Source organism: Streptomyces sp. NPDC087859 (assembly GCF_044742595.1).
In the GTDB taxonomy this organism is placed as follows: domain Bacteria; phylum Actinomycetota; class Actinomycetes; order Streptomycetales; family Streptomycetaceae; genus Streptomyces; species Streptomyces canus_F.
Map to the genome: position 1 here is coordinate 57,672 of NZ_JBIUUU010000002.1, position 56,379 is coordinate 114,050.

The 56,379-nt window shown below is 70.6% G+C and carries 52 protein-coding genes, 5 tRNA genes and 1 other RNA gene (2 of these 58 running past the window's edge); 28 read left to right on the forward strand and 30 right to left on the reverse strand.

Going from position 1 to position 56,379, the window contains the following annotated elements:
* The 3 genes in view from purL to purS are tightly spaced (each overlapping or abutting the next) and all read right to left on the reverse strand, a layout consistent with a single transcriptional unit that may run on beyond the window.
* Positions 1–2,205: the 5' portion of a phosphoribosylformylglycinamidine synthase subunit PurL gene (purL, locus tag ACIOHP_RS04120; protein WP_307028781.1), read on the reverse strand. The gene continues 54 nt to the left of window position 1, outside the view; the window shows 2,205 of its 2,259 coding nt (coding positions 1–2,205); its start codon is at positions 2,203–2,205; the stop codon falls past the left edge of the window.
* Positions 2,202–2,882 (reverse strand): phosphoribosylformylglycinamidine synthase subunit PurQ, encoded by a 681-nt coding sequence (purQ, locus tag ACIOHP_RS04125; RefSeq protein WP_266890397.1) that lies wholly within the window; start codon positions 2,880–2,882, stop codon positions 2,202–2,204. Before purQ ends, purL begins: the two co-directional genes overlap by 4 nt.
* Complete coding sequence (gene purS / locus ACIOHP_RS04130) at positions 2,879–3,142, reverse strand: phosphoribosylformylglycinamidine synthase subunit PurS (protein WP_015659417.1); 264 nt, start codon at positions 3,140–3,142, stop codon at positions 2,879–2,881. The genes purQ and purS overlap by 4 nt, the downstream gene beginning before the upstream one ends.
* A gap of 292 nt (positions 3,143–3,434) precedes the next feature.
* Between purS and ACIOHP_RS04135 the strand changes: the two genes are divergently transcribed.
* The 8 genes from ACIOHP_RS04135 to ACIOHP_RS04170 all read left to right on the forward strand — a co-directional run bounded on the left by ACIOHP_RS04135 (position 3,435) and on the right by ACIOHP_RS04170 (position 7,881).
* Positions 3,435–3,752, forward strand: coding sequence for an Lsr2 family protein (locus tag ACIOHP_RS04135; RefSeq protein WP_327717987.1), 318 nt, complete (start codon positions 3,435–3,437; stop codon positions 3,750–3,752).
* A 134-nt stretch (positions 3,753–3,886) separates the two neighbouring features.
* Positions 3,887–3,958 (forward strand) — tRNA-Gly (locus ACIOHP_RS04140).
* Between the two features lie 79 nt (positions 3,959–4,037).
* Positions 4,038–4,110: transfer RNA gene (locus tag ACIOHP_RS04145), tRNA-Gly, on the forward strand.
* A gap of 128 nt (positions 4,111–4,238) precedes the next feature.
* A complete protein-coding gene (locus ACIOHP_RS04150; protein WP_401883239.1) occupies positions 4,239–5,174 on the forward strand; it encodes an ABC transporter ATP-binding protein in 936 nt (311 codons plus the stop codon).
* Positions 5,171–5,950 (forward strand): ABC transporter permease, encoded by a 780-nt coding sequence (locus ACIOHP_RS04155; protein WP_401883242.1) that lies wholly within the window; start codon positions 5,171–5,173, stop codon positions 5,948–5,950. Before ACIOHP_RS04150 ends, ACIOHP_RS04155 begins: the two co-directional genes overlap by 4 nt.
* 16 nt (positions 5,951–5,966) lie before the next feature.
* Positions 5,967–7,178 (forward strand): histidine kinase, encoded by a 1,212-nt coding sequence (locus tag ACIOHP_RS04160; RefSeq protein ID WP_361553995.1) that lies wholly within the window; start codon positions 5,967–5,969, stop codon positions 7,176–7,178.
* On the forward strand, positions 7,175–7,783 hold the full coding sequence (locus ACIOHP_RS04165; protein ID WP_361483472.1) for a response regulator transcription factor: 609 nt from the start codon (positions 7,175–7,177) through the stop codon (positions 7,781–7,783). Before ACIOHP_RS04160 ends, ACIOHP_RS04165 begins: the two co-directional genes overlap by 4 nt.
* Before the next feature lie 22 nt (positions 7,784–7,805).
* Positions 7,806–7,881 (forward strand) — tRNA-Gly (locus ACIOHP_RS04170).
* Between the two features lie 35 nt (positions 7,882–7,916).
* On the opposite strand, the gene ACIOHP_RS04175 is transcribed toward ACIOHP_RS04170, so the two are convergent.
* The 6 genes from ACIOHP_RS04175 to ffs all read right to left on the reverse strand — a co-directional run bounded on the left by ACIOHP_RS04175 (position 7,917) and on the right by ffs (position 16,817).
* Positions 7,917–8,816 carry a phosphoribosylaminoimidazolesuccinocarboxamide synthase gene (locus tag ACIOHP_RS04175; protein ID WP_401883246.1) on the reverse strand — a complete coding sequence of 300 codons (900 nt, stop codon included), beginning with the start codon at positions 8,814–8,816 and terminating at the stop codon, positions 7,917–7,919.
* A 92-nt stretch (positions 8,817–8,908) separates the two neighbouring features.
* Positions 8,909–10,414 (reverse strand): N,N-dimethylformamidase beta subunit family domain-containing protein, encoded by a 1,506-nt coding sequence (locus tag ACIOHP_RS04180; RefSeq protein ID WP_401883249.1) that lies wholly within the window; start codon positions 10,412–10,414, stop codon positions 8,909–8,911.
* 216 nt (positions 10,415–10,630) lie between these two features.
* Positions 10,631–12,436 carry a hypothetical protein gene (locus ACIOHP_RS04185; protein ID WP_401883252.1) on the reverse strand — a complete coding sequence of 602 codons (1,806 nt, stop codon included), beginning with the start codon at positions 12,434–12,436 and terminating at the stop codon, positions 10,631–10,633.
* 404 nt (positions 12,437–12,840) lie between these two features.
* Positions 12,841–14,094, reverse strand: a complete 1,254-nt coding sequence (gene purD, locus ACIOHP_RS04190) for a phosphoribosylamine--glycine ligase (protein WP_401883255.1) — start codon at positions 14,092–14,094, stop codon at positions 12,841–12,843.
* Positions 14,095–14,243: 149 nt separating this feature from the next.
* Entirely contained in the window at positions 14,244–16,655 is a 2,412-nt protein-coding gene (locus ACIOHP_RS04195) for a DNA polymerase III subunit gamma and tau (RefSeq protein ID WP_401883258.1), read from the reverse strand.
* Between the two features lie 63 nt (positions 16,656–16,718).
* Positions 16,719–16,817: signal recognition particle sRNA small type (ffs, locus tag ACIOHP_RS04200), an RNA gene on the reverse strand.
* Positions 16,818–16,889: 72 nt separating this feature from the next.
* Between ffs and ACIOHP_RS04205 the strand changes: the two genes are divergently transcribed.
* A tRNA-Ser gene (locus tag ACIOHP_RS04205) sits at positions 16,890–16,977 on the forward strand.
* Positions 16,978–17,058: 81 nt separating this feature from the next.
* Here ACIOHP_RS04205 and ACIOHP_RS04210 read toward each other — a convergent pair.
* From ACIOHP_RS04210 to ACIOHP_RS04270, 13 genes are all read right to left on the reverse strand, one after another.
* Positions 17,059–18,840 (reverse strand): stealth family protein, encoded by a 1,782-nt coding sequence (locus tag ACIOHP_RS04210; RefSeq protein ID WP_401883261.1) that lies wholly within the window; start codon positions 18,838–18,840, stop codon positions 17,059–17,061.
* 30 nt (positions 18,841–18,870) lie between these two features.
* On the reverse strand, positions 18,871–20,568 hold the full coding sequence (locus tag ACIOHP_RS04215) for a stealth family protein (protein WP_401883264.1): 1,698 nt from the start codon (positions 20,566–20,568) through the stop codon (positions 18,871–18,873).
* 164 nt (positions 20,569–20,732) lie between these two features.
* Positions 20,733–20,939, reverse strand: coding sequence for a DUF4287 domain-containing protein (locus ACIOHP_RS04220; RefSeq protein WP_361483493.1), 207 nt, complete (start codon positions 20,937–20,939; stop codon positions 20,733–20,735).
* Between the two features lie 55 nt (positions 20,940–20,994).
* Positions 20,995–22,989 (reverse strand): beta-galactosidase, encoded by a 1,995-nt coding sequence (locus tag ACIOHP_RS04225; protein ID WP_401883267.1) that lies wholly within the window; start codon positions 22,987–22,989, stop codon positions 20,995–20,997.
* Positions 22,986–24,299, reverse strand: coding sequence for a glycoside hydrolase family 36 protein (locus tag ACIOHP_RS04230; protein WP_401883270.1), 1,314 nt, complete (start codon positions 24,297–24,299; stop codon positions 22,986–22,988). Before ACIOHP_RS04230 ends, ACIOHP_RS04225 begins: the two co-directional genes overlap by 4 nt.
* Positions 24,300–24,326: 27 nt before the next feature.
* Positions 24,327–25,211: a carbohydrate ABC transporter permease gene (locus ACIOHP_RS04235; protein ID WP_401883273.1), complete on the reverse strand. Its 885-nt coding sequence runs from the start codon at positions 25,209–25,211 to the stop codon at positions 24,327–24,329.
* The gene (locus ACIOHP_RS04240; RefSeq protein ID WP_401883276.1) at positions 25,208–26,188 is read right to left on the reverse strand and encodes a carbohydrate ABC transporter permease; all 981 of its coding nucleotides are present in this window, start codon (positions 26,186–26,188) and stop codon (positions 25,208–25,210) included. The genes ACIOHP_RS04235 and ACIOHP_RS04240 overlap by 4 nt, the downstream gene beginning before the upstream one ends.
* Before the next feature lie 5 nt (positions 26,189–26,193).
* Complete coding sequence (locus ACIOHP_RS04245) at positions 26,194–27,492, reverse strand: ABC transporter substrate-binding protein (RefSeq protein ID WP_401883279.1); 1,299 nt, start codon at positions 27,490–27,492, stop codon at positions 26,194–26,196.
* 263 nt (positions 27,493–27,755) lie between these two features.
* Entirely contained in the window at positions 27,756–29,474 is a 1,719-nt protein-coding gene (locus ACIOHP_RS04250) for a copper resistance CopC/CopD family protein (RefSeq protein ID WP_401884113.1), read from the reverse strand.
* A gap of 101 nt (positions 29,475–29,575) precedes the next feature.
* Positions 29,576–30,331: an SDR family NAD(P)-dependent oxidoreductase gene (locus tag ACIOHP_RS04255; RefSeq protein WP_401883282.1), complete on the reverse strand. Its 756-nt coding sequence runs from the start codon at positions 30,329–30,331 to the stop codon at positions 29,576–29,578.
* Positions 30,328–30,795, reverse strand: a complete 468-nt coding sequence (locus ACIOHP_RS04260; protein WP_401883284.1) for a cupin domain-containing protein — start codon at positions 30,793–30,795, stop codon at positions 30,328–30,330. Before ACIOHP_RS04260 ends, ACIOHP_RS04255 begins: the two co-directional genes overlap by 4 nt.
* On the reverse strand, positions 30,792–31,385 hold the full coding sequence (locus tag ACIOHP_RS04265; protein ID WP_401883287.1) for a GNAT family N-acetyltransferase: 594 nt from the start codon (positions 31,383–31,385) through the stop codon (positions 30,792–30,794). Before ACIOHP_RS04265 ends, ACIOHP_RS04260 begins: the two co-directional genes overlap by 4 nt.
* Positions 31,378–33,441, reverse strand: a complete 2,064-nt coding sequence (locus ACIOHP_RS04270) for a penicillin acylase family protein (protein ID WP_401883290.1) — start codon at positions 33,439–33,441, stop codon at positions 31,378–31,380. Before ACIOHP_RS04270 ends, ACIOHP_RS04265 begins: the two co-directional genes overlap by 8 nt.
* 78 nt (positions 33,442–33,519) lie before the next feature.
* On the opposite strand from ACIOHP_RS04270, the gene ACIOHP_RS04275 reads away from it, so the two are divergent.
* The 4 genes from ACIOHP_RS04275 to ACIOHP_RS04290 all read left to right on the forward strand — a co-directional run bounded on the left by ACIOHP_RS04275 (position 33,520) and on the right by ACIOHP_RS04290 (position 35,930).
* Positions 33,520–34,224, forward strand: a complete 705-nt coding sequence (locus ACIOHP_RS04275; protein ID WP_401883293.1) for a siderophore-interacting protein — start codon at positions 33,520–33,522, stop codon at positions 34,222–34,224.
* Positions 34,225–34,249: 25 nt separating this feature from the next.
* On the forward strand, positions 34,250–34,843 hold the full coding sequence (locus ACIOHP_RS04280) for an HhH-GPD-type base excision DNA repair protein (RefSeq protein ID WP_361554096.1): 594 nt from the start codon (positions 34,250–34,252) through the stop codon (positions 34,841–34,843).
* 55 nt (positions 34,844–34,898) lie between these two features.
* Complete coding sequence (locus ACIOHP_RS04285) at positions 34,899–35,555, forward strand: HdeD family acid-resistance protein (protein ID WP_401883296.1); 657 nt, start codon at positions 34,899–34,901, stop codon at positions 35,553–35,555.
* A gap of 69 nt (positions 35,556–35,624) precedes the next feature.
* Positions 35,625–35,930: a hypothetical protein gene (locus ACIOHP_RS04290; protein WP_401883299.1), complete on the forward strand. Its 306-nt coding sequence runs from the start codon at positions 35,625–35,627 to the stop codon at positions 35,928–35,930.
* A gap of 198 nt (positions 35,931–36,128) precedes the next feature.
* On the opposite strand, the gene ACIOHP_RS04295 is transcribed toward ACIOHP_RS04290, so the two are convergent.
* Positions 36,129–37,742 carry a helicase HerA-like domain-containing protein gene (locus ACIOHP_RS04295; RefSeq protein ID WP_401883302.1) on the reverse strand — a complete coding sequence of 538 codons (1,614 nt, stop codon included), beginning with the start codon at positions 37,740–37,742 and terminating at the stop codon, positions 36,129–36,131.
* Between the two features lie 104 nt (positions 37,743–37,846).
* On the opposite strand from ACIOHP_RS04295, the gene ACIOHP_RS04300 reads away from it, so the two are divergent.
* Complete coding sequence (locus tag ACIOHP_RS04300) at positions 37,847–38,143, forward strand: type II toxin-antitoxin system VapB family antitoxin (RefSeq protein ID WP_003999914.1); 297 nt, start codon at positions 37,847–37,849, stop codon at positions 38,141–38,143.
* Positions 38,144–38,242: 99 nt separating this feature from the next.
* On the forward strand, positions 38,243–38,890 hold the full coding sequence (locus ACIOHP_RS04305) for a LytR C-terminal domain-containing protein (protein ID WP_401883304.1): 648 nt from the start codon (positions 38,243–38,245) through the stop codon (positions 38,888–38,890).
* A gap of 90 nt (positions 38,891–38,980) precedes the next feature.
* Here the strand turns inward: ACIOHP_RS04305 and upp are convergent, their stop codons facing one another.
* On the reverse strand, positions 38,981–39,616 hold the full coding sequence (upp, locus tag ACIOHP_RS04310) for a uracil phosphoribosyltransferase (RefSeq protein WP_171141789.1): 636 nt from the start codon (positions 39,614–39,616) through the stop codon (positions 38,981–38,983).
* 141 nt (positions 39,617–39,757) lie between these two features.
* Here upp and ACIOHP_RS04315 point away from each other — a divergent pair, with 141 nt between their 5' ends.
* The 9 genes from ACIOHP_RS04315 (at position 39,758) to ACIOHP_RS04355 (ending at position 45,007) form a co-directional block, all read left to right on the forward strand.
* Positions 39,758–39,928: a hypothetical protein gene (locus ACIOHP_RS04315; protein ID WP_361483545.1), complete on the forward strand. Its 171-nt coding sequence runs from the start codon at positions 39,758–39,760 to the stop codon at positions 39,926–39,928.
* A gap of 243 nt (positions 39,929–40,171) precedes the next feature.
* Entirely contained in the window at positions 40,172–40,705 is a 534-nt protein-coding gene (locus ACIOHP_RS04320; RefSeq protein WP_401884115.1) for a hypothetical protein, read from the forward strand.
* Positions 40,706–40,761: 56 nt separating this feature from the next.
* Entirely contained in the window at positions 40,762–41,187 is a 426-nt protein-coding gene (gene tadA / locus ACIOHP_RS04325) for a tRNA adenosine(34) deaminase TadA (protein ID WP_401883307.1), read from the forward strand.
* A gap of 44 nt (positions 41,188–41,231) precedes the next feature.
* Positions 41,232–41,316: transfer RNA gene (locus ACIOHP_RS04330), tRNA-Ser, on the forward strand.
* A gap of 175 nt (positions 41,317–41,491) precedes the next feature.
* On the forward strand, positions 41,492–41,668 hold the full coding sequence (locus ACIOHP_RS04335; RefSeq protein ID WP_307028713.1) for a hypothetical protein: 177 nt from the start codon (positions 41,492–41,494) through the stop codon (positions 41,666–41,668).
* 26 nt (positions 41,669–41,694) lie between these two features.
* Positions 41,695–41,988 carry a Dabb family protein gene (locus ACIOHP_RS04340; protein ID WP_046260675.1) on the forward strand — a complete coding sequence of 98 codons (294 nt, stop codon included), beginning with the start codon at positions 41,695–41,697 and terminating at the stop codon, positions 41,986–41,988.
* Between the two features lie 174 nt (positions 41,989–42,162).
* A complete protein-coding gene (locus ACIOHP_RS04345; protein ID WP_361554115.1) occupies positions 42,163–43,011 on the forward strand; it encodes an RNA polymerase sigma factor SigF in 849 nt (282 codons plus the stop codon).
* A gap of 302 nt (positions 43,012–43,313) precedes the next feature.
* Positions 43,314–44,201: an RNA polymerase sigma factor SigF gene (locus ACIOHP_RS04350; RefSeq protein ID WP_046260673.1), complete on the forward strand. Its 888-nt coding sequence runs from the start codon at positions 43,314–43,316 to the stop codon at positions 44,199–44,201.
* 68 nt (positions 44,202–44,269) lie between these two features.
* A complete protein-coding gene (locus tag ACIOHP_RS04355) occupies positions 44,270–45,007 on the forward strand; it encodes a hypothetical protein (protein WP_401883310.1) in 738 nt (245 codons plus the stop codon).
* 9 nt (positions 45,008–45,016) lie between these two features.
* On the opposite strand, the gene ACIOHP_RS04360 is transcribed toward ACIOHP_RS04355, so the two are convergent.
* Positions 45,017–45,211 carry a hypothetical protein gene (locus tag ACIOHP_RS04360; protein ID WP_361483559.1) on the reverse strand — a complete coding sequence of 65 codons (195 nt, stop codon included), beginning with the start codon at positions 45,209–45,211 and terminating at the stop codon, positions 45,017–45,019.
* Between the two features lie 276 nt (positions 45,212–45,487).
* Between ACIOHP_RS04360 and ACIOHP_RS04365 the strand changes: the two genes are divergently transcribed.
* From ACIOHP_RS04365 to ACIOHP_RS04380, 4 genes are all read left to right on the forward strand, one after another.
* Positions 45,488–45,970: a MarR family transcriptional regulator gene (locus tag ACIOHP_RS04365; RefSeq protein ID WP_361554122.1), complete on the forward strand. Its 483-nt coding sequence runs from the start codon at positions 45,488–45,490 to the stop codon at positions 45,968–45,970.
* A 13-nt stretch (positions 45,971–45,983) separates the two neighbouring features.
* The gene (locus tag ACIOHP_RS04370) at positions 45,984–48,485 is read left to right on the forward strand and encodes an MFS transporter (protein ID WP_401883314.1); all 2,502 of its coding nucleotides are present in this window, start codon (positions 45,984–45,986) and stop codon (positions 48,483–48,485) included.
* Between the two features lie 171 nt (positions 48,486–48,656).
* The gene (locus ACIOHP_RS04375) at positions 48,657–49,478 is read left to right on the forward strand and encodes a YceI family protein (protein ID WP_401883316.1); all 822 of its coding nucleotides are present in this window, start codon (positions 48,657–48,659) and stop codon (positions 49,476–49,478) included.
* A 9-nt stretch (positions 49,479–49,487) separates the two neighbouring features.
* Positions 49,488–49,961 carry a PPOX class F420-dependent oxidoreductase gene (locus tag ACIOHP_RS04380; RefSeq protein WP_361483568.1) on the forward strand — a complete coding sequence of 158 codons (474 nt, stop codon included), beginning with the start codon at positions 49,488–49,490 and terminating at the stop codon, positions 49,959–49,961.
* Positions 49,962–50,030: 69 nt separating this feature from the next.
* On the opposite strand, the gene ACIOHP_RS04385 is transcribed toward ACIOHP_RS04380, so the two are convergent.
* The 5 genes from ACIOHP_RS04385 to ACIOHP_RS04405 all read right to left on the reverse strand — a co-directional run.
* Entirely contained in the window at positions 50,031–50,789 is a 759-nt protein-coding gene (locus ACIOHP_RS04385) for a TetR/AcrR family transcriptional regulator (protein WP_401883319.1), read from the reverse strand.
* A gap of 59 nt (positions 50,790–50,848) precedes the next feature.
* On the reverse strand, positions 50,849–52,330 hold the full coding sequence (locus ACIOHP_RS04390) for an MFS transporter (RefSeq protein ID WP_401883321.1): 1,482 nt from the start codon (positions 52,328–52,330) through the stop codon (positions 50,849–50,851).
* A 96-nt stretch (positions 52,331–52,426) separates the two neighbouring features.
* Positions 52,427–54,604, reverse strand: a complete 2,178-nt coding sequence (locus tag ACIOHP_RS04395; protein WP_401883324.1) for an ArnT family glycosyltransferase — start codon at positions 54,602–54,604, stop codon at positions 52,427–52,429.
* Positions 54,601–56,079 (reverse strand): glycosyltransferase, encoded by a 1,479-nt coding sequence (locus ACIOHP_RS04400; RefSeq protein WP_401883328.1) that lies wholly within the window; start codon positions 56,077–56,079, stop codon positions 54,601–54,603. The genes ACIOHP_RS04395 and ACIOHP_RS04400 overlap by 4 nt, the downstream gene beginning before the upstream one ends.
* Positions 56,080–56,093: 14 nt before the next feature.
* Positions 56,094–56,379 carry the end of an ATP-binding protein gene (locus tag ACIOHP_RS04405; protein ID WP_401883330.1) on the reverse strand. Its footprint extends 1,307 nt past the window's final position, so 286 of the gene's 1,593 nt are visible here — the last part of the coding sequence; its start codon lies off the right edge, out of view; the stop codon is at positions 56,094–56,096.

The window sequence follows — 56,379 nt, forward strand, 5'->3', positions numbered from 1 at the left end:
GGACAGCTCGAACTCGCCCTGGAGCTCGACCGTGTCCCCGTCCACGACCCCGATGCGGGTGACCGGCAGGCCGCGCGCACCGCACATGTCGTTGAAGCGGAGCTCCTCGGAACGCGGCACGGCGACGACCGCGCGTCCCGCCGACTCGGAGAAGAGGAGGGTGAAGGCGTCGAGCCCGTCCGGTACGACCAGACGCGCGCCCTTGCCGCCGAGCAGCGCCGACTCCACGACCGCCTGGATCAGGCCGCCGTCGGAGAGGTCGTGCGCGGAGTCGATCATGCCGTCGCGGGAGGCGGAGATCAGGATCTCGGCCAGCAGGCGCTCACGCTCCAGGTCGACCTTCGGGGGAAGGCCGCCGAGGTGGTCGTGGACGACCTGCGACCAGGCCGAACCGCCGAACTCCTCGCGCGTGTCGCCGAGGAGGTACAGCAGCTGGCCCTCCTCCTGGAAGGCGACGGGCGTGCGGCGGGCGACGTCGTCGATGACGCCCAGGACCGCGACCACGGGGGTCGGGTGGATGGCGACCTCGCCGGTCTGGTTGTACAGCGAGACGTTGCCGCCGGTCACCGGGGTGCCCAACTGCTGGCAGGCGTCGGCCAGTCCACGGATGGCCTCCGCGAACTGCCACATGACGGCCGGGTCCTCGGGCGAGCCGAAGTTCAGGCAGTCCGACACCGCGAGCGGCTTGGCTCCCGTCGTGGCGACATTGCGGTACGCCTCCGACAGAGCCAGCTGGGCGCCCGCGTAGGGGTCCAGCTTCGCGTAGCGGCCGTTGCCGTCCGTCGCGATGGCGACGCCGAGGCCGGTCTCCTCGTCGATGCGGATCATGCCCGAGTCCTCGGGCTGGGCCAGCACCGTGTTGCCCTGCACGAAGTGGTCGTACTGCGAGGTGATCCACTTCTTGGAGGCCTGGTTGGGGGAGCTCACCAGCTGGAGGACCTGCTGCTTGAGCTCATCGCTCGAAGCGGGCCGCGGCAGCTTGTTCGCGTCGTCCGCCTGGAGCTCGTCCTGCCAGGACGGGCGGGCGTAGGGGCGCTCGTAGACCGGGCCGTCGTGCGCGACCGTGCGCGGGTCGACGTCGACGATCTTGCCGCCGTGCCAGTAGATCTCCAGGCGGTCGCCGTCGGTCACCTCACCGATGACGGTGGCGATGACGTCCCACTTCTCGCAGATCTCCAGGAACCGGTCCACCTTCTCCGGCTCGACGACCGCGCACATGCGTTCCTGCGACTCGCTCATGAGGATTTCCTCGGGCGAGAGCGTGGAGTCACGCAGCGGTACGTCGTCCAGCGTCACGCGCATGCCGCCGGAGCCGTTGGAGGCCAGCTCGGAAGTGGCACAGGAGAGACCGGCCGCGCCGAGGTCCTGGATGCCGACGACCAGCTTCTCCTTGAAGGCCTCCAGGGTGCACTCGATGAGGAGCTTCTCCTGGAAGGGGTCACCGACCTGGACGGCGGGGCGCTTCGAGGGCTTGGCGTCGTCGAAGGTCTCGGAGGCCAGGATCGAGGCGCCGCCGATACCGTCACCGCCGGTCCGGGCCCCGTACAGGATGACCTTGTTGCCCGAGCCGGACGCCTTCGCGAGGTGGATGTCCTCGTGCCGCATGACGCCGATGGCACCGGCGTTGACCAGCGGGTTGCCCTGGTAGCAGGAGTCGAAGACGACCTCACCGCCGATGTTGGGCAGGCCGAGGCAGTTGCCGTAGCCGCCGATGCCCGCGACGACACCGGGCAGCACGCGCTTGGTGTCGGGGTGGTCGGCCGCGCCGAACCGCAGCGGGTCCACGACCGCGACCGGGCGCGCGCCCATCGCGATGATGTCGCGGACGATGCCGCCGACACCGGTGGCCGCACCCTGGTAGGGCTCGACGTACGACGGGTGGTTGTGCGACTCGACCTTGAAGGTGACCGCATAGCCCTGGCCGACGTCCACGACGCCCGCGTTCTCGCCGATGCCCACGAGCAGCGCGTCGGACTGGGGGGCCTTCTCGCCGAACTGGCGGAGGTGGACCTTCGAGGACTTGTAGGAGCAGTGCTCGGACCACATGACCGAGTACATGGCGAGCTCGGCACCGGTGGGCCGGCGGCCGAGGATCTCCACGACCCGCTCGTACTCGTCCTTCTTCAGACCGAGTTCGGCCCAGGGCAGCTCGACGTCGGGGGTCGCGGCCGCGTGCTCGACCGTGTCCAGAGGCGTCCGGCTCATGCGTTGACCAGCTTCTTGAGGATCGAGGTGAAGAAGGGGAGGCCGTCGGTGCGGCCGGAGCCGATGAGCGGCTCGACGGCGTGCTCCGGGTGCGGCATGAGGCCTACGACGTTCCCGGCCTCGTTGGTGATGCCGGCGATGTCGCGGAGCGAGCCGTTCGGGTTGAAGTCGACGTACCGGAAGGCGACCCGGCCCTCGGCCTCGAGCTTGTCGAGGGTGTACTCGTCGGCGACGTACCGGCCGTCCATGTTCTTCAGCGGGATGTGGATCTCCTGGCCGGACTCGTAGTCGGCGGTCCAGGCGGTCTCCGCGTTCTCCACCCGCAGCTTCTGGTCGCGGCAGATGAAGTGGAGGTGGTCGTTGCCGAGCATTCCGCCCGGGAGGAGGTGGGCCTCGGTGAGGATCTGGAAGCCGTTGCAGATACCGAGGACCGGGAGCCCGGCCTTCGCCTGCTCGATGACCGTCTCCATCACGGGCGAGAAGCGGGAGATGGCGCCGGCCCGCAGATAGTCGCCGTAGGAGAAACCGCCGGGCAGCACCACGGCGTCGACCTGGTGGAGGTCCTTGTCCTTGTGCCAGAGGGCGACCGGTTCGGCACCCGCGAGGCGGATCGCGCGCTGGGTGTCCCGGTCGTCGAGACTCCCCGGGAAAGTGACGACGCCAATACGAGCGGTCACTTCGCGGCCTCCGCGACTTCTTCCACCTTCACGGTGAAGTCCTCGATCACGGTGTTGGCGAGGAAGGATTCCGCAAGATCGTGGATGCGGGCGAGCGCGGCCTCGTCGACCGGTCCGTCAACTTCCAGTTCGAATCGCTTTCCCTGACGTACGTCGGAGATGCCTTCGAAACCCAGACGCGGCAGTGCGCGCTGCACCGCCTGGCCCTGGGGGTCGAGGATCTCCGGCTTGAGCATGACGTCGACTACGACGCGTGCCACTGGCACTCCCGGTGTGTGGTGCTGAGCAAGGTTCCTGAAGGTCTCTGTCCAACAGTGTCTTCAGACTACCCGCACAAAATTTCTACGCGCGTCGACTTGTAGGAAACTACGTGACTGCCGTCACGATCCGGTATCAACGGCCGTGTTCACGAAAATTTCCAGGAAAGATCCCCGATCGACACCCGATACCTATTGCGCTCAGACACGCGGAAGGATTTAGTCGGGCTTCCCATTGCATTGTCGGGCACTGTACAAATGAATTGGCAAGTGCCGTATGAAGGGACCGATATTCGTGGCGCAGAAGGTCGTGGTCACTCTCTCTGACGACATCGACGGCTCGGAAGCGGCGGAAACGATCGCCTTCGGACTTGACGGCAAGTCGTACGAGATCGACCTGAATCAAGCGAATGCCAAGAAACTGCGTAAGGCGCTCGAGCCCTACGTGGACGCCGGCCGCAAGCGGTCGAAGTCCGGCAAGGCCTACCGGCAGACGGAGGTCGCCCCCGACCCGGCGGCCGTCCGCGCCTGGGCCCAGGCGAACAAGATGGACGTGCCCGCGCGCGGCCGTATCCCCAAGAAGGTCTACGAGGCGTTCGCCGCGGCACAGTGACAGCTCACAGGGCGTGCTCAGGGTCCGTCAGCGGACCCTGAGGACAACCGACTTGCGTTGCACCCCACCTGGTCGGCTAGAGTCTGGAGCACGCCGAGGGGCGGGGACGGAAAAGCCCAGCCCACGGAGTACATGCGGGTGTAGTTCAGTAGCAGAACATCCCCCTTCCAGGGGGAAGGCGCAGTGTGCAATTCCTGTCACCCGCTCTGCACCACCATCTGGCCACGGTTGTGGATCAGGTAGGATGGTGTCCGCGCCGATCGGTGAGAGCCGGTCGGATGCAATGCGAACGTAGCTCAGTTGGTAGAGCGCAACCTTGCCAAGGTTGAGGTCGCGAGTTCGAACCTCGTCGTTCGCTCTTGATTCGAAGGTCCCCCGGCTTCTGTCGGGGGGCTTTTTCGTGGTTGGCGTACCCCTGACATTTGTCATGTCGAGCGATGACAGTGCGCACTGCTTCCGGGCCCGGGGCACCGAGATGCTTGAACCATGAACACGAACGTGATTGAGGTCACCGACCTGCGACGCGTCTACGGGGGCGGGTTCGAAGCGGTCCGCGGGATCAGCTTCTCCGTGGCCCGGGGCGAGATCTTCGCACTGCTCGGCACCAACGGGGCCGGCAAGACATCGACCGTGGAACTCCTCGAAGGGCTCACCCGGCCGACCGGCGGCCGCGCGCGGGTCCTCGGACACGATCCCTACGAGGAGCGGGCCGTCGTCAGGCCGCGGACCGGCGTGATGCTCCAGGAGGGCGGATTCCCGTCCGAGCTCACCGTCGCCGAGACCGCCCGGATGTGGGCGGGGTGCGTGAGCGGGGCGCGGCCCGCGCTGGAGGCGCTGGAGCTCGTCGGGCTCGCGCGGCGGGCCGACGTACGGGTGAAGCAGCTGTCCGGCGGTGAGCGGCGGCGCCTGGACCTGGCGCTCGCGCTGCTCGGGAACCCGGAGGTGCTGTTCCTGGACGAGCCGACGACCGGCCTCGACGCCGAAGGGCGCCGGGACACCTGGGAGCTGGTCCGGGCGCTGCGCGACGGCGGTACGACCGTGCTGCTGACCACGCACTACCTGGAGGAGGCCGAGGGCCTCGCCGACCGGCTCGCCATCCTGCACGAGGGGCGGATCGCGGTCACCGGGACACCGGCCGAGGTGACGGCCGGACAGCCCTCGCGGATCTCCTTCGAACTGCCCGAGGGGTACTTCGTGGGCGATCTGCCGCCGCTCGGAGAGCTGGGGGTGCTGTCCCACCAGGTCGACGGCCGGGTCGTACGGCTGCGGACGCGGGAGCTGCAGCGGGCGGCGACGGGGCTGTTGGTATGGGCTTCGGGGGCGGGGGTCGAGCTGCGGGGGCTCGATGTGCGGTCGGCTTCGCTGGAAGAGGCGTTTCTCGGGATCGCCGAAAAGGCGCAGACGAAGGAGCGGGTGGCATGAGCGGCACGACTCTCAGCACGCCGGCCGGGCGGATCTCGGCGCTCGGACGGGCCGAGCTGACGTTGTTCCTGCGGAGCCGGGGCATGGTCTTCTCCGCGATGTTCCTGCCGCTGATACTGCCCTTCAGCGTGAAGGCGGCCCTCCAGGACGTGGACCTCGGGAAGTCGGGGCTCACCCTGGGACTGGTGCTGCTGCCCGCCGCCATCGGGTTCTCGCTGCTCTTCGCGGTGTACACGGCGCTCGTGGGCGTCTTCGTCGGGCGGCGCGAGGAACTCGTCCTCAAGCGGCTGCGCACCGGGGAGCTGCGGGATGCGGAGATCCTGACCGGAGCCGCGCTGCCGGCCGTCGTCACCAGCATCCTCCAGTCGCTGCTCCTGGTGGCCGGCTGCACGGTCCTGCTCGACGTGGCGGCACCGAAGGCGGTGGCGCTCGCCGTCCTGGGTCTGCTCCTCGGCCTGGTGATCTGCGCGTCCCTGGCCGCCGTCACCGCGAGCTTCACCCGCACCGTGGAGAGCGCTCAGGTCACCGGCCTGCCGCTGATGCTGGTCTCGATGATCGGCTCCGGGATCACGGTGCCCCTGGAGGTGCTGCCCGACCGGATGGCCTCGCTGTGCGAGCTGCTGCCGCTCACCCCGGTGATCACGCTGGTGCGCGGCGGCTGGACCGGGGACCTCTCGGTCTACGAGGCTCTCGGTGCCGCGCTGACGGCACTGGCCTGGGCCACGCTGGGCGTGTTTGCTGTACGACGGTGGTTCCGGTGGGAACCGCGGCGCTGATCACGGGGGCGGGGAAATGAGCGGTTCGGGGAGCTGGTGGCGGCAGAAGAGCACGCCGGCCAAGGTGGAGACGTACACGCGATGGTCGTTCCACTTCTTCGCGCTGATCGAGGTCGTCTCGATCGGGCTGCCGCTCTTCGGCGAGATGGTGCCCTGGGTCGCGACCTCGCTGGCGCTCGTGGTGGCCGGGCACGCCGTGATCTGTGCCGTGACCGCGACGCGGGCACTGGACTGGACGCTCGGCCGCCGTGAGCAGCCCGTCCCCATGCTGTGGACGCTCGGCGCCTTCACCGCGGCGGTCGCCGTCATGGCGATCGTGATCGCGGAGCACGGGCCGGGCGGGGACGACGTCGACACCGCGGCCGGCTCGGTCTTCGCCGTCGTGCTGATCTTCGGGGCGGGCACCTTCGCGCTCGGTGTGCGCAGCCGGCGGCGCATGTACTCCGTCGTCACGGGCTTCGCCGTCGGGGCGGGGCTCGTGTCGTTCGCGGGCAGGCCCGGTCCCGCCGCCCTGATCAGCGTGGTGGTGGTCCTCCTCGGCGGCGGATTCCTCGCCTTCACCTCCGCCTTCTCCGTCTGGCTGCTCAACGCCGTCTACGAGCTCGACAAGGCCCGCGAGACCCGGGCCCGGCTCGCCGTAGCTGAGGAGCGGCTGCGGTTCGGGCGCGACCTGCACGACGTCATGGGCCGCAACCTCGCGGTGATCGCCCTCAAGAGCGAGCTGGCCGTGCAGCTGGCGCGGCGCGGGCGGCCCGAGGCCGAGGAGCAGATGGTTGAGGTGCAGCGCATCGCGCGGGAGTCGCAGCGCGAGGTGCGGGATGTCGTACGGGGGTATCGGGAGGCCGACCTCGGGGTCGAACTCACCGGTGCGCAGGGCGTGTTGGAGGCCGCGGGGATTCGCTGCGAGGTGTCCGGGGAGGCGGCCGGGCTGCCGGTGGACGTGCAGTCGGCGCTCGGCTGGGTCGTACGGGAGGCGACGACCAATGTGCTGCGCCACGGAGATGCCGGGCGGTGCGCGGTGGATGTGCGGGTGACCCGCGAGTGCGTGGTGCTGAAGGTGGAGAACGACGGGGTGGCCGCGCCGTCCGGCCCGGGAGGCTCGGGGCTGGCCGGGCTGCGGGAGCGGCTGGCGGCGGTGGACGGGACGTTGGAGGCGGGGCCCGTGGGTGACGGTGTGTTCAGAGTGGTGGCCTCGGTGCCGCTGCGGGTGAGTGAGGTCATGGCATGACGGTGCGACTGCTGCTCGCCGACGACGAGCATCTGATCCGGGGCGCGCTCGCGGCGCTGCTCGCGCTGGAGGACGACCTCGTGATCGTCGCCGAGGCGGCGTCCGGTCCCGAGGCGCTGGCGATGGCGAAGGCGCACACGCCCGACGTCGCCGTCCTGGATCTCCAGATGCCCGGCGCCGACGGTGTGAAGGTCGCCACATCCCTGCGCACCGAACTGCCCGACTGCAAGGTGCTGATCGTGACCAGCCATGGGCGGCCCGGGCATCTCAAGCGAGCCCTTGGGGCCGGTGTGCGCGGGTTCGTCCCGAAGACGGTCAGCGCGCAGCGGCTCGCGGAGATCATCCGCACGGTGCATGCCGGAAACCGCTACGTCGACCCGGAGTTGGCCGCCGACGCGATCTCCGCCGGGGACTCACCGCTGACCGCGCGCGAGGCCGAGGTACTGGAACTCGCCGCCGACGGGGCGCCCGTCGCGGAGATCGCCGAACGGGCCGCACTGTCGCAGGGGACCGTGCGGAACTATCTGTCCTCGGCGGTGTCGAAGCTCGGGGCGGAGAACCGTCATGCGGCGGTACGGCTCGCGCGGGAGCGAGGTTGGGTATAGTGGTTCTCGCGCCACGGCGCATGCGAACGTAGCTCAGTTGGTAGAGCGCAACCTTGCCAAGGTTGAGGTCGCGAGTTCGAACCTCGTCGTTCGCTCCATGTGAAAGCCCCCGGTTTCCCGGGGGCTTTTCGCGTTACGACCAGCTGGTGCCGGTCAGTCGCTCGTACGCCTCGACGTACTTGGCGCGGGTCCGGTCCACGACCTCCTGCGGCAGCGGCGGCGGGGGCTGCTCGCTCTTGCGGTCCCAGCCCGACTCCGCCGAGGTCAGCCAGTCGCGCACGAACTGCTTGTCGTACGAGGGCTGCGCGCGGCCCGGCTCCCACTGGTCGACCGGCCAGAAGCGGGACGAGTCCGGGGTGAGGACCTCGTCGCCGATGACGAGGGTGTCGCCGTCGAAGCCGAACTCGAACTTGGTGTCCGCGAGGATGATGCCCCGGTCGCGGGCGATGTCCCGGCCCCGCGAGTAGACGGCGAGGGTGGCCTGGCGCAGCCGGGCGGCGGTGTCGGCGCCGACCTGGCGGGCGACCTCCTCGTAGGAGACGTTCTCGTCGTGCTCGCCGACCGCGGCCTTGGTGGCCGGGGTGAAGATCGGGGCGGGGAGTTCGCTGCCGTCGGTCAGTCCCTCGGGGAGGGCGAGGCCGCAGACCGTGCGGGACTCGTTGTACTCGGTGAGACCCGAGCCGGTGAGGTAGCCGCGGGCGACGGCCTCCACCGGGACCATCTGGAGCGACTTGCAGACGAGGGTGCGGCCCGCCCAGTCGGCCGGGGCGCCCTCGGGCAGTTCGGTGCTCAGGACGTGGTTGGGGATCAGGTCCCGCAGCTGGTCGAACCACCACAGGGAGAGCTGGGTGAGGATGCTGCCCTTGTCGGGGATCTCCGTCGGCAGCACCCAGTCGAAGGCGGAAATGCGGTCACTGGCGACCATCACGAGGTCGCCCGCCTCGTTCTGGTACAGCTCCCGCACCTTGCCGGTGTGGAGGTGCACCAGGCCCGGAACCTGAAGCGGCTCGGGCTTTTCTACGAATCCGGACACGGTTCCTCCCCGTGGTTCTGTCCAAGTGGCTCGATTGTCCCGTATCGGGACGCTGACCAGGGACAGGGGGTCGGTGGCTGTGACGTACGGGGTCAGTCGCGCTTGCAGATGTGGTCGAGCAGATTTGCGGTGGCGCGCTGGACGCGGGGGTCCACATGTCCGGGGCGGTCCAGGGACGGGGACCACGCGAAGGTGCCGGACGCGAAGACCAAGGCGCCCGAGGGGGCGCGGTAGAGCGAGGTCTCCTGATGGCGGAGAGCGCCTTCGGTGTCGGCGTACGGAGAGTGGGCGAGCAGGATGCGGTCGTCGTGCTCGGGGAGCGGGGTGCGCGGGAAATAGCGGTCGGCCTCACCCGCGACCAGTCCCTCGATCTCGTCGCCGTCGTGGGCGCCGGTGGCCTCCCAGAGCCAGTGGTCGGCGTTGCGCACGATCAGCGGGTGGGGGTCGGGGACCCGGCCCGCGTACTGGATGCCGACCAGCTGCTGCTCGGGGCGGTCGACCTCGCGCCACAGCACCGGCCGGCCCGGGCCCCTGCGCTTGCGGCAGGTCAGGAGGCGGTCGGGGACACCGGACGGGGACGGGCCCAACTCCACCTGCCAGTACATGGTGTTGGCGGAGAGGAAGACCAGCGAGGTGCCGTGGTCGCGGGCGCGCTCCACGGTGCGGCGCATGTTCGCCGACCAGTACTCGTCGTGGCCCGGGAAGACCAGGCCTCGGTAACGGGTGGGGTCGACGCGGCCGGAGTGCAGGTCGCGGGCGTCGGCGTAGGCCAGGTCGTAGCCGTAGCGCTCGGCGAAGCGGATGAAGTCATAGGCGTGGCCCACGTGCAGGGGGAGGCCGGCCCCGGCGTACGGGCGGTCGAAGGAGACGGTCGTGGCGGCGTCCGACTCGCCCAGCAGACCGCCTTCCTCGTCCCAGGCGTGGTAGAGGCTGGCGCCCGTGCGGCCGTCCTCCGGGTAGAGGTTGTACGCCTGCCAGGTGACGTCCGGCAGGAGGAGCAGCAGGTCCGCCGGGTGGTCGTGGCGGACGGTGAACGGGACGTGGGAGCGGTAGCCGTCGGCGGTGGTCAGGACGGCCACATACGCCCCGACGCTCCAGAAGGAGGGGATCTGCAGGCGCCAGCTCAGCCACCAGTGGTGGCAGGAGACCGTGCGGTCCGCGGTGAGCGGCGGGGGCTGGACGATGCCGGAGAGACGGGGGCTGGTGGTGATCTTGGCGGCGCCGTCACCGCCGTAGTGGCCGATGCGGTACACGTCGACGCCGAACTCCTGGGGCGGGTCGACCGTGATGTGGAAGTCGATGGCCTCGCCGGGGGCGACCGCGCCGACCGAGGTGAAGCCCTTGATCTGGCGGCGTACGTCGTCCGCGGCACGGGGGCCGCCGGCGGTGCGCGGGGCGGGGACGCGAGCGGTGTCGGTCCGGGCGCCGGCGGGGGTCGACTGCGGGGAACCGTCCACGTACCAGGGGACCACCTGGCCGGTGCCGTCGAAGTACGTCTCGTCGCCGCGGAGCCAGGGGACGGGGCCCTGGCCGAAGGGGTCCGTCACCGCGTGCGCCAGCGCTCCCGACTCCCAGCGGCGGATCTGCTCCGACCCCATGGCTGCTCCCCTCCCTGGCGCCCCCGTGTGTGAATGCGGCCGTCCGTTCGTACGTGTGACGCCCGTCCTATGTCGTAAGCCCTTGCCATGCGCCCGATCGGTCCCAGCACATCACATTACGCACGCACGCGGTCACTATTCGTTGCGAATTGACCGAAAGTGGAACGAGGTCTTCCGGTAAGGGAGTTGCGCGGCGGCCCGGTCGGCGGGTCTCGCTCAGACGAGGCGGACCGGCTTCTCCGGACGTATGCCGGACTCCAGCAACCAGGTGCGCAGGGGGACCGGGTCGCCGTCCACGATCAGGCTGAGGACCACCGGGCTGAGGTCGGCCGCGCGGTCGCCGTTGATGAGGAGCGTCGGGCCGTCGAGCCAGTCGAGACCGGGGGTGGCTCCCGCGGTGTCCATCGCGGCGCAGCAGACCATGGCCGTGACGTGGTCGGTGAGGAGTTCGCGGGACGTGCGGGGCGGCTGGGGCGGGAAGAGGGGGAGCGCGCCGTCGTCCCAGAGGGTGATGTCGGGGCCCTGGGGGGTGGGTGCGGTGGCTTCCTCGCGGGCCAGTTCGGCCGTGAGGCCTGCGGCGAGGGTGGCGGTGCGTTCGTTCTCTTGTTCGTCGGCCTCGGCCTCGGCCTCGGCTTCGCCTTCGGCGAGTGTGCTCCCGCCCGCACCACTCATGACGGTTTCGTCGTCGGGTTCGGCTGTCGCCGGGGGTACGGACGCCGGGCCGGAGTCCGTGCGCGTCGCCCCGTCGGGCGCCGACGTCGCAAGGTAGTCCAGGACCCTGGACAACGTCGGGGCGTCCGTCTCCGGGCCCGTGGTCTCGGGGGTCCGGCGTACTCCTTGCGCGTCCAGGACTCGGTGGAGGCGGGCCGCGTCGAGGCGCCACTTCCGGTCGACGACCTCTTCGGGGTACTCCTGCCAGCCGACCGGGGACCAGTCGGGGCCGGACTCCGCCGGGCCGCCGTGGAAGAGACGGGCGGCCAGGAGGGAGGTTGCCTCGTCGATCGTGCCGGGTTCTTCCAGGAGGTCACAGGCGGGGCGCTCACCCAGACGGGAGGCGAAGCCCTCGGCCAGACGGTCCCGACGGGAGAGTTCCGTGAGTGCCGCCACCACTCCCGCGTCCAGGCGGGACGGCCAGCGGCCCATCCGCCAGGCGGGCAGCGCCACACGGGTCAGGAGGCGGTCCCAGCCGGCGTAGGCCAGACCCACCTGCTCCTGGGCGACGATCCGCAGGCCGTAGTCCACGCCCTGGGCGCGCTCGGCCGCCGCGGCGGCGACCCCTCGCTCCATCTTGGACGCGTGCTCCCGGCAGCTGCGCAGCAGCAGACGGGCCACCCAGCCGACGCCGGCGCACACCACGCGGATCATCCGGCAGCGGTCGGCCGTCGAGGCCACGGCCACCGCGGCATCCAGACCGCGGACGAAACGGCGGGCCGCGGCTATGTCCGGGTGGGCCGAGGGGCCCGTACCGGCGACGACCGGGGCGAGGACCGCGCGGAGCTCACCGACCCGCATCCACCACAGGAACGGGGAGCCGATGACCAGGACGGGCGCCGCCGTCGTACGCCGCGAGCCACGGGCACCCGTGAGCTCGTCGCGGTCCTCCTGCTTCGGCGGGCCGTGGGACGGGTGGGTGCGGTCCTCCAGCCAGCTGTCGCAGTCCGGGGTGAGCGCTATCGCGGACGGGGCGGGCACATCGAGACGGTCGGCCAGGTCGCGCACCATGCGGTACAGGTCCGGCGCCGACTCCTCGGCGATCGGGACCGTCGGGCTCATGGCGGGGCGGGCACGGGCGACGACCAGGGCGATGCCGGCGGCGGCCAGCAGGACGAGCACGGCGAACGACGTGACGACCCAGCGGGCGGCATGCCAGCCCGGGCCCACGAGGTGGCCGGTGGAGCCTCCGGCGTACAGCACCACGGCGACGGCCGCCGGCAGCAGCGCGACGGCCAGCGCCCGGCTGCGGATGCGCAGCACGGCGAGCGCCCAGGAGCGCGCGGCCTGTGCGCCGGCTTCTCCACCCATACCGGTCACGATCGGGTGTCACCCCCTCCCTGCTGTCCTGGCTGCCTGACTGTCCTGGCGTTGGTCACTCCCCCACTGTGGCACCCCCCACTGACATCGCAATGCCGGTGGGCCAAGTGCCGGAATGCTTGCGCCGCACCCTAGTTGGGGCCCCTGTCCACGTCACCAGGAAAAGGGATCGGTCACTCGATGGAATGGCTTTGGGGAAAGGTGGATGACGGACAGCGAAGATCAGGCCTTGGTTCTTGACCCAAGTTCAGCCCCCGTCCGACATGCGGTTCCCGGCTGATGGAGAGGCCGGTGGCGGGGCCGGGCATACGTCAGGCCCCGAATCCTGAGACGGATTCGGGGCCTGCCGGGTTCATCCGGTCTGCCGGTTTTTCCGGCTGTTCCGGTGGTGCTGGCTATTCGCCCGCCGCGGCCTTCGCCGCGATGTCCGTACGGTGCTGGGAGCCGTCGAGACGGATGCGGGAGACCGCCCGGTACGCCCGCTCGCGGGCCTCGTCGAGGTCCTTGCCGGTCGCCGTGACGGACAGGACGCGGCCACCGGCGCTCACCACGACATCGCCGTCGTGCCGGGTGCCGGCGTGCAGGACGTACGCGTGCGGTGCGTCCTCGGCGGCCACCTCGTCGAGGCCGGTGATCGGGTCGCCGGTGCGCGGGGTGCCGGGGTAGTTGTGCGAGGCGACGACCACGGTGACCGCGGCCTCGTCGCTCCAGCGCAGCGGCGCCAGGTCGGCGAGGTCGCCCTTGGCGGCGGCCAGCAGGAGACCCGCGAGGGGCGTCTTCAGGCGAGCCAGGACCACCTGGGTCTCCGGGTCGCCGAAACGGGCGTTGAACTCGATGACGCGCACTCCGCGCGAGGTGATCGCGAGACCGGCGTACAGGAGCCCGGAGAAGGGGGTGCCGCGGCGGCGCATCTCGTCGACGGTCGGCTGGAGGACGGTCTGCAGGACCTCCTCCACCAGCTTCGGGTCGGCCCAGGGCAGCGGGGAGTACGCGCCCATGCCGCCGGTGTTCGGGCCCTCGTCGCCGTCCAGGGCGCGCTTGAAGTCCTGGGCGGGCTGGAGCGGGACGACGGTCACGCCGTCGGTGACGGCGAAAAGGGAAACCTCGGGGCCGTCGAGGAACTCCTCGATGACGACGCGCTCACAGGAGTTGGCGTGCGCCCTGGCCGCCTCCAGGTCGGGCGTGACGACGACGCCCTTGCCGGCCGCGAGACCGTCGTCCTTGACGACGTACGGGGCGCCGAAGGCGTCGAGGGCCTCGTCGACCTCCTCGGGGGTCGTGCAGACGTAGGAACGCGCGGTGGGAACCCCTGCCCCCGCCATCACGTCCTTCGCGAAGGCCTTGGAGCCCTCGAGCTGCGCGGCCTCCCCGGAGGGACCGAAGACGGGGATGCCGGCCTCGCGCACGGCGTCGGACACCCCCGCGACAAGGGGTGCCTCCGGGCCCACGATCACGAGCTCGGCGCCGAGCTCGGTGGCCAGCGCGGCGACGGCCGTGCCGTCCAGGGCGTCGACCTGGTGCAGCTCGGCGACCTCGGCGATGCCGGCGTTGCCGGGGGCGCAGTACAGCGCGGTGACGTCGGGATCGAGGGACAGGGAGCGGCACAGGGCATGTTCGCGGGCGCCGCTGCCGATGACGAGGACCTTCACGGGGTCAGCGTAACCGGCTCGGGGCTCGGCAAATTGTGCGGGTTGCTGAAGGGACAGAGGAACGGGGTTTGTGGGTTTCTCCGAACCAAGGGCCCCGAGACACGTTCCGACAGGGGTCCCCACCGGGGTCCCGCCTCGTCGAGGAGCCCCTATTCGTTGGTGAACTCCTCCATCACCGTCGCTCCCAGCTCCCGCACGATCAGTTCACGGCCGGAGAGGGCCGATTCATTGAGGTCGGGGTCGTCGTCCTCGGGGATGTCGTCCTCGGGGGAGACCGGGGGCGGCTCAGGGGCGGACGGCCGGGGGGCGGGAGCGGCGGCCGAGGACGGTGTCGCCGGGGACTGTGCGGGGGTGGTGGGGTTGGGAGCGGGGGTCGCCGGGCGCTGCGCCGGGGCGGGGGCGCCGCCTCCGCCGTAGCCACCGGAGGGTCCAGGTGCCCCGGGGGTACCGGGGGTGCCGTAACCGCCACCGCCGCCGTTGAAGCCGGGCGTGCCGCCGCCGGTCTGCGGGGGTGCCGAGCCGCCCGAGGGATCGACGACCGCCTCGATCTTCCACTGGACGTTGAACTGCTCGCCCAGCGCCTGCTTCAGGACCTCCTCGCTGCCGCTGCTCACGAAGTTGTCGCGTGCTCCGGCGTTGACGAAGCCGATCTGGAGGGTGGTGCCGTCGAAGCCGGCCACCTGGGCGTTCTGGCTGAGCAGGATCCAGGTGAAGCGGCGGCGGTTCTTGACGGCCTCCAGGATGTTCGGCCAGAGCATGCGGGGGTCGACGCCGCCGGCCGGAGGTGCGTAGGCGGCGGGGGCGGCCTGCTGGGGCTGGGCGGGTGCGGGCTGGCTCGCCGCGGGAGTGGTGGGTGCGGGCTGGCTCGGGGCGGCCGGGGGCCGGCCGCCTCCGGCGGGGGTCGCCGTGGGCCAGCCGCCGGGGCGTCGGCCGCCGCCCGCCGGTGCCGCGGCGGGCCAGGCGCCGGGGGTGGAGGTGGTGGGGGCCGTGGGGGTGGGAGGGGGTGTGGCCGGGGCCTGAGGAGGCTGGGGAGCCTGAGGAGGCTGGGGCGGAGCGATGCCGGTGTCGCCGGGTACCGGGCCTGTGGGCGTGGACGCGGGCGCGGCTTGGGCGGAGGCGGCGTCGTAAGCCGGGGCCGGGGCGGTGTCCTGGGCGGGCTGACCGGGCTGACCGGGTGCGGAGCCGAAGCCCGGGGCGCCCCCGGCCGCGGGTCCGTTCGCCGCGGGTCCGTTCGCCGCGGGTCCGCTGGGCGCAGGTCCGGTCGGCGGGCCCGAAGCCCGTACCGCCGCCCGGGCCGCCGCGGCACCGCCCCCCGGCGGAACCGGTGCGGCAGCCGCTGCCCCGTGGGCCTCGGGCCCGGGGACGTACCCCATCGCGGGCGCGGTCGCGCCCCCGGAGAAGTGCACGCCACGCTCCAGCCGGTCGAGCCGGGCCATCACGGACCGCTCGTCGCCGTAAGCCGCCGGGAGCAGCACGCGCGCGCAGATCAGCTCCAGCTGGAGGCGGGGGGAGTTGGCGCCCCGCATCTCGGTGAGGCCGGCGTTGACGAGGTCGGCGGCGCGGCTGAGCTCGGCGGCGCCGAAGATGCCGGCCTGGGCCTGCATCCGCTCCAGGACGTCGGCGGGGGCGTCGATGAGGCCGGTCTCGGTGGCGTCCGGGACGGCGGCGAGGATCACCAGGTCCCGCAGGCGCTCCAGCAGGTCGGCGACGAAGCGCCGCGGGTCGTTGCCGCCCTCGATGATCCGGTCGACGACCTCGAAGGCGGCGGCGCCGTCACCGGTGGCGAAGGCCTCGACGACGGAGTCGAGGAGCGAGCCGTCGGTGTACCCGAGGAGGGAGGTGGCCATGGCATACGTCACACCCTCCTCCTTCGCCCCCGCGAGCAGCTGGTCCATGACGGACATGGAGTCACGCACGGAGCCCTGCCCCGCCCGCACGACGAGCGGGAGCACGCCCTCCTCGACGGGGATGCCCTCGTGTCCGCAGACCTCGCCGAGGTAGTCGCGAAGGGTGCCCGGCGGCACGAGGCGGAAGGGGTAGTGGTGGGTCCGCGACCGGATGGTCCCGATGACCTTCTCGGGCTCGGTGGTCGCGAAGATGAACTTCAGATGCTCCGGCGGCTCCTCGACGACCTTGAGCAGCGCGTTGAAGCCGGCCGACGTGACCATGTGGGCCTCGTCGATGATGTAGATCTTGTACCGGCTGCTCGCGGGTCCGAAGAAGGCCTTCTCGCGCAGCTCACGGGCGTCGTCCACACCACCGTGGGACGCGGCGTCGATCTCGATGACGTCGATGGAACCCGGGCCGTTGCGCGCGAGGTCCTGGCAGGACTGACACTCTCCGCACGGGGTCGGCGTGGGACCTTGCTCACAGTTCAGACAGCGGGCCAGGATGCGTGCGCTGGTCGTCTTGCCGCAGCCACGCGGACCGCTGAACAGGTACGCGTGATTGACCCGGTTGTTCCGCAGCGCCTGCTGCAACGGGTCGGTGACATGCTCCTGCCCGATGACCTCGGCGAACGACTCCGGGCGATAGCGGCGGTACAGCGCGAGAGACGACACGCATACGAGGTTATAGGCGCCCACTGACAACCAGCCCCACGCAAGGGACCACCCTTGCCGGGAAACGCAAGCGCCCCCCACGCACCCGCCAGAGCCAACCTACCCTTGCTGCCTTCCGGCCCTGGGGGAGTTCAGTCAGATAGCGCCACGTGAGGGGCTGCCCAAACAGTACCCGATGTCGGGGGCTGGGAACGAGTTCGCGAGCACTCCTCAACGTCTTGTATTGTTTGCCGCGGAGGATTCGCCTAGAGGCCTAGGGCGCACGCTTGGAAAGCGTGTTGGGGGCAACCCCTCACGAGTTCGAATCTCGTATCCTCCGCCAGTGCCTCACCGGGCACGATGTCGAAGGGCCCCACCGCGAGGTGGGGCCCTTCGTCGTTGTGCTCAGACCTCGTTGTCCGGGTCAGAGGGGGTCGCCGGCGTGCTGGGCCGTTCTGTGGAGGACCGGGTGGGCGGAGGGGCGGGGCGTTGATTCGTAGCGGCTCGGGAAGGGGTACTTGCGTTCCAGGAAGGCGCTGATGGCCGCCTGGGCCGCCGATCTGGCCTCGGGGGGCGTGTCCACGTCGTTGAGGCAGAAGAAGTCGACGTCCTCGCCGGCCGCCAGGCGGGACAGGCGGCGGCGCATGTCCGGGGTGCCGAGCTGGACGTAGCGGAAGCGGTAGTCGGCCGGGACGGCTCGGGCCGTTGCCATCGCCCAGTGGTGGTGGAGGGTCGATGCCGGAGCCACGTCGGCCGTCGAGCGGAAGCGGGAGTACGAGGTACGGTCCAGCTCCTCGATGCCCAGGCTCTCCATCTCCCGCATCACCGACAGCAGTTGGGGGTGCGGGGTGTGCAGGGACTTGTGGGTGATGTGTCTGCCGTGGAAGCGGCTGATGATCTCGCGGGCGTTCTTGCCCGCGGAGTTCGGCGCCGGTTCCAGGGGGTGCGGGGCGCCTATGCCCAGCTTCAGCGGGGAGAGGGGGATGCGGGCGATGCCGTTGCCGTGGAAGAAGTGCTCGGCCCCTACCGGACGGTTGATGAAGACGTCGTCGTTGAAGTAGAGGTAGTGCTCCGACAGGCCCGGGATGTGGTGCAGGCGGCTCTCTATCGCGTGGGAGTTGAAGACGGGGAGCGCGTCCGCCGGGAGGATGTCCCGGTGGTCGATCACGGTCAGGCCTTCTGCCTGCGGGTCCAGCCAGTCCGGGATCTGGGAGTCGGTCACCAGGTAGACGTGCCGGATGAAACCGGCGTACATCTCCAGCGAGCGCAGGGCGTACCTCAGCTCGTCGTGGCTGGTGTAGCGGGAGGCGCCGGTCTCGCGCGGGGCGATGGTGCTGGGGGAGAGCGCCTGGTGGGCGCGGCGCTTGGCCGCCATCGCGGGGTCGTCGCCGTCGACCCAGGTGTAGACGGCGTCGACGGGGAAGCGCACCTCCTCGATGCCGGGCTCGGCGAACGGGGCGAAGGTGGGCACGCCGCGATGGCGGCCCGCGACCACGGCGGGGCGTTGCGCCGACACCGGGAGGACCTCCGACACCGCGTTGTGGCGCGGGGCCACCAGTGCCGGGCCGAAGACGTCCGGCATCCGGCTGCCGGGCACGGTGAGCCAGGAGGGGTCCGTGGCGAGGTCGCGGCCGTGCCGCCAGAACTCGATGTCACAGCCCGTTTCGAGTCCGGTGAGGACCTGGCCCTCGGGGCCCAGGCGCACCACGCCGGTGCGGAGCACCTCGGCCCGCAGCAGCGCCCGCGGCAGCTTCCCGTCGGCCCACAGTGCCGCGGCGGTCACCCCACCGTCCGGTCCCACGGCCCCGACGTACCCCACACCGGAGGCGAAGCGCTGGGCGGCCCGCTGGAGGATCGTGTCGCGATACGTCTCCGCCACACCGATGACCTGGCGCGGCACCCCCTGCCCGTGGTCGGAGGGGACCAGGAAGTACGGGACGCCGAGCCCGTCCAGCAGGGTGCAGACCCGTTCGAGGTCGGCCTCGACGGCGTCCGCGGCGGTGTAACCGGCGACGGTACGGCCGTACAGCCGTGCCGGTCCGAAGGTGACCCGGCGCAGCCCGGGGACGGCGGCCCGCAGGCGCCGGCGGGCCCGGGCCGTGCGCAGCGCCCAGAGCCGGGCCGCCAGCCAGAGCCTCAGGCGTACGAGAAAGTCCCGGACCGTTCGGATGCCCCCCGGCATTCCGAAGCGGTCACGGATGTCCATGCCCCCCATGTCCCTGTCCCCCCGGCCCCGTCAGCTCTGCTTCTCGTACGGGCTCGCGAAGGGGAAGTAGTCCTCCAGGAACTCGTTCATCCGGACGCTCACCTGCTCCCGTTCCTCGGGCGGTACGTCGACGTCGTTGAGGCAGAAGAAGTCGAAGCGGCGGCTGCGGCGCAGGTCGGCCAGGCGTCGGTCGGCGTCCGGGCGGCTGATGTTGACGTACCGGAAGCTGTACTTGCCGGGCAGGCCGTGGCCGGTCATCAGGGCGTACTGGTAGAGCAGCGGGGCCGTCACCGCGATGTCCTGCGGGGAGCGGAAGCGGGAGGCCGTGGTGCGGCGGATGTCCTCCGGGAAGAGCTCTTCGAGCACCTGGTGGGTTCGGCGCTGCTGGGGCAGCGGGGTGTGCATGAAGTTGTTCGTCGTCATCCGCCCGAACCTCTCCAGCAGGAGCCGGCGGACGTTCTTGCTGGCGGAGTTGGTGGCCGTCTCCTCGGCGTGCGGCTTGCCGACGCCGATCTTGAGCGGGGACACCGGGATCTTCATCAGGCCGCTGCCGTGGAAGAAGTGCTCCGGGGTGACCCGGCGGCCGACGAACACGTCGTCGTTGAAGTAGAGGTAGTGGTCCGAGAGGCCCGGGATGTGGTGCAGCCGGGTCTCGATCGCGTGCGAGTTGAAGACCGGCAGGACGCCCTCGGGAAAGATGTCGCGGTGGTCGACGACCGTGATCCCGGGGGCCGTGTCGTCGAGCCAGTGCGGCTTCTGGCCGTCGGTCACGATGTAGATGTGCCGGACGAAGTCGGCGTACATCGCGAGCGAGCGCAGCGAGTACTTCAGCTCGTCATGGCTGGTGTAGCGGGAGGCGTTGGTCTCCTTGTCCAGGATCTCGGCGGTGCCGCGGTCCTGGTGGCGGGCCCGCTTGGCCCGCATCTCGGGCTCCTCGCCGTCGACCCAGGTGTAGACGACGTCGACGGGGAAGGTCACGTCGTCGACGGTCGGCAGGGTGAGCGGGACGAAGCTCGGCAGCTCGCGGTCGCCGACCCGGACGGTGGCGGGCTGCTGCTCAGCGGCTGGGAGGACGTCGGTGATGCCGTTGTTGCGGGGGGCGACGAGGGAGTCGGCGAAGATGTCCTCGGACGCCTGCGGCTGCACCTTGGCCAGGCGCCGGGGGCCGTCGGCGGAGGCGAGAAGTTCGGCGCCGTCCTCCCAGAACTCGATGTCGCAGGCGAGCTCGGGCCCGGCGAGCAGCTGGCCCGAGGGTCCGAGGTGGTTCTCCCCGACCCGCAGGATGGGGGCGGTGCGCAGCCCGGCCGGCAGCGCGCCGTCCATGAACAGCGCGGGGTGCTTGAGCTTGCCGCCGGGCATGGGGCGGCCGATGAAGACCGCCTTGCCCTCGTGCTGCGCCTCCAGGACGGTGAGCAGACGCTCCCGGTCGACGACGTTCACGCCGACCGTGTACCGGGTGCGGGCTGCCGGCACCAGGAAGTACGGGATCCCTTCCTGCTCCAGCGCGGCGACGACCAGGCCGAGGTTGGCGGCGGCCGCCTCGGCGGCGCTGAACCGCGTCACGACCCGGCCGTAGAGCTGCTGGCCGCGCACCGCCACCGGTCGCAGGACCGGGTCCGTGACCGCGGCCCGACGGCGGCGCCGCATGGTACGCAGCTGCCACACGCTCTCGGCGGCCTTCCGCTCGACTCGCGGGCGCATCCGCCGGGCAAAGGAACGCACGGTCACGTTCTGAGCTCCTCTTCCATGAACCTGTCGAACATCTCTGCGTAAGGCAGACAGACGTATGTGACGGAAGGTTGTAGAAGAGTTCTCCGGGAATTAACGGACTTAGGGGTTCCAGAACAGCTGAACCACAGTCGGAAGTGGTATTGGGCCCGGGAGCCGGCAGGTCACCTGCCCTCGGCCAGGGTGTGCGCCACCAGTGCGTTGGCGTGGCCGTGACCGAGGCCGTGTTCCGTCTTGAGCCAGGTGACGAGCTCCATGTGCCGGGTCAGGGGGGAGGCGCGGATCAGGTCCTGCCAGTGGGCGACCGGGTGGCCGTACTTCTTCTCGATGGAGGGGAAGTAGGAGGCGGGGCCCTTCACGGGTTCGGTCATGTGCGTCACGTCCTCTCGTGGGTGTCGTCTCTATGACCGGTGCGGGCGGAGAAACTCATCGCTGCCCGCGCGGCTCTCTCACCACCGCCACCTCGCCCGCCGCGACGGTGACCGTGCCCGGCACCGGCTTCCCGGTGAGCAGTTCGCGGGCCTCGCCGGACACGGGGATCTCCGCGCTCGCCTCGGTGTGGTTGATCAGGAAGAGGTAGTCCGCGTCCGTACCGCGCCGCAGCACCGCCTCCACACCCTCCGGAGTGCTGAGGACCGGCATCACGCCCGCCTCCGTGCGGATACGGTCGAGGAGGGCGGCGAGGGTCGCCGGGTCCGGCTGGGTGGCCAGGTACCACGTGGTGCCCGTGCCGAAGGAGTTGCGGGTCACCGCGGGTACGTCCGCCAGCGGGCCGGTCATGTACGTCGTGATCACCTCCGCGCCCGCCGGACGTACCCGCTCCGACCACAGCCGCGCCGTACCGCCGTCGCTCAGCTCCACCGACTCACCCGGCAGCAGCGGGAACAGCTCGTCCGTGCGCACCCCGAGCGCCTCACGGAACGCTCCCGGGTAACCGCCCAGCCGCACATGGCAGTTGGCGTCGACCGCCCCGCTGTGGAAGCCCACGGCCAAGGTGCCGCCGCGCTCCGCGAAGCCCGTCAGATTCGCCGCGCCCTCGTCGTCGACCAGGTACAGGCTGGGCGCCAGGACCAGGCGGTACGACGACAGGTCCGCCTCCGGGTGGACGAAGTCCACCGCGACGCCCGACCGCCACAACGGCTCGTACCAGGCCCGGACCAGCTCCTGGAAGCGGAGCTCCGCGCTCGGCTGCGAGGGCAGTTCCAGGGCCCAGCGGGCGTCCCAGTCCCAGACGATGGCCACCTGAGCCGGGACGGTCGAGCCGCGCACCTCCCCCAACGCCTTCAGATCCGCGCCCAGCCGGACCACGTCGCGCCAGATCCGGCTGTCCGTCCCCGCGTGCGGCAGCATCGCCGAGTGCCACTGCTCGGCGCCCGCCTTCGCCGCCCGCCACTGGAAGTAGGCGATGCCGTCGGCGCCCCGGGCCACATGGGCCAGCGCGTTGCGGCGCAACTCCCCGGGATTCTTCGCCCGGTTGACGGGCTGCCAGTTCACCGCGCCCGTCGAGTGCTCCATCAGCAGCCAGGGTCCGCCGGCCAGCGAGCGGACCAGGTCGCCGCTGAGCGCGAGGTCGACGTGCGACTCGGGGTCGGTGGACTGGAGGTAGTGGTCGTTGGAGACCACGTCCAGCTTCGGGGCCCAGCGCCAGTAGTCCAGCGCGTCGAAGTTGTGCATCACCATGAAGTTGGTGGTCGCGGGGATCTCCGGCGCCGCCTCCCGCAGCACCTCGCGCTCCGCCTCGCACAGCGAGAGCAGCGCGTCGCTGCAGAAGCGTCGCCAGTCCAGCCGGTGGGCGGGGTTGGGGACGGCGCCCGTGGCGCGGGGCGGGATGATCTCGTCCCAGTCGTAGTACCACTGGCTCCAGAAGCGGGTGCCCCAGGCGTCGTTGAGTGCCTCCAGGCCGCTGTACCTCTCGCGCAGCCAGCCGCGGAACGCCGCCGCGCTCTCCTCGCAGAAGCACTCCGGGTTGTGGCAGCCGTACTCGTTGTGGACGTGCCACATCACGACCGCCGGGTGGCCGGCGTACCGCTCCCCGAGCGCACGGGCCATCCGCAGCGCCGCCTCCCGATAGGCCGGGCTCGACGGGCAGAACGTCTGGCGGCTGCCGTACGACAGTGCCCTGCCGTCCTTGTCCACGGGGAGCGCCTCGGGGTGCCTGACGAAGAACCACGCCGGCGGTGCCGCCGTCGGGGTCGCGAGGTCCGCCGCGATGCCGTGGGCGTGGAGCATGTCGAGGACGCGGTCCAGGAGGGTGAAGTCGTACTCGCCCTCCTTGGGCTCCAACAGTGCCCAGGAGAAGATGCCGACGCTGACCATGGTCACCCCGGCCTCGACCATGAGGCGCATGTCCTCGGCCCAGACCTCCTCGGGCCACTGCTCGGGGTTGTAGTCACCGCCGTAGGCGATGCCCTGCGGGATCATCGGCCGTCTCCGCCCAGGAGCCGGCGAGTCGTCTCCACACCCCACGGGTCCAGGGACAGCAGCCGGTCGCTCGACGCCATCAGGCCGCCGGTCGCCTCGACATGGGCCGCCCAGCGTTCGCGGGTCTCCACGGCCGGGCGGGCCATCAGACAGTCGGGGTCGTTGACCCAGAACCGGCCGTGCTGCCACTGGCGTCCGATGCCGGTGAACTCGGCCGGATCCTGGCCCGGTTGGCTGTAGTCGTCGGCCTCGGGGCGGCGGTGAGGGGCCGTGTCGGGGCTGACGCGCATGGCGTCGAAGAGGCCGATGGAGGGCAGGATCGGGGCGCCGCAGCCCAGGAGGTAGGCGTCCTGGCCGATCGCCTCGCGGATCAGCTCGATGCCCTGGCGGTACGCCGTGAGGGGGTCCGCGTCGGAGTGCCGTACGCCCTCCAGGGCGCCCGCGTACAGGAAGTCGACCTTGAAGTAGTCGTAGCCCTCGGCCCGCAGTGTCCGGAAGACGTCCGTGAGGTACGCGGCCGCCTGAGGGTGGGTCGTGTCCAGGACGCTCAGGTCGTGGCCCCAGTTGCGGCCGGCGTGCAGGAAGCCGCCGTCGAGGGCCTTGACCAGCCAGTCGGGGTGTTCGGCGGCCAGGTCGCTCGCCGGGTCGACGAGGAAGGGTGCCGTCCAGATGCCGGCCCGCCTGCCCCGCGCCCGGATCGCGTCCGCGATGCCTTGGCGGGAGCGGAAGCGGCCGGAGAGGGTGAGCCAGTCGCCGAGGGCCTTCTGGTAGCCGTCGTCGATCTGGACCACGTCGACGGGCAGGTCGAGGGTGTCCATCGCGCGGAGGTTCTCGTGGATGTCGTCCTCGGTGACCTGCGTGAAGTACTCGTACCAGGAGCACCAGACGGTGGGCGCCGGGCGCGGGGGCGCGACCTCCAGGGAGGCGGCCCAGGCTCCCAGCACCTCCTGGATGTCCGTGCCCGTCCACTCCTTCACCGGCCCGTCGGCGCTGACCTCCGCCAGGTCGCCGGTGACGGCCAGCCGGATCGACGGGACCTCGCGGACCGGGTCCACGGCGGCCCAGAGGCGGACCTCCGAGCCGTCGCCCGGGTCCAGGGCCAGCAGCCCCTCGCCCTGGAAGGTGCCGTGGGGAACTGTGACGCCCGGCCGGTAGCAGACCGTCGCCCAGTTGTCGTTCGTCGGACGGTACGGCTGGTCACCGAGGGCGTAGGCGCCGCTGGGGCTCCAGGACTGCCAGCCCTCCTCGTGGACACGGGCGGTGCGCGCGTCCACGGGCACGGAGGCGACCGGGGCAAAGGAGTGGGACACGGTGGTTCTCTTTCAAGTGAAGGGCGATCAGCCCTTGTTGGCGCCGAGCGTCAAGCCGCTCACGAACTGCCGCTGCAGTACGAAGTAGACGATCAGGGTCGGGATCGCGGTCAGCAGCGCACCCGCGGCGACCAGGTTCGGGTCCGTGAAGTACGTACCGGAGAGGTTGTTCAGCGCGGAGGTGATCGGCATGTTCTCGCCGGTGGAGATGAGGACCAGGGCCCAGAAGAAGTCGTTGTAGATCCAGATGGACAGCAGCGTGCCCAGGGCGGCCATCGCGGGCTTGCACAGGGGGAGCACGATCTGCCAGTACATGCGCCACACGGAGGCGCCGTCGACCAGGGCGGCCTCGGTCAGTTCGTGCGGGAGCGAGCGCATGTAGTTGCTCAGCACGAACGCGCAGAAGCCGGACTGGAACGCGACGTGGATGAGGACCAGGCCGAGCGCGGAGTCGTACAGCTTGCCGGACATGGTGATGCCGGGCAGGTCCACCAGGAGGTACAGGCGGTACAGCGGGGTGATGATGACCTGCTGCGGGAGCAGGTTGCCGGCGGTGAAGACCAGCAGCAGGGCGAGGTTGAGGCGGAAGTCGAAGCGGCTGACGTAGAAGGCCACCATCGAGGACAGGAACAGGGTCACCAGCACCGCCGGCACGGCGATGATCACCGTGTTGACGAAGTAGTGCGTCATGTCCGACTGCTCGAAGGCGTTGGTGAAGTTGTCGAAGCTCAGGGAGTCCGGCCAGGACACATAGCCCTTCTCGCTGGTCTCCGCGTACGGGCGAAGGGCCGCGTAGATCGCCCAGAGCAGGGGGGCGAGCCAGGCCAGGGCCATGGTGGCCAGGACGACGTGCAGCAGGACCCGGGCGGGGCGCACCGGTGTCCTCGGCTTCTTCAGAGCGAGGGTGCTCATGCGCGCCGCTCCTTCCGGAAGGTGGACACCAGGTACGGGATGATCACGATGAGCGAGATCAGCAGCAGCACGACGGCGATCGCCGATCCGTAGCCGATGCGGCTGGACTCGCCGATGATGTTGTTGGTCACGAGGATCGACAGCAGCTCGGTGCCCTCGGCGCCCTTGTTGAAGACGAAGACCAGGTCGAAGGCGCGCAGCGCCTCGATGATCGTGACGACCAGGACGACCGTGTTGGTGGGGCGCAGCACCGGGAAGATGACGTTCTTGAACGTCTGCCACTCGCTCGCGCCGTCCAGCGCGGACGCCTCCCGCAGGGACGGGTCGACGCCCTTCAGACCGGCCAGGTAGAGGATCATCATGTACCCGGTGTGCCGCCAGGACGCGGCGATGAGGATCGCCCAGAGGTTGAGGTCCGGGTCGCCGATCCAGTCGATGTAGTGGCCGGGCTTGTTGGCCCCGATGAGGCTGTTGATCAGGCCCGTGTCGGGGTTGTAGACGAGCTGCCAGACGAACCCGATGACCGCCATCGACAGCACGACGGGCAGGAAGAACGCCGTCTGGTAGACCCGGCTGAACCGGATCTTCTTGTCCAGCTGCACGGCCAGGAACAGGCCGAGTGGCGTGGGGATCGCGATCAGGACGACGAACCAGATCACGTTGTGCTCGACGGCGGGCCAGAACTGCGGGTTGTTGGTGAACAGTTCCTTGAAGTTCTCGAGCCCGACCCACTGGATGGAGTCGAAGCCGATGCCGTTCCAGGAGGTGAAGGCGAGGAGGATCGACGCGAGGGCGGTGACCCAGACCAGGGCCACGTGCAGGATCGTCGGCAGGCCGGCCATGAAGCCGAGCGTGAGCCGGTCGCGGCGGGTGAGCAGGCGCTTGTGTCCCTGCGGGATCCGCTTCGTGACCGGGGCGGTGCCCGGAGGCGGCTCGGGGGTCGCCTCCGGGGACTTCGTGGGGGTGTCGGTGGTCATCGTCGTCAGCTGGACGCGAAGATCGTCTTCTTCTGCCGCTCGATCGAGCTGAGCAGGCTGTCGATGCCCTTGGGATCGCGGACGAACTTCTGCAGCGCGGGCTGCATGACCGTCGAGGTGAAGTCGGGGCGGCTGTCGCGGTCCATGAACTGGGTGAGGCTCTTGGCGCCCGAGATCATCTCGTACGCCTTCTTCTGGAGGGTGGTGTACGCGTCGGTGGAGGCCTTGGTGGAGGCGGCGACCACGCTCGGGTCGGACTTGAGGTAGATCTCCTCGGCGGCCGGGGTGCCCAGGTACTCCAGGAGCTTGACCGCGCCGGCCTTGTTCTTCGGGCTCTTGCTCATCATGAAGCCGTCGGTCGGGGCCTCGACCGTGTCCAGGCCGTACGCCGGGTCGATCTCCGGGAAGGCGAAGAAGTCGAGGTCGTCCAGGGCGGCCTTGTCGGTGAACTGCTGGGCCACGAAGGTGCCGAGGAGGTACATGCCGGCCTTCTTGGAGGCCAGGGTCTGGGCCGCGTCCTGCCAGGTGCGGCCGGTGGCGCCTTCCTGGTGGTACGGGAGGATCTCGGTCCACAGGTCGAAGACCTTGCGCACCTTGGCGTCCGTCCAGGCGGCCTTTCCGGCCATCAGGTCGACGTGGAAGTCGTAGCCGTTCTGGCGGAAATTGATCTGGTCGAAGGTGCCGAGCGCGGGCCAGGCGTCCTTGTCGCCGAAGGCGATCGGGACCAGCTTGTCCTTCTCCATCTGCTTGCACAGGGCGACCAGCTGGTCCCAGGTGGTGGGGACCTCGTAGCCGTACTGCCGGAAGACGCTCTTGCGGTAGAAGAGCGCCCACGGGTACGAGTACAGCGGCACGAAGTAGTACTTGCCGTCCTCCCCCTTGCTGAGCTTCTTCATCGCCTCGGGGAAGTTGCCCCCGATGGTCTGCCACACGTCGTCGATCGGGGTGGCGAGGCCCTTGGCCGCGAAGAACTGCATGCGGTAGCCCGCGAACCAGGTGAAAACGTCGTCCGGCGTGCCCTGGAGGTAGGCGTTGATCTGCTCCTGGAAGGTGTTGGAGTCCTTGGTGTTCACGTCGACCGTGATCCCGGAGTCCTTCTTGAAGCCCGCGTAGATGTCCGCGAAGGCCTTCTTCGGCACCGGGTCGGACGCCTTGGAGCCGAGGGTGACCGTCTTCGGGTCGGACGAGGCTCCGCTGCCGCCGCAGGCGCTCAGCAGGGGGATGCCGGCACCGAGCACGGCGGCGCCGCCTATGCCGCGCAGGACGGAGCGGCGGCTCGCGGAGGGGAGGGAGAAGTCGGGCATGAACGGCTCCTGAGGGGCAGGGTTCGGCCAGGCAGGGGAGTGCGCCGAAGTCCGTCGTAAACGACCAGAAATCAACTTGACCGAACACGGTTGCGTAATGACAGCCGTATGTCCTGTCATGCGTCAAGAGACGACCGTCACCTTTGTGGAAACGTGACCGACACATCCAAGATCGATCCGATCGTCCGAATCGCCTTCGGCCCGTCGAACAAGCGGCCGTGCCTCGGTGGGGAGGATCTCCGGCCGCTCTGCCCGGTGCCGTCCTAGCCGATCACTACGGGCTTCTCCACGCTGACCTGGTCGATCTCGGAGACGCGGACCGTCACCTTCATCTCCCAGGTGCCGGCGATCGGCAGGTCGAGGTCGTCGGTGCCCCAGTAGCCGCCCTTGTCGGTCAGCCCGGCGTCCAGCGGGCCGATGTCCTGGGACGGGAGGGTGAAGGAGAGCCGGAGTTCGGGGACGATGGCGAAACCGCCCTCGGCGTCGAGGACCACCGCTTCCACCGAGTTCCGGCCGACCCGGCCGGGGTCGAGGGTGATCTGCACCTTGCCCCGGGCGCCGCCGATGTCGAAGGGGACGTAGGAGACGGACGCGACGGGCAGTCCGGTGGCCGCCGGGCTCTGAGCGGCCTCCGCCTCCGCACGGCCCGGCACGGTGCCGGTGAGCACGGTCGTGAGCACCAGCACCACGACACCGATGGTGACTTCGGCGAGGACGGAACGTCGCAGACCACGGCGGTCCGGAACGACCGGCGGCTCCTCGGGCGACTCCGGCAGCGGCGGCCCGCCCGCCGGCTCCGGCACTCGTTCCCGTACGACGGTCCGCGCGTCCGCCGTCGCCAGGCGTACCGTCCACAGCCGCGAGAACCCGGCCGCCGTCAGCAGCACGACCACCACGGTCAGTTTGGCGACGAGGAGCCGGCCGTACGTCGTGTCGGTGAGCGCGCTCCAGGAGCCCAGGCCACGCCAGGACTGGTAGACGCCGGTGAGGACCAGGACGGTCACGGAGACGAAGGCGAGGCGGGAGAAGCGGGTGACCGTGGCCGGTTCGACGACCGCCGCCCGGTACAGCGTGACGACCAGTGCCGTCAGACCGCCCAGCCAGGCCGCCATCGCCAGGACGTGCAGGACCGAGGAGGCCATCGCCACGGGCACCTGGATGCCGGCGGAGGCGTGCTCACCGGCGGCCCAGGTGAGGGCGAGGCCGAGGGCGAGGGCGGCGCCGATCGCGTAGGAGGACCGGCGGCGGCGGAACAGCCGCAGGAGGAAGACCGCGGTCAGTGCGAGCAGCACCAGCCGGGCCAGCAGCACCAGTCCCGGCCGGCTCGTCACCGTCCGTTCGAAGGCCGCGGCGTCGAAGGCCGCCGCGGGGCCCGTGCCGGCCTCGTAGGGAGCCCGCAGCACGAACAGCGCGACCGTGGCGCCCGCCAGCGTCCACCAGCCCACCCGCAGCAGCCTGGGCAGGATGTTGGCGTCCGCCGGTCGGCACAGCGCGAGGAAGAGCGCCGTGCCGATGAGCAGCGCCACCGCGAGATAGGCCAGGTAGCGGGCGATGTTGTAGAGGCCGGCCGTCGCCGGGTTCTCCACGGGGCCCGGGTCCACGGTCACCGCCGTCGCCGAGGGCTTCCCGACGGAGAAGGTGAACGCCCCCGACACCGGGTGGCTGTCCGCCGAGACGACCCGCCAGGCCACCGTGAAGGTGCCCTCGCCGAGCCCGGAGGCGGGCAGCGACACCCGGGCGGTGTCCGAACTCCCCGGCACATGCTCGGCCTCCCCCGTGCGCACCCGCCCGTTCTTCGGGCTCAGCACACGGAAGGAGTCGTCGAGCAGACCGACGGACTCGGTGAAGGTCAGGGTGATGTACGCGGGGGCGGACTTGAGGACGGTTCCGTCCTCGGGGTCGGCGGAGCGGAGGGCGGCATGGGCCGACGCCGGTCCCGCGCCGCCGAAGAGGAGCAGGACCAGCACGGTGCCCAGCAGCACCAGCCCTTGAACTCGCCGCCGGCCTCGTCCACCGTCACGCTCCACGTCAGTACTCCGTCCCCACGGCTCCGGGTTATGTACGGACACCGGCGCCGGAACACTCACCACGTGGGCCGGGCCGACACTCCCCCGTCGACGGACAGATCCTGCCCGGTGATCCAGGAGGCGAGCGGCGAGGCGAGGAACGCACAGGCGTCGCCGATGTCCTCGGGGCGGCCGAGCCGGCCCAGGGGCGCCTTCGCATGCCACCGTTCCACACCCTCGGGCCAGTCCCGCGCCAGCCCCTCCCGGTCGATCAGCCCGGGCGAGACGCTGTTGACGCGGATGCCGCGAGGCCCGTACTCCAGGGCCGCCGACCGGGCGTGCATCACCAGGGCGGCCTTGGACGCGCAGTAGTGGGCATGCCCGGCGGCGGGACCGTGCGCCTCGATCGAGGCGATGTGCGTCACCGAGCCGCCGTGCTCCATGACCTCCGCCGCCGCCTGGGTGCACGCGAAGGCGCTCGTCAGGTTGGTGTCGACGACCTCCCGCCACTCGGCGGCCGTCATCCCGGGCAGTTCCCGCACCGGCTGCACCCCCGCGTTGTTGACCAGCGCGGTCAGTCCGCCGCCCCACGTGTGCGCCTCCCGGACCAGTTCCCGGCAGGCGTCCTCGTCCGTCAGTTCCGCCCGCAGGACGACGGCCCGCGCGCCCGACTCCCGGACCCGGTCCGCGACTTCCTCCGCCGCCGTCACCGCCGTACGGCAGTGCACGACGACCGCGGCCGCCCCCTGTTCGGCGAACCGCACCGCGATCCCCCGCCCGATGCCGCCGCCCGCGCCCGTGACCAGGGCGACCTGTCCTTCGAGGAGTCTCATGGACGACACAGTCGCGCGATCCGCTCGGCCTTGGCGGGATACCGCGCCATCAGGGCCTCGGAGTCGCCGTGCTCATAGCTCTCGTAGGTGAACCCGGGAGCCATCGTGCAGCCGAAGAACGTCCACGCGCCCCGCGTGCGCGCCCCCATCCAGGTGCCGCCGGGGACGGTCAGCTGGACGTGCTGACCGGCGACGACGTCGGGCCCCAGCACCGGGGCGCTCGATGTGCCGTCCGGGGACAGGAGCAGGAGTTCCAGGGGGTCGCCGAGGTAGAAGTGCCAGATCTCGTCGCTGGGCAGACGATGGAGGGCGGAGAAGTCGGCGGCGGTGAGCAGGGCGACTATGGCCGAGCCCTCCGGTCTGCCGTCCGCGCGCTCGGGGCCCGCCCAGGTACGGCGGAACAGGCCCCCCTCGCGCGGGATCGGCTCCAGTCCGTAGTGGGCGACGAGGTCTTCAGGAGTCACGCCGGGAAGGCTACCTCCCTGGCCAGGAAGGCCAGTTGAGCGTGCTTCTCGGGCAGATGCACGTCCGGGAGGTCGATCTCCGGCAGCACGACCCGCTCCCCGGCCACGAACCCCTGCCGCAGGAACCGCGCGATCGCCTTCTCGTTGCGTACGTCGGGATCGACCACGACCCGCTTGCGGTCCAGGCCGAGCAGGACGTACGAGGCGACCGCGCCCAGCAGCGCCGACGACCAGCCGGGCCGTCCGCCGTCCGCTGCGGCCGGCGCGAGCAGCAGGTGGACGCCGATGTCACCGGACTCGACGGGGTAGCACTCGCTGACCCGGTCGGCCTCCGGCTCATAGGTCTGGAGCAGTCCGACCGGCTCGCCGTCCTTCTCGAGCAGATAGGCGTGGTGGGTGTCGAGGGTGTCCATATGGGCGTAGATCTCGGCCACTTGGTCCCGGGTGAGGCCGTTCATGCCCCAGAAGGCGGCCCGTTCCTCGCTGACCCAGCCGTGCAGCACCTCGGCGTCGGCCTTCGCGTCGAGGGTGCGCACGCGGACGGTGCCGAAGCCGTCGACCTCCTGCTCATGGACGTAGGTGTCAGACATCGCTCTCCTTGCTGAGCTGTTCGAAGTCGGTGACGACCGGGACGAGGTCGCCGGCGAGCCACAGGGGAAGCTGATCACGGTGATGGGGCGAGCCGGGCACGCCCGAGGCGCCGAACGGCACCACCCAGCGGCTGTCCTCGCGCCGGGCCAGGTCCCACACGTAGCGGGCGGCCGGACCGCGCGCGGCCAGGTCGGTCAGACCGGGCACGGCGGAGGTGCACAGCACGCAGTCGTGGTCGCCGGAGAGACCGGGTTCGTCGTGCTTCTCGTACGACGTGTCCGGCAACGCCCGCCACGGGTACAGCCGGTGGGTCTCGCCCCAGGCCGCGGGCGGCTTCCCGGCGGCGACCTCCTCGACGGCCGCGCGGATCTCGGCGGGGCGGTCGATGCCGTACAACTCCTCTGCGCGCAGCAGGTGTTCGAGGGCGAAGCCGATGCGCGGGAGGAGGCCGAGCCAGGGGAGGAGGACCTCGGGGTAGGCGGGCGGGGACGTCAGCGCGGCGAACGCGGGGTGGGCGGCGAGCCGGCGGGCGACGGCGCCGCGCACCGCGGAGTAGAGGGCGGCGTCCTCGCTGTCCGCGTCCATGCGGCGGTTCCAGCGCAGGAGGGTGTCCGTGAGCTCGGCGGCCCGCGGGGTCAGGTCCCGGAGGGCGGCGAGGTGGTCCAACAGGGGCCCGGCGGAGGCCAGATACGTGTCCATGTGGAGGGCGGGCATGTCCCCGGCCGACCACTTGTCCTTGCCCGCGAGCATCGCCGCGATGCGGTTCGCGCGGTGCGGCGGGGCGAACTCGACGCCGAGCGGTTGCGCCGGACCCCGCTGGTTGGCCATGACGGCGACGCCGTCCTCCGTGAGTCCGGCACGGGGCATGTCGTGCCAGCCCTGCCACGCGTGCCCGGGCTCCCAGGCGGGGACGACACGGGTGCGGTTGGCCTCGGACCGCACCGGCACCCGGCCCGCGACCCGGTGCAGCAGCCCGCCCTCGGTGTCGGCGGCCTGGACGACGTTGACCGGCTCGGCCCAGCTGTCGAAGGCCCGGTCCACGTCGGCGACCCGGCGGGCCCGCAGCAGGGGGAGCAGGGTGCTGAAACCCAGGTCGTCGGTGACGCGGGGCGGGATGCGGAGGCTGAGGGCGAGCGGCGTGCCGTCGTCGAGCCCTTCCGGGCCGCCGGCGACGACGGGCCCGCGCTCGGTCTCGATGACCTCGACCTCGACGGACTCCTCGCCGGCGACGTCGACGGTCTCGGTGTGCCGGGAGGCGCGCGTCCACCTCCCGTCCGGGCCGAGGGCCTCGACACCGGCCCCGGTCCGCCGCAGCCGTTCCTCGTACAGGTCCTGGTAGTCGGCCATGGCGTTGGTGATGGCCCAGGCGACCGTGCCGGTGTGGCCGAAGTGGGCGATGCCGGGGACGCCGGGGACGGCGAGGCCGACGACGTCGAACTCCGGGCAGGAGAGGTGGATCTGCTGGTAGACGCCGGGGTCCTCGATGAAGCGGTGCGGGTCGCCGGCGATGACGGCCTGGCCGGTCACGGTCCGTTCGCCGCTCACCAGCCAGCCGTTGCTGCCGGAGGTGCCGGGACCGTCGGTGGCGAAGAGCCCGACGGCCTCCTCGCCGAGGTGCTTGACGGCCTGCTCGCGCCAGAGCTTGGCGGGGAAGCCCGCGAAGAGGATGTGGGCACCGAGCCAGACGCCGAGGGGGGTCCAGGGCTCCCAACGGCCGGGGGTGCCGAGGGGCAGGGTGGCGTCGGTGAGCCCTTCGTTGACCCCGTCGACGTAGGCCCGTACCCAGTCGGCCGTCTCCGGGTCGTGTCTCTCCAGATGCCCGAAGCAGCGTCTCGCGGTGTCGTCGAGCCGGGCCCTGCGCACGAACCGGTCCCAGGGCAGGGCGTCGGAGCCGAGGAAGGATGCCGAGGTGCCGCGGGCCCGGTGCCGCTCGACCTCCAGCTGCCAGGCCCGGTCGCGGGCGGTGACGATGCCCTGGGCACGGGCGAGTTCGCGCACGCTGTCGGCACGCAGATGCGGGACACCCCACACATCCCGGTAGATCTCGGCGCTCACTCTGGGTCTCTCCTGTGCTTTAGGTTAGGCTCACCTAAGTAACTGGTGGGGAAATCGTACGCGAGGAGTGGAGAGACGATGGGGCAGGGGCACGGCTGGGAGGGCGCGGTCCTCAGACTGCTGCGGGCCAAGGACTACGTCCTCACCGTCACCGACGCCGAGGACGTCACTCCGGACTACCGGCGCATCCACCTCACCGACGGCGGCATGCTCGCCGCGACCGGCGTCCACCCCACGATGTGGGTCCGGCTGTGGTTCTCCGACGCGGGCAAGCCGCACCAGCGGGCCTACACCCTCGTCGACCCGGACCCCGCGACCGGCACCTTCGGCCTGGAGTTCGCCCTCCACGAGGGCGTGGCGAGCGACTGGGCACGGAACGCGAAGCCCGGCGACACCATCGAGGCGACGGTCCACGGCACGGCGTTCGAGAACCCCGACCCGGCACCGACCCATGTCTTCGCGATCGGCGACCCGGCGTCCCTGCCCGCCATCAACTCCCTGCTGGAAGCGCTGGACTCGTCCCCGGCGACCGTCTGGTTCGAGGGCGGCACGGACGGCCTCCCCTTCCGCACGGACCCGGCCCGCCATGACGTCCGCCCGTCCTCATCCCTGGTCGACGAGGTGAAGAGGGACCTCCCCGACCTCCTCAGGGCCCATCCCGACGCGTACGTCTGGATCGCCTGCGACACGAGGACGACCCGCACCCTGTCCTCGTACGTCCGCAAGGACCTGGGCGTCCCCAAGGAGCGGATGCACGCGCTGGGGTACTGGCGGGCGGCCTGACCCCGTACGCGGCATGATCGGGGTCATGGACGTCACCCTTCACCTCGCCCAGGACCCCGAGGCCGACGAGCTCCTCGGGCGCTCCCCGCTCGCCGCGCTGGTCGGGATGCTGCTGGACCAGCAGGTTCCGATGGAGTGGGCGTTCAAGGGGCCCCGGACGATCGCGGACCGGCTCGGCCTCGACGACCTCGACGCGCACGAGATCGCCGCGCAGGACCCGGACGCCTTCGCCACCCTGCTCTCGGACAAGCCGGCGGTCCACCGCTACCCGGGCTCCATGGCCAAGCGGATCCAGCAGCTGTGCCAGTACCTCGTCGAGCACTACGACGGCAACGCCGAACTGGTCTGGAAGGGCGTGGACGACGGACGCGAACTGCTGCGCCGGCTGGAGGAGCTGCCCGGCTTCGGCAAGCAGAAGGCCCAGATCTTCCTGGCGCTGCTGGGCAAGCAGCTGGGCGTCCGGCCGAAGGGCTGGCGGGAGGCGGCGGGCGCGTACGGCGAGGCCGAGTCCTTCCGCTCGGTCGCCGACATCACCGGCCCGGAGTCGCTGGTCAAGGTACGGGCGCACAAGCAGGAGATGAAGGCGGCGGCGAAGGCCGCGAAGGCGGCCGGCGCGTAAGCCGATCGGCCCAGCCCGCCGCGCGGGGCGGCCGTACGCGGTCCAAGCATGGACCATGACCGAGGCACCGCACGGCTCCTCCTGGGGCCGGGAGTTCGACGACCGCAAGGTCCACACGCAGCAGCGCGCCCATGAGCCCGAGCCGCCCTTCGAGGGCCCCCTGCACGCACTGTCCAAGGCGGCCTGGCAGGTCGTCCTGATCACCGGCGTCGCCTCGCTGGTCCTGGGCGTCCTGGTGCTGATCTGGCCGGGCTCCACCCTCCGCGCCACCGGCGTCCTGTTCGGCGTCTATCTCGTCGTCAGCGGCGTCTTCCAGCTGGTCTCGGCCTTCGGCACGCACAGGACGACCGGGCTGCGCGTCCTCGCCTTCGTCAGCGGCGCCCTGTCGATCCTGCTGGGCCTGTTCTGCTTCCGCGGCCCCATGCAGTCGCTCCTGCTGCTCGCCCTGTGGATCGGCATCGGCTGGCTCATCCGCGGCATCACCCAGACCCTGGCCGCCGCCTCCGACTCGTCGATGCCCGCCCGCGGCTGGCACATCTTCCTCGGGATCGTCACGTTCCTCGCCGGGATCGTGCTGATCGACTCCCCCTTCGAGTCGGTCGCCGTCCTCACCGTGGTCGGCGGGATCTGGCTGGTCGCCGTGGGCGTCGTCGAGATCGTCACGGCCGTACGGATGCGCGGACAGGCCCGGAACGTGCCGCGCACGGTGTGAGTAACCCGTGCGGGCGGATCTGACGGACGACGCGATGCACCTCGTACTCCCCGGGGCAGACCAGCAACCATGAGCAGCACCAGAACCTGGCTCCGTGCCTTTGTCCTGCTGCTCGCGCTGCTCGTGCCGGGCGGCCACACCGGGGCGCACGCCGCCACCGCCGTCACCCCGGTCGCCGGTGAGGTCGCCGAGTACGACGTCCTGGACACGGCCCTGCGGCCACCGGCCCGCGCCGCCCACCGTCCCGTCGTCCCCCTGCGCCCCGCGCCCCGGCCCGCCCCGGCGCCCGGCGTCCCGGCGGGCCGCCCCCTCCCGGCGCCGCCGCGGCCGCCGTACGCCCTGCACACCCTGCGCTCGGTGGTCCTGCGCTGCTGACCGGCCCTCGCACCAGAGGTCAGTCAAGCAGCGACGCAAGGAGCACGACCATGCCCATCGACCCGTACGCCGTCCTGCGCGCCCTCGTGCGCGCCGAGGCCTCCCGCAACGCGCCCAAGCCGCAGGCCCGGGAGGGCAAGCCGCCCGTGAAGGAAGGGAAGCGCGGCTGATCCGGTGCGGAGGCGGGGCCTTTCGGGGTCACCGCCTCCGCCGTGCCGTACCGAAGACCGAGCGGCTGATCTCGCGGCCGATCTGCGTCCCCAGGGAACGGGCGAGGGACTTGAACACCCCGCTGTCGACGACCCGTTCGACCATGGAGGGCTCTTCCTCGGGCTCGGACTTCCTGGACCCGGTGTGCTTGGCAGGGGCCTTCGCGGGCGGGGCCGTCATCTCGTCCGGCCCCTTCGCGCCCCGCGCCGCGGTCAGCTTCTCGTACGCCGACTCGCGATCCACAGCCTGTGCATAGCGCCCGTGCAACGGCGACGCCCGCACCGCCGCGTCGAGGGCGGCCCCGTCGATGGGGCCCATCAGGGACTCGGGGGCGCGCAGGCGGGTCGCCGCGACGGGTGTCGGGGCACCCTTCTCGCTGAGCACCGTGACCACGGCCTCTCCCGTCCCGAGCCCGGTGAGCAGCTCCTCCAGGTCGTACGCCGAGTGGGGGAAGGTCCTCACCGTGGCCTTCAGAGCCTTCTGGTCATCCGGTGTGAAGGCCCTGAGCGCGTGCTGGACGCGGTTGCCGAGCTGGGCGAGGACGTCGGCGGGTACGTCCTTCGGCGTCTGGGTCACGAAGAAGACCCCGACCCCTTTCGAGCGAATCAGCCGGACGGTCTGCGTGATCGAGTCGAGGAACGCCTTCGAGGCGTCGTGGAAGAGCAGATGCGCCTCGTCGAAGAAGAAGACCAGCTTCGGTTTGTCGGCGTCCCCGACCTCGGGCAGATCGTGGAAGAGGTCGGCGAGCAGCCACATCAGGAACGTCGAGAACAGCTGCGGTCTGTCCTGTACGGCGGGCAGTTCGAGGACGGAGACCATGCCGCGCCCGTCCTGTGCCGTGCGCAGCAGCTCGTTCGTGTCGAACTCCGGCTCCCCGAAGAAGCCGGCCATGCCCTGCGCCTCGAAGGCGGTGAGGGAGCGCAGGATCACGCCTGCTGTCGCCGTGGACAGTCCGCCGATGTTCTTCAGCTCGCTCCTGCCCTCGTCCGAGGTGAGGAAGGTGACCACCGCCCTGAGGTCCTTGAGGTCGACCAGCTCCAGGCCCTTGGTGTCGGCGTAGTGGAAGATCAGGCCGAGCGACTGCTCCTGGGTCTGGTTGAGCCGGAGCACCTTGGACAGCAGGAGCGGGCCGAAGTCCGTGATCGTCGCCCGCACGGGGATTCCGTGGCCGAGGCCGCCGAGCGCGTAGAACTCTGCCGGGAAGCCGGTCGCCGTCCACTCCTGGTGCACGTCCGCGGCCCGGGCCTGCACCTTGTCGTTGCGGACTCCGGGCGCCGAGATCCCGGACACGTCGCCCTTGATGTCCGCGAGGAACACCGGCACCCCCTGCGCCGAGAGCTGCTCGGCGATCAGCTGGAGCGTCTTGGTCTTGCCGGTGCCCGTCGCACCCGCCACGAGACCGTGCCGGTTCAGCATCGGCAACGGGATCCTGACCTGCGCGTCCGGCAGGCACACCCCGTCCCACAGGAGGGCGCCGAGATCGAGGGCGGGTCCGGTGAAGGCGTACCCGGAGGCGATCTCCAGGGCCTCCTTCGCAAGGGCCGGCGCACTGCCCGGTGCCTCGGGAGCGGCGGCCTGCGGCACGGTCTCGCTGTCACTCATCTCAGGCACCTGTTCCGGTTTGCCCCCGTTTACGGCATCTTTTCCAGCATCACACTCCGTCGCCATGGCTGCGCCCGGAAGGTCTTGACCGGTAGGCTTTCCGTGTGATCTTCAAGCGCATCGGAAACGGCCGGCCGTACCCCGACCATGGCCGGGAAAGCACCCGGCAGTGGGCGGACGTCGCGCCGCGCCCGGTCCGCCTCGATCAGCTCGTGACGACCAAGGGCCAACTCGACCTGGAAACCCTGCTCGCCGAGGACTCCACGTTCTACGGCGACCTCTTCGCGCACGTCGTGAAGTGGCAGGGCGACCTGTATCTCGAGGACGGCCTCCACCGCGCGGTGCGGGCAGCGCTCCAGCAGCGCCAGGTGCTGCACGCGCGTGTGCTTGAGCTGGACTAAGCGGCGGACTTGTAAAGGGTTGGCCCTTTCGGGTTCTTCCGGCCCGAATCCAATGATCATTTAGTAGGCATCGCCGCCCCGGAGCACTACGCTGCGCCCATGAGCATGCTGACTCCCCCAGGCATGGGCGGCAAGTACCGGATCACGGGGGACAAGTACCCGCGCATGCGCCGCCCCCGGCGGCGGGGCAGGCTCGTGGCCGCCCTGGTCGCCTCGGTCACCGCGCTCGGTCTGGTCGGCTGGGGCACCCTGCAGCTCATCGACGTCTTCACCGGCGGCGGCGACAAGGCCTCGGCGGCCGGCTCCAAGGCGGACTGCGCGACGAAGGCGTCCCCGTCGGCCTCGGCCTCGTCCTCCACCACGGCGTATCCCAAGCCCGCCCAGATCACCGTCAACGTCTTCAACGCCACGCCCCGGGCGGGGCTCGCCAAGAAGACCGCGGACGAGCTGAAGAAGCGCGGCTTCAAGATCGGCGACGTGGGCAACGCGAGCGCGGAGTTCGACAAGAAGGTCAAGGGCACGGGACTGCTGCTCGGCCCCACGTCCGCCGTGAGCACGTCATTGCCGGTCCTCGGCACGCAGCTCGCGGGCACGGAGGCCCGGGCGGACACCCGCAAGGGCACCGACGTGGACCTGATCATCGGCACAGCCTTCAAGTCACTGACGGCAAAGGCGACGGCGGACAAGGCCCTGACCAAGCTGGGCGCACCCCAGCCGACGCCCACTTCGTCAAAGAAGGCCTGCTGAAGAAACCTGAGGGGCGCGGGGAACTGCGCGACCAGCCACAAACGGCCTTCGGTCGCGACGCATCCGCACCCCTACGGCGAAATGGCGTCCTTACTCAGCGGCGCCGTAAAGACGATCGCCCGCGTCCCCGAGGCCCGGCACGATGTATCCGTGCTCGTTCAGGTGGTCGTCGACCGCCGCCGTCACCACGGTGACCGGCGTACCCGCGAGCTCCCGCTCCATGACCTCGACGCCCTCCGGCGCGGCCAGCAGCACCACGGCCGTCACATCGTCCGCACCCCGCTTGATCAGCTCCTGGATCGCCGCGACCAGCGTGCCACCGGTGGCGAGCATCGGGTCGAGGACGTACACCTGACGCCCGGAGAGGTCCTCCGGCATCCGCGTGGCATAGGTGGACGCCTGGAGCGTCTCCTCGTCGCGCACCATGCCCATGAAGCCCACCTCGGCGGTCGGCAGCAGGCGGACCATGCCGTCGAGCATGCCGAGGCCGGCCCGCAGGATCGGCACGACCAGGGGGCGCGGGTAGGAGAGCTTGACGCCGGTGGTGGTGGTGACCGGGGTCGTGATGTCGACCGCTTCGGTGCGCACGTCTCGCGTGGCCTCGTAGGCGAGCAGGGTGACCAGTTCGTCGGCCAGCCGACGGAAGGTCGCGGAGTCGGTGCGCTGGTCGCGCAGCGTGGTGAGCTTGTGAGCGACCAGAGGGTGGTCGACGACATGGAGACGCATGTCCACAACACTAACCGGGCCCGTTGTCCCCGGCGTCCCCTCCGGCATCCCCGGCTGGGGCAAACCCCGCTTCACCCGCCCGCTGGCATCAAACCCCCCGTCGGAGGGAAAGTGGGAGAGACGCAACCGGGTGGTGAGCCTATGCCGGACCAGGAGTCACAACAGGAGACCGAAGCCGAGCGCCGCAGGCGCCGCGCCCAGTTCCTGCGCGACCTCGCCGAGGCCCGTGAGCTGCGCGACCGCGTCCAGCCCCGGCGCGCCAAGGCGGCCCGGCTCCGGCACGCGATGCGCATGCGCACCTTCCGCTGGTAGGCCAACTGGCAGGCCGATCCGCTCTCTTCGGGCTCCCGCGTACGTCCCTGTCGCCCGGGCCGCGTACGATCCCGCTGGTGGACGATCAAAACGGGCGGACACAGGGTGCCGAAGACGTCCCCTGAACGCTCCGTTTCTGCCACGATTCCGAGTGGGTGGGGCTCGGAGCCAATGCCTCCCCGCCCATAGCCTCCGCCGGGGGGACCCCCAACCGGCACGCCTATGACCAGTGGGAGAGTCACGGTGTACTTCGCCGCACTGCTCGCGCGCACCGAAGACGGGTGGGAAGCGAGCGACACAGAGCTCCTCGACAATGTGGAGACGCTGTCGGATCTGGCCGACCTCGCCCGGGAAGCCGCGGCCGAGGACGACACGGTGCTCGTGCTGATCGAACAGGAGGACGCCTGGTTCGGCGTCGTCCGCATCGACGGCGAGGACGACCCTCGTATCTACGTCTCGGACGCCGCCGCCGCTGCCCGCAGCAGTTACGGCGAGATCCTGCTCACCGACGAACTGCTCGGAAGGGAGCCCGAGGACGACGAACCCGACCTGGACGCCCTCGATCTCGACGGCACCGAGGACGGTGAGGACGAGGACGGGGACGACGCCGAGAGCGTCGGCTCCGCCGAGGTCGTGCCGCACGGCCCGGTCGGCGACCCCGGCGTCCTCGACGACCTGGGTGTCAGCGAGAAGGAGCTGAAGTCCCTGTCCACGGATGCGCTCACCGAGATCGCCGAGTCCCTGGGCGCCTCGGAGGTCCTGGAGACCGTCCGCTGACCGGGGAGACCATCGAGGGCCCCCCGGACCCGGTACGCGACCCCTGGCGAGCCGCGATGCGGCTCGCCCTGGACGAGGCCGGGCGGGCCGGCCCGGACGTACCGGTGGGGGCCGTCGTACTGGCCCCGGACGGCACGACCGTGCTCGGGGCGGGGCACAACGAACGCGAGGCGGTCGGCGACCCGACCGCCCACGCGGAGGTCCTGGCGATCCGCCGGGCGGCCGCGGAACTCGGGGAGTGGCGGCTGACCGGCTGCACGCTGGTCGTCACCCTGGAGCCGTGCACGATGTGCGCGGGCGCGCTGGTGCAGTCCCGCGTGGACCGTGTCGTCTACGGCGCCCGCGACGACAAGGCCGGCGCGGCCGGCTCGCTCTGGGACGTCGTACGGGACCGGCGGCTCAACCACCGTCCCGAGGTGATCGAGGGAGTGCTCGCCGAGGAGTGCGCGCGGCTCCTCACGGACTTCTTCCGGGCCGGGTAATACCGATTTCAGAGCACGCCCCACCGTGTTGTAAGGTCTCTCTCGGTAGCGTGTCCGAGCGGCCGAAGGAGCTCGCCTCGAAAGCGAGTGTGGCGCAAGTCACCGAGGGTTCAAATCCCTCCGCTACCGCTTCTGAAGGGCCCCGTCGAGAGACGGGGCCCTTCGTGCGTGCCGCCAGGGCTCCACGGGCTCGACGAAGAGCCCGGAACCGCAGGTCGCTGATCCTTAAATGTGATGTGCGGAAGTTACACTCGCGGCCGGCACAGGAGTCCCAACAGGCACGACAGTCACGGGGGAGGCCGCGGTGGCGGTGAATTCGAAGAGGGCCGCTGTCTACATACTCGTGGTCTTCATTCTGTACGTGATCATCACGGACCCGGCCAAGGCGGCGGACTACGTCCAGATAGGGTTCGAGGGCATATCGGACGCCGCCAAGGCCATCGGTGACTTCTTCACCTGGCTCGCCGACGGGGCGCAGTAGCGGCTGATCGGAAGCTGGGAGCGCACATGATCCGCCACCTTGTCCTCTTCAAGCTCAACGAGGGCGTCGAGCGCGACGACCCGCGGGTCGTGAAGGGCGTCGAGGCCTTCCGTGCCCTCGACGGCAAGATCGAGGACATCCGCTTCTGGGAGCTGGGCTGGAACCTCAGCGACCGGCCCATCGCCTACGACTTCGCCATCAACTCGGGGTTCGAGGACGCCGACGCACTGCGCCGGTACGTGGAGCACCCGGAGCACCAGGCGGGGGTGGCGCTCTGGAAGGAGTTCGCCACCTGGGTGATCGCGGACTACGCGTACTGAGCTTCCCGCCACCTCGTATGGCCCCTCGCCGGAACGGCGGGGGGCTTTCGTGCGTCTTGTGGCCCAACTCTTCCCTCAACACGGTGTTATGCGGTGCTTGCACACAGTGCACATGTCTTGTGATGCTATGACCGCTTTTGACGGATGAGTTGACCGATGTAGACCGATGAAGAGGTGGCGTTGACCGTGTCGGCCAGTACTGCGCCGCCCCAGGAAGAGGCGCCCGCCCAGACCCCGGCGCCCGCCGCCCCCCAGCGCAGCCGCGGCGCCGACACCCGGGCGCTCACCCAGGTGCTCTTCGCGCAGCTCAAGGAGGTCCAGCCGGGTACGCCGGAGCACGACCGGGTACGCGGGGCGCTCATCGAGGCCAACCTCCCGCTCGTGCGCTACGCGGCCGCCCGCTTCCGCTCCCGCAACGAGCCGATGGAGGACGTGATCCAGGTCGGCACGATCGGGCTCATCAACGCGATCGACCGCTTCGACCCGGACCGGGGCGTGCAGTTCCCGACGTTCGCGATGCCGACCGTCATCGGCGAGATCAAGCGGTACTTCCGTGACAACGTGCGGACCGTCCACGTGCCCCGCCGGCTCCACGAGCTGTGGGTGCAGGTCAACGGCGCCACCGAGGACCTGACGACCGCCTTCGGGCGCACCCCGACCACCGCCGAGATCGCCGAGCGGCTGCGCATCGGCGAGGACGAGGTGCTGTCCTGCATCGAGGCCGGGCGCTCGTACCACGCCACCTCGCTGGAGGCCGCGCAGGAGGGCGACGGACTGCCCGGACTGCTGGACCGGCTCGGCTACGAGGACCCGGCGCTGGACGGTGTGGAGCACCGCGACCTCGTCCGGCATCTGCTGGTCCAACTGCCGGAGCGGGAACAGCGAATCCTTCTGCTGCGCTACTACAGCAATCTCACCCAGTCGCAAATCAGCGCGGAACTCGGCGTCTCCCAGATGCATGTCTCGCGGCTACTCGCGCGTAGCTTCCAGCGGCTGCGATCTGCCAATCGGATCGATGCATAAGAGGCGCACGGGGGCGCGTTCCGGAACACCCCAGTTCGCAAGCAGGATCGAGGCGTAACCGGCACGAGCGAATCGCTCACCAGGCCCGTTCCTGACACTTCTGCGCCGAAAAACCGTCAGACCCCCTTTATCCAGGGCGGATTCACGTCTCACGTGTCGACATGTCACTACAGCGTGTTGCCGACATGTGACATTCTTCCGGCAGAGCGTTTGCCGGGGCTTCGGCTCCGGTATTCAGGTGAAGGCTGATGTTCCTCGATGGAGCGTTCGCCGCGACCGTCCCGCGACCCAAAGGGGGTGGCATGTCCGCAGACCAGGGCAGCTCGAAGGTGCTCACGCTCATCAAGAGCGAGGCTGCGCCCGCGCTCGACGACAACCCGGCTGTCGAGGCCGCCGTAGAGGCTCCGGCCCTGCCGGTGACCTCGGGTGCCCTCGACACCCGCACCCTGTCCCGCTCCCTCTTCCTGCGGCTCGCCGCCCTCGACGAGAACAGCCCCGAGCGTGTGTACGTCCGGGACACCCTCATCGAGCTCAACCTCCCACTGGTGCGCTACGCGGCGGCCCGCTTCCGCTCGCGCAACGAGCCGATGGAGGACATCGTCCAGGTCGGCACCATCGGGCTGATCAAGGCGATCGACCGCTTCGACTGCGAACGCGGCGTGGAGTTCCCGACGTTCGCGATGCCGACGGTCGTGGGCGAGATCAAACGGTTCTTCCGGGACACGTCCTGGTCGGTGCGCGTCCCGCGCCGGCTGCAGGAGCTGCGCCTGGCCCTCACCAAGGCCAGCGACGAGCTCTCGCAGAAGCTGGACCGCTCCCCGACCGTCGCCGAACTCGCCGTGGTGCTGGGCGTGTCGGAGGAGGACGTCGTCGACGGCCTCGCGGTCGGCAACGCGTACACCGCCTCCTCGCTGGACTCCCCGGCCCCGGAGGACGATGGCGGCGAGGGCTCCCTGGCCGACCGGCTCGGCTACGAGGACACGGCCCTCGAGGGCGTCGAGTACCGCGAGTCCCTCAAGCCCCTGCTCGCCAAACTCCCGCCCCGCGAGCGCCAGATCATCATGCTGCGCTTCTTCGCCAACATGACCCAGTCGCAGATCGGCGAGGAGGTCGGCATCTCCCAGATGCACGTCTCCCGGCTGCTGACCCGGACGCTCGCGCAGCTGCGCGAGGGCCTGATCTCGGACTGACGGTGCAGGACTGACGGAAGTCGCGCAGGGGACTTCCTTACTGACGGGGTGTCAGCCACACTGGCGCGATGCTTCGGGCGACGACATGGACACATGGCCGTCGGGGCGCCGCGATCGGCGCGTCGGCGGCCGTCGCCTGTCTGGGCGCGCTCCTGGTCGGCTGCGGGAGCGGCGGCGGGGACGGGTACGTCGCGGTCGGGGCCGCGGGCGGCACGAAGCCCACAGTGGCCGCCGAACCGACGGGCGGGGTGCGGGTCGTTCCGCTGGACGGGCCCGCCGGGTCCGACGCGTCCGGCTCACCGGGGACGGAGGGGAGTTCGGAGACAGGTGCTCCGGGCCGGTCCTCGGTGGCGGGCACGCCGGGAAGTCCGGAGGCGGAGGGCGTCCCGAGGGCTTCGGACACGCCGGGCAGCGCCGCCTCCTCGGCCGAGGGCGCCACGCCCGGTCGTACGCCCCCGAGCGGACCGGCCGAGCCGAGCCCCACGGCATCGGCGGCTACCCCCGCCGCCCTGACCGTGAGCGATCCGGCGCGGGAGGCCACCGATCAGCGCTGGTGCGAGAAGGTGACCCTGGTCCTGCGCAACTCAGGCGGCAGCGCAGTGCGTTCGGGCACCGTGACCTTCGGGACGCACATCATCGGCGCGCTCGGGGTCGACTGGGGGACCGTCGAGTCGGCCGTGGCGATTCCGGCGCCGATCGGGGCCGGGGCGCGCAAGGAGAAGACCTGGACGGTGTGCGTCGACGCGTGGCGGGTGCCGCTCGGGATGCACATCGAGACGCGGGACGTGTCCGTGCGGTGGGAGTAGTCCCGCCGGTCAGCTGAGCGCCAGCCAGGCCACCGCCGCGACGATCGCCACGGCGACGACGACGCCGATGATCAGTCCGAAGCGGGGGCCGGCGGCGGCTGCCGTCTGTCGCGGGCCCTGCGGGGCCTCGTCGACGAACGCGCGGAACATCTGGGTGTTACCGGCGGGGTCGTGGTTGCCCTGGGGGCCCTGGGTGTTAGCCATGCCCCGAGACACTAGCGAATGAGCGGGGGCTGCCCAAGTGCGGGGCCGCGCCGTGAGGGTGCGGGGTTGCTGCCGGGTGCGGCGGTGTTGTGGCTGGTCGCGCGGTTCCCCGCGCCCCTGAGGTGGGTGCGGTCCCCCGACCTGGTCGTCACCTGCCTGTTTACGCTCGCAATACTTGCCTTTGCCAAGTTTTTATGGCGGACTCACGCCGTTTTATTTGCCTGTAGCAACCAACCGCTCCTATGGTTGCCCCAAGCAACGAATACGGGAGGTGTGATGGCCGGGCAGGCGCAGTACGAGGAGCTGATGCGTCAGTTCAGTGCCTTCGGAGCCGTGAAGCGGGAGATGGGGCGGATCCTGCCGTCCGACTGCCCCGCCGGTTCCGCCGCCGTGCTGACGCTGCTCGCCCGTCACGGGGACATGCGCATGAGCAAGCTCTCGGAGCTGCTCGCCGTGGACATGTCGGTGACCAGCCGGCATGCGGCGCATCTCGCCGAGCGGGGCTGGATCGACCGGTCCCCCGACCCGGCGGACAAGCGCTCCCGCATCCTGCACCTCACCCCCGCGGGTCTGGCCCAGCTGGAAAAGCTGTCGCGGCGGACCTGCGAGCTGCTCGCCGAGCGGCTCGGTGACTGGAGCGACGAAGAGGTGGCCCAGCTGACCGGCCTCATGGCCCGGCTCAGGGCCAGCTTCGACGACTGCCGTACCGCCACCCCCCGCGTATGCGAAGAGATCACCCGTACACCCGCAAACACATAAGCAAAGGAAGCCCATGGCAACGACCACACCAGCCGGTGTGCGGGCTCACGCCAAGCACGGGGGAGGCGCTGAGCACGCCCCCATGACACACCGGCAGATCATGGAGGCCCTCTCCGGGCTGCTGCTCGGGATGTTCGTGGCGATCCTGTCGTCCACGATCGTCTCGAACGCCCTCCCGGAGATCATCGGCGACCTCGGCGGCGGCCAGTCCGCCTACACCTGGGTCGTCACCGCGGCCCTGCTGTCCATGACCGCGGCCACGCCCCTGTGGGGCAAGCTGTCGGACCTCTACAGCAAGAAGGCGCTCGTCCAGATAGCGCTCATCATCTACGTGCTGGGCTCGGCCGCCGCCGGACTCTCGCAGAACGCCGGCATGCTGATCGCCTGCCGTGTCATCCAGGGCATCGGCGTGGGCGGCCTCTCCGCCCTCGCGCAGATCGTGATGGCCGCGATGATCTCCCCGCGTGAGCGCGGGCGTTACTCCGGCTACCTGGGCGCGACCTTCGCCGTCGCCACCGTCGGCGGTCCGCTGCTCGGCGGAGTCATCACCGACACCTCCTGGCTCGGCTGGCGCTGGTGCTTCTACGTCGGTGTGCCGTTCGCGGTCATCGCGCTGATCGTGCTCCAGAAGACCCTGCACCTGCCCGTCGTGAAGCGGGACGTCAAGGTCGACTGGTCCGGCGCGTTCTTCATCTCGGCGGCCGTCTCGCTGCTGCTGGTCTGGGTCACCTTCGCCGGTGACAAGTACGACTGGATCTCCTGGCAGACGTACGCGATGGTCGGTGGCTCGATCGCGCTCGGCCTGATCTTCGTGCTCGTCGAGTCGAGGGCCAGCGAACCGATCATCCCGCTGCGGCTGTTCCGCAACCGCACCATCACCCTGTCGTCGATCGCCTCGATGTTCGTGGGCGTCGCGATGTTCTCCGGCACGGTCTTCTTCAGCCAGTACTTCCAGCTGGCCCGCGACAAGTCCCCCACGATGTCGGGCGTCATGACGATCCCGATGATCGCCGGTCTGTTCGTCTCCTCGACCGTCTCCGGACAGCTCATCACCCGCACCGGCAAGTGGAAGGCCTGGCTGGTCAGCGGTGGCGTGCTCGTCACGGCCGGTCTCGGTCTGCTGGGCACCATCCGTTACGACACGGAGTACTGGAAGACCGCGGTCTTCATGGCGCTGCTGGGTCTCGGCATCGGCATGATGATGCAGAACCTGGTCCTGTGCACCCAGAACCAGGTCGAGCCCTCCGACCTCGGCGCCGCCAGCTCCACGGTCACCTTCTTCCGGTCCCTCGGCGGTGCGATGGGCGTCTCCGCGCTCGGCGCCGTCATGGCCCACCGGATCACCGACTACGCCAAGGACGGCATCACCGACCTCGGCCCCAAGTACGCCTCCCTCGCCTCCGGTTCGAGCTCCACCGGCGAGATCCCGGACATGGACAAGCTGCCCGCGCCGCTGCGCACGGTCATGGAGAGCGCGTACGGCCACGGCATCGCGGACGTGTTCCTGATCGCGGCGGCCCTGGCGGCGGTCGCCTTCCTGATCACGCTGTTCATCAAGGAGGTCCCGTTGCGGACGAAGGGCGCGCTGGCACAGGAGGCCGCTCCTTCCGAGGAGACGGTGGCCGAGGCTCCGGCCCCTGCCGAGGAGCGCGTCCCCAGCTGGGCCGTCACCTCCGAGACTCAGCCCGCCGCCGACGGCACGCAGAAGCTCGCCGCGGTCGCCACCCTGGAGGCTCCCCCGGCCTCCCCCGGCGGCGGCATCCCGGTCCGCGGCCACGTCCGCGGCGCCGAGAGCGCACCCGTCCCGCAGGCCGCGGTCACGCTGATCTCCCTCGCGGGACGGCAGCTGGGCCGGTCGGTGACGCAGCCGGACGGTTCGTACGGCGTGGACGCGCCGGGCGTGGGCTCGTACGTCCTGATCGCCTCCGCCGACGGGTTCCAGCCGCAGGCGTCCACGGTCGTCGTCAACGGCGAGCCGGTGGCGTACGACATCCTGCTCAGCGGCACGAGCGGGCTGAGCGGTGTGGTGCGGGCCTCGGACAGCGCGCTGCCGGTCAAGGACGCCATGGTCATCGTGACCGACGTCCGCGGTGATCTGCTGGCCACCGGGACCACCGGTGAGCAGGGCGAGTTCGGCTTCGCCGAGCTGGTGCCGGGTGCGGTGACCATCGCGGTCAACGCCGCCGGGTACCGGCCGCGCGCGCTGCCCGTCGAGGTCGGCGGCACGGGTGTCACCCGGATCGAGGTCGAGTTGGAGTCCGGGGCCCAGCTCCAGGGTGTCGTACGGGCTCCGCACGGACCGCTGGCCGACGCGCGGGTCACGCTCGTCGACGCGGCCGGCAATGTCGTGGGGACCGCCACGACCGGGTCGGACGGGGCGTACGCCTTCACCGACCTGGACGGCGGCGACTACACGGTCATCGCCACGGGCTACCCGCCGGTGGCGACGGCCCTGACGGTGGGCGGTCGTGGAACCGACGGCCATGACATCGAACTCGCCCACCCCGGCGAGTAGGGCCCAGGTGAGCGGGGTCCGGTACGCGGTGAACACGCGTCCGGACCCCGCGCCCCCGAGGCCGGGACGACCCGGCACCGAAAACCCCGGCCCGTGGCGGGTGGGCGCGCGCTCCGAGCGGAGGTGCGTGCCCCGCCGCGGGCCGGTCGCATTCTCGAAGGAGTACGTGAGATGGGACTGACCGCGAGGATCCGTACGCGGGACGGATGGGCCGTGTCGCACGCGGTCGTCACGCTGACCGACATGACCGGCTCGCAGGTGCTGCGGGCCGAGGCCGACATCGAGGGCACGGTACGGGATGTCAATCCGCTGCCGCCCGGGGCGTACACCGTCATCGTCACCGCGGTCGGATACGCGCCCGCCGCCGCCAGTGCGATCGTCACCGCGAGCGGCCGCGCCGAGGTCGGCACGGTGACGCTGGCCCGGCAGGGCGGGACCGAGCTGCCGCCGCCGGGGCCGTGGACCGTGGACCCGGCGCACTCCACGGTGGGCGCGGTCGCCCAGCATCTGGGGATCTCCAGCGTGCACGGGCGGTTCACCGAGTTCGCCGCGTCGATCGAGGTCGCGCCGGACGACGTCACCAAGTCCCGGGTGGAGGCGGTGATCCGGGCCGACTCCATCGGCACGGGGAACGCGATGCGGGACGGGCATCTGAAGTCGGCGGACTTCCTGGACGTCGAGCGGTTTCCCGAGATCACCTACCGGTCCTCGGGGCTTTCCGTGGCGGGGTCGGACCGCTGGACCGTGCACGGTGAGCTGTCGCTGCACGGGGTCGTACGGCCCGTCGACCTCGACCTCGCCTACCTGGGGACGGGCGCCGATCCGTGGGGCGGTACCCGGGCGGCCTTCCGGGCCACGGCCCAGCTGCGGCGCGAGGACTTCGCCATGAACTACAACCAGGTGGTGCAGGCGGGGATCGCGGCCATCGGTACGACGCTGAAAGTGGAGCTGGATGTCCAGGCGGTACAGGGGGATTCACTGCCGCAGGCCTAGGCTGGCGCCATGGCACCGAACATCGCGACGAACACCACCGTCTCCCTCGATGACCTGCTGGACTTCGTACGGCCCCGGCACCGGGCCCTGCTGCTGACCCGCCGGGCCGACGGGAGCCCGCAGGCCTCGCCGCTGACCTGCGGGGTCGACGACTCGGGTCGGATCGTGATGTCCACGTATCCCGAGCGGGCCAAGACGCGGAACGCCAAGCGGGACGAGCGGGTCAGTGTCGTCGTGCTGAGCGACGACTGGAACGGGCCGTGGGTGCAGGTCGACGGGACGGCGGAGGTCATCGACTCGCCCGAGTCCGTCGAGCCGCTCGTGGAGTACTTCCGGAACATCTCGGGTGAGCACCCGGACTGGGACGAGTATCGCGAGGCGATGGTGAAGCAGGGGAAGTCGATCATCCGGGTCACGCCGGTGAAGTGGGGACCGGTTGCCACCGGCGGGTTTCCCGCGCGGTTGGCTTCGCCGGGCGCGTGAGAGCTCGGGGGCGGGGGTGGTCTTGCGGCCGCGGGTTCGTTGTGGCTGGTCGCGCAGTTCCCCGCGCCCCTAGCGGCGTTGCACCATAGCCTCGATTCCTGCCACCAGCAGGTCCAACGCGAACTCGAAGTCCCGTTCCCACATCTCCTCGACCGTGTCGCCGCCTCGGGCCGCCATGATGTCCTCGGACTGCTTGACGACCTCGGCGGCCTGCGGGGCCTGGGTCACCGCGCTCATGGCGTGCCGGAAGTACTCGTCCGGGGTCATGCCGACGTCGGTGGAGCGGGCGATGATGTGGCCCTCGATCGTGCCGAAGCCGTACACGAACTGGAAGACGGCGGAGATGGCGGCGGCCAGGCCGTGGGCGGGCAGGCCGGTGCGGCGGATGACGTGGTGGATGACCTGGGCGAACGCCAGGTAGTTGGGGCCGATGTTGAGGAAGGTCCCGCTCAGCGGGGAGACCCAGGGGTGGCCGACCAGGAGGGCGCGGTAGCCGCGGGCCAGCGTGCGCAGTTGGTCGCGCCAGTCCTCGTCGGCCTCCGGGTCGGGCAGGGTCAGTTCGCCGCAGACCGCGTCGAGGGCCAGTTCGAGGAGGTCGTCCTTGGTGTCGACGTACCAATAGACGGACATCGCGGTGACGTTGAGCTCGCTCGCCAGCCGCCGCATGGAGAACTTGGCCAGTCCCTCGGCGTCCAGGAGCCGGACGGTGACCGAGGTGATGCGCTCACGGTCGAGCCCGGAGGGGTGCCCGCCACCACGGGTGCCACGCCGAGCCTTGTCCTCCAGCCACACGCTGGTCCGCTCCGCACGATGGCCTGCCTTCACCATGGCACACCTTCCTGATCTTGCAATGGTCGATCAGCTTAGGCGTCCCCGCCCCCGAGCTCTTAGGCGACCTCTTCCCGCTCGGCCCGCCGCAGCAACGCTCCCGCGACCAACCCACCCAACAGCACGGCCACCGCTCCCACCGACAAACTGGTCTCCAGTCCCGAGGAGTAGGCGTCCGTGATACGCGCCCTCTCGGCATCCGACCCCGCCGCCGCCAACGCCGCCGGCAGCGAGGACGCCGCCACCGGAATCAGCGCCGCGAACCGAGAGCTCAGCACCGCGCCCAGCACCGCGACCCCCAGACCCTGTCCGAACTCCGCCACCGTCCCGTTGATCCCCGCCCCGATCCCCGCCTTCTCCGGCGGAATGGAGCTCATGATCGCGTGCGCCATCGCCGGATTGGCGACCGCGGCGCCCGCACCGATCAGCAGCAGCCCCAGCAGCGTTCCGGTGTAACCGCCGGAGGCGACCGTCGCGATGGACACCAGGCCGCCCGACATCAGCACCATGCCCAGCCCGATCGCGGCCGGATTCCCCAGCCTGGCCGCCCACTTGGCGGCCACCCCGGAGAAGTTGAGGGCGACGATCGTGAGGGCGAGCGGAGCCGTGCGCAGACCGGCCTCCAGGGGCCCGTAGCCGAGGACGAACTGCATGTGCTGGGTGAGCAGGAAGAGCGAGCCGCCCATGCCGAAGGTGATCAGCACCGCGCCCGCGATGGCGCCGGTGAAGCGGCGGTTCCTGAAGAAGTGCAGGTCGAGCATGGGGTACTCGATACGGCTCTCCCAGTACGCGAACCCGGCGAGCACCACGACCGCGACGGTCGCCGACGTCAGCACCCGGCCGGACGTCCAGCCGTGCCCGGGGCCGGAGATGATCGCGAACACCAGGGAGGCCATGCCGATGGTCGACAGGAGGGCGCCGAGGAGGTCGGGGCGGTCGCCGCGCGGGTTCTTCGACTCGGGGACCAGCGTGATGGCGGCCACGAGACCGACCGCCGCGACCGGAAGGTTGATCAGGAAGATCGCGCCCCACCAGAAGTGGTCCAGCATGAAGCCGCCGAGCAGCGGGCCGCAGGCGAATCCGAGCGCGTTGACCGCCGCCCAGATGCCGATCGCCTTGGCGTGCTCCTCGGGCGCGAAGATCTGCATCACCACCGCGAGGGTCGTGGTCAGCAGCAGCGCGCCGCCGACGCCCATCCCGGCCCGCGCGGCGATCAACTGGCCGGTGCTGTCGGCCAGTCCGGCTGTCAGCGAGCCCGCGCCGAACAGGGTCAGGCCCGCTATCAGCATCTTCTTGCGGCCGTAGCGGTCGGCGGCGCTGCCCGCGGTGAGCAGGAGGCCGGACTGCACCAGGGAGTACGCGTTGATCATCCACTGGATGTCCGAGGTGGCCGCGCCCAGTTCCTCGGTGAGGGAGGGGATCGCGACGTTCAGGACGGTGTTGTCGAGGACGACGGTGAGCTGGGCGAGACAGATGACGCCGAGGATGAGCCAGCGCTGAGGGTGGCCCTGGGAGACGGTGACGGGTGCGGGAGCGGACATGTTGTACACCGTAGAACAGCTCCTATACGGCGTACAACAGAGATATGAGAGAGGGCGGCGGCCACGTTCGGCCACCGCCCTCTTGTCAGCTACGGATCAGCTGCTCGCCTTCTGCGTCAGGTCGTAGAAGGTGGACGAACCCACCGTCACCTTCTTGAAGTTGGCCTCGACCCAGCTCGTGATCTGCGAGGACGTGCCGCTGCTGCTGCCGCCCATGCCACCGCCGGAACCGCTGGAGATGAAGTAGTGGACCTTGCCGTCCGCCACGTACTCCTTGAACTGCGCCAGCGTCGGGGACGGGTCGGTGCCGTTGAAGCCGCCGATCGCCATGACCGGTTCGCCGGTGGAGAGCTGGTAGCTCGCCGCGTTCTGGGCGCCGATGGCCGCCGCGACCCAGGTGTAGTCGCCGGAGTCGGCTTCCAGGAGCTTCTTGGCCTCGTCGGAGACGGTCGCGCCGTTGAGGAGGCCGCCGACACCGCCGCCGCCACCCATGCCGCCGCCTTCGCCGGTGGTGCCGGGCATGCCGCCGTTCTGGCGGCCCTGGCCCTGCTGCTGGCCCTGGCCGCCCTGGGAGTTGCTGTTCCCGTTGCCGTTCTGGCCGGGCATGCCGCCACCCGGGAAGCCGTTGCCGCCCTGGCCCTGGGTGTTGCCGTTGCCGTTCTGCTGGTTCTGGCCCGGCATGCCGCCGCCCATACCGCCACCGCCGCCACCGGGACCGCCACCGCGGCCGCCCATCATGCTTGCGCCGGCGGGACCGGCCGTCACGATGGAGCCGGTGTGGCCCTCCTGAAGCGTGCTGATGGTGTACGCCGTCGGACCGGCCAGCGAGGCCACCAGGCCCACCGACGCCGCCGCGAGGGCGAGTTGCCGGTTGATCCGGCCCGCGAAGACCAGGCCGAGCGCGGCGACCAGGCCGCCGATCAGGACCAGCCACTTCAGCCAGGGCAGGTAGTCCGGGGTGCGGTTGAGCAGGACGTAACCCCAGGCGGCGCTCGCCACGACGGCGGCCGCGAGGGTGAGGGACGCCCAGATGTCCTTGCGCCTCTCCCACAGCAGGGTCGAGCCCATGCCGATCACGGCGGCCAGGTAGGGCGCGAGGGCGACCGTGTAGTACTGGTGGAAGATGCCCGCCATGTAGCTGAAGACGACCATGGTGATGAGCAGCGAGCCGCCCCAGACGAGGAACGAACCGCGGGTGACGGACGTCCGCTTGAGCTTGCGCGTCGCCACCAGACCCGCGACCAGCAGGATCAGCGCGGCCGGGAGCAACCAGGAGATCTGGCCGCCGATCTCGGAGTTGAACATCCGGTCCCAGCCGGTCTCGCCCCACTGGCCGGTGCCGGTGTTGCCCCCACCACCGCCGCCGACACTGCCGGTCTCCTCGCCGTTCAGGCGGCCGAGGCCGTTGTAGCCGAAGGTCAGCTCGAGGAAGCTGTTGTTCTGGGAGCCGCCGATGTAGGGGCGGGAGGACGCGGGCCACAGCTCGACGATCGCGACCCACCAGCCGCCGGAGACGATGATCGCGGCCGTCGCCGCGGCCAGCTGTCCGAAGCGCTTCCTCAGCGACACCGGCGCGCAGACCGCGTAGACGATCGCGAGCGGCGGCAGGATCAGGAAGGCCTGGAGGGTCTTGGCGAGGAACGCGAAGCCGATCGCGCCACCGGCCCACAGCAGCCACTTCGTCCGGCCGTCCTCCAGGGCGCGGACCACGAAGTAGCAGGCCACGGCCATCAGCAGGGCCAGCATGGCGTCCGGGTTGTTGAACCGGAACATCAGCGCCGCGACGGGGGTGAGCGCCATCACGGCGCCCGCGATCAGACCGGCCGCGGGGCTGAAGCGGCGCCGCACGGAGGCGTAGACGACGGCGACCGTGCCGATGCCCATGAGGACCTCGGGCATCAGGATCGCGAAGGAGCTGAGCCCGAAGACCCGCACCGACAGGGCCATCGGCCACAGCGAGGCCGGGGGCTTGTCGACGGTGATGGCGTTGCCCGCGTCCAGCGAGCCGAAGAAGAACGCCTTCCAGGACTGGCTGCCGGCCTGGACCGCCGCGGAGTAGAAGGAGTTGGCGTAGCCGGAGGAACTCAGGTTGGCGAAGTAGAGCGCCGCGGTGACCAGCAGCAGGCCCCAGAACGCGGGGCGGGCCCAGCGGGGGTCCTCGGGGCGGCCGCGCCACAGTCTTTTGACGAAGGGCTGCTTGGGCTCGCCGGCCTCGGGGGCGGGCGGGGCCGCGGAAGCCGAGGGCTCCTGGATGGCCGTACCGGTGATGGTCATCGGGGGTCCCCCGGGGTGTTGTCGGAGGGGCGCACCGGCTGAAGCTGCATGGTGGCGTCCCGCCAGGTCTGGTCCGCGGCTTCACCGGCGCGGATCTGGGTGTCGTACGAGTACTGGGGCGCCGTCGGGCGCTGCGGCAACGGCGCGTAGGGCAGCTGCCGGGTGGGGTACTGCGGGGAGCGGGTGGGCGAGGAGGAGGAGGGGGCCGGCTGGTGCGAGGCCACCACCGTCGACTCGCGGCGCTCGGGGAAGACCCAGGCGCGGAAGAGCAGGAAGCGCAGCACGGTCGCCGCGAGGTTGGCGGCGATGAGGACCGCCAGCTCGGTGGAGTGCGCCGGGTCGCTGCTGGCCGCGTTGAGGGCGGCGAGTGAGCCGCTGGTCAGCGCGAGGCCGATGCCGAAGACGACCAGCCCCTGGGCCTGGTGCTTGACGGCGCTCCCGCCGCCGCGCACCCCGAAGGTCAGCCGGCGATTGGCCGCCGTATTGGCGACGGCCGAGACCAGCAGGGCGAGCGCGTTGGCGACCTGCGAGCCTCCGAACTGCCGGAAGACGCTGTAGAGCAGCAGATAGAAGAGGGTCGACAGACCGCCGACCACACAGAACCCGACGAGCTGGCGGGCCAGCCCCTTCGGTACGTCCTTGATCTCACGGTCACGCGGATCGTCGCCGAACGGCCGGGTGATCCGGTCCAGCGGCAGGGAGCCGGTGGCCAGGGCCCTGCCCACGCGCCACACCCCCTTGAGGTCCTCGGTCGCCGTCTTCACGATGTGGACGGTGGAGTCCGGGTCGTCGACCCAGTCGACGGGCACTTCATGGATACGGAGTCCCGCGCGCTCGGCGATGACGAGCATCTCGGTGTCGAAGAACCAGCCGGTGTCCTCGACCATCGGCAGCAGCACCTGGGCGACATCACGCCGGATCGCCTTGAAGCCGCACTGCGCGTCCGAGAAGCGGGCCTGGAGCGAGCCGCGCAGGATCAGGTTGTACGAGCGGCTGATGAACTCCCGCTTGGGACCGCGCACCACTCGGGAGGAGCGGGCGAGCCGGGAGCCGATCGCCAGGTCGGAGTGGCCCGAGATCAGCGGGGCCACCAGCGGGAGCAGGGCGTTGAGGTCGGTGGACAGGTCCACGTCCATGTAGGCGAGGATCGGGGCGTCCGAGGCGGACCACACGGTGCGCAGGGCGCGACCACGGCCCTTCTGCTCCAGGCGGAAGTTGCTGACCTCGGCGATCTCCGCCTCCAGCCGCGACGCCACCTGTGGGGTGGTGTCCGTCGACGCGTTGTCCGCGATCGTGATGCGGAACGCGTACGGGAAGGTGCGCTTGAGGTGCTCGTGCAGTCTCAGCACACACGGCTGGAGGTCCTTCTCCTCGTTGTAGACGGGGATCACTACGTCCAGGACAGGCGCACCGGCGTCTCCGGCCGGGAGGTGCTCCCGCGCCGGCAGATTGCCGGGAGAAGAGTCGGTTCGCATGACAACGACTCTGGTCAGGTGCCCTGTTGCACCCATGTGCTGGCACTGTGCTGTACCTGTGAGTGCGATTGCCAGTTCGTTTCGGGGGCCGGGCGGGGGGCCACCGGGGCGAGCGCGGGCAGATGCACGGTGAACACGGTCCGCCCCGGAACGCTGTCCACGGTGACGGCACCGCCGTGCGCCGTCACCACGGCCTGCACGATGGCGAGCCCGAGCCCGGTGGACCCGGAGGCCCTGGACCGCGAGGAGTCACCGCGCGCGAACCGCTCGAAGACATGCGGCAGCAGATCGGGCGGGATG

Coding starts and splice junctions, on each gene's coding strand:
- ACIOHP_RS04150 (WP_401883239.1), top strand. CDS start 4,239: ATGAACACGAACGTGATTGAGGTCACCGACCTGCGACGCGTCTACGGG.
- ACIOHP_RS04155 (WP_401883242.1), top strand. CDS start 5,171: ATGAGCGGCACGACTCTCAGCACGCCGGCCGGGCGGATCTCGGCGCTC.
- ACIOHP_RS04160 (WP_361553995.1), top strand. CDS start 5,967: ATGAGCGGTTCGGGGAGCTGGTGGCGGCAGAAGAGCACGCCGGCCAAG.
- ACIOHP_RS04165 (WP_361483472.1), top strand. CDS start 7,175: ATGACGGTGCGACTGCTGCTCGCCGACGACGAGCATCTGATCCGGGGC.
- ACIOHP_RS04180 (WP_401883249.1), bottom strand. CDS start 10,414: ATGGGGTCGGAGCAGATCCGCCGCTGGGAGTCGGGAGCGCTGGCGCAC.
- ACIOHP_RS04185 (WP_401883252.1), bottom strand. CDS start 12,436: ATGGGTGGAGAAGCCGGCGCACAGGCCGCGCGCTCCTGGGCGCTCGCC.
- ACIOHP_RS04210 (WP_401883261.1), bottom strand. CDS start 18,840: ATGGACATCCGTGACCGCTTCGGAATGCCGGGGGGCATCCGAACGGTC.
- ACIOHP_RS04220 (WP_361483493.1), bottom strand. CDS start 20,939: ATGACCGAACCCGTGAAGGGCCCCGCCTCCTACTTCCCCTCCATCGAG.
- ACIOHP_RS04225 (WP_401883267.1), bottom strand. CDS start 22,989: ATGATCCCGCAGGGCATCGCCTACGGCGGTGACTACAACCCCGAGCAG.
- ACIOHP_RS04235 (WP_401883273.1), bottom strand. CDS start 25,211: ATGAGCACCCTCGCTCTGAAGAAGCCGAGGACACCGGTGCGCCCCGCC.
- ACIOHP_RS04240 (WP_401883276.1), bottom strand. CDS start 26,188: ATGACCACCGACACCCCCACGAAGTCCCCGGAGGCGACCCCCGAGCCG.
- ACIOHP_RS04245 (WP_401883279.1), bottom strand. CDS start 27,492: ATGCCCGACTTCTCCCTCCCCTCCGCGAGCCGCCGCTCCGTCCTGCGC.
- ACIOHP_RS04255 (WP_401883282.1), bottom strand. CDS start 30,331: ATGAGACTCCTCGAAGGACAGGTCGCCCTGGTCACGGGCGCGGGCGGC.
- ACIOHP_RS04265 (WP_401883287.1), bottom strand. CDS start 31,385: ATGTCTGACACCTACGTCCATGAGCAGGAGGTCGACGGCTTCGGCACC.
- ACIOHP_RS04275 (WP_401883293.1), top strand. CDS start 33,520: ATGGGGCAGGGGCACGGCTGGGAGGGCGCGGTCCTCAGACTGCTGCGG.
- ACIOHP_RS04280 (WP_361554096.1), top strand. CDS start 34,250: ATGGACGTCACCCTTCACCTCGCCCAGGACCCCGAGGCCGACGAGCTC.
- ACIOHP_RS04285 (WP_401883296.1), top strand. CDS start 34,899: ATGACCGAGGCACCGCACGGCTCCTCCTGGGGCCGGGAGTTCGACGAC.
- ACIOHP_RS04290 (WP_401883299.1), top strand. CDS start 35,625: ATGAGCAGCACCAGAACCTGGCTCCGTGCCTTTGTCCTGCTGCTCGCG.
- ACIOHP_RS04295 (WP_401883302.1), bottom strand. CDS start 37,742: ATGAGTGACAGCGAGACCGTGCCGCAGGCCGCCGCTCCCGAGGCACCG.
- ACIOHP_RS04305 (WP_401883304.1), top strand. CDS start 38,243: ATGAGCATGCTGACTCCCCCAGGCATGGGCGGCAAGTACCGGATCACG.
- upp (WP_171141789.1), bottom strand. CDS start 39,616: ATGCGTCTCCATGTCGTCGACCACCCTCTGGTCGCTCACAAGCTCACC.
- ACIOHP_RS04315 (WP_361483545.1), top strand. CDS start 39,758: ATGCCGGACCAGGAGTCACAACAGGAGACCGAAGCCGAGCGCCGCAGG.
- tadA (WP_401883307.1), top strand. CDS start 40,762: ATGCGGCTCGCCCTGGACGAGGCCGGGCGGGCCGGCCCGGACGTACCG.
- ACIOHP_RS04340 (WP_046260675.1), top strand. CDS start 41,695: ATGATCCGCCACCTTGTCCTCTTCAAGCTCAACGAGGGCGTCGAGCGC.
- ACIOHP_RS04350 (WP_046260673.1), top strand. CDS start 43,314: ATGTCCGCAGACCAGGGCAGCTCGAAGGTGCTCACGCTCATCAAGAGC.
- ACIOHP_RS04355 (WP_401883310.1), top strand. CDS start 44,270: ATGCTTCGGGCGACGACATGGACACATGGCCGTCGGGGCGCCGCGATC.
- ACIOHP_RS04360 (WP_361483559.1), bottom strand. CDS start 45,211: ATGGCTAACACCCAGGGCCCCCAGGGCAACCACGACCCCGCCGGTAAC.
- ACIOHP_RS04365 (WP_361554122.1), top strand. CDS start 45,488: ATGGCCGGGCAGGCGCAGTACGAGGAGCTGATGCGTCAGTTCAGTGCC.
- ACIOHP_RS04370 (WP_401883314.1), top strand. CDS start 45,984: ATGGCAACGACCACACCAGCCGGTGTGCGGGCTCACGCCAAGCACGGG.
- ACIOHP_RS04375 (WP_401883316.1), top strand. CDS start 48,657: ATGGGACTGACCGCGAGGATCCGTACGCGGGACGGATGGGCCGTGTCG.
- ACIOHP_RS04380 (WP_361483568.1), top strand. CDS start 49,488: ATGGCACCGAACATCGCGACGAACACCACCGTCTCCCTCGATGACCTG.
- ACIOHP_RS04385 (WP_401883319.1), bottom strand. CDS start 50,789: ATGGTGAAGGCAGGCCATCGTGCGGAGCGGACCAGCGTGTGGCTGGAG.
- ACIOHP_RS04390 (WP_401883321.1), bottom strand. CDS start 52,330: ATGTCCGCTCCCGCACCCGTCACCGTCTCCCAGGGCCACCCTCAGCGC.
- ACIOHP_RS04395 (WP_401883324.1), bottom strand. CDS start 54,604: ATGACCATCACCGGTACGGCCATCCAGGAGCCCTCGGCTTCCGCGGCC.
- ACIOHP_RS04400 (WP_401883328.1), bottom strand. CDS start 56,079: ATGCGAACCGACTCTTCTCCCGGCAATCTGCCGGCGCGGGAGCACCTC.